This window comes from Phaeovulum sp. (assembly GCF_047638075.1).
Taxonomy (GTDB): domain Bacteria; phylum Pseudomonadota; class Alphaproteobacteria; order Rhodobacterales; family Rhodobacteraceae; genus UBA6197.
The window spans coordinates 1-56770 of sequence record NZ_JBLJBV010000041.1; the positions used below are offsets into that span (position 1 = coordinate 1).

54 protein-coding genes and 5 pseudogenes (1 of these 59 cut by a window edge) are annotated in these 56770 nt (G+C 60.5%); 27 read left to right on the top strand and 32 right to left on the bottom strand.

All coding sequences use genetic code 11. The annotated features are described in order from the left end of the window. The 3 genes from ACM62R_RS05935 to ACM62R_RS05945 all read left to right on the top strand — a co-directional run. Positions 1 to 620: hypothetical protein (locus ACM62R_RS05935; RefSeq protein WP_415183137.1), on the top strand; the 620-nt coding region annotated here is incomplete at its 5' end. 132 nt (positions 621 to 752) lie between these two features. After that, entirely contained in the window at positions 753 to 2300 is a 1548-nt protein-coding gene (locus ACM62R_RS05940; protein WP_415183138.1) for a lipopolysaccharide biosynthesis protein, read from the top strand. A 32-nt stretch (positions 2301 to 2332) separates the two neighbouring features. Then, positions 2333 to 3313, top strand: coding sequence for a phosphoribosyltransferase (locus ACM62R_RS05945; protein WP_415183139.1), 981 nt, complete (start codon positions 2333 to 2335; stop codon positions 3311 to 3313). Here ACM62R_RS05945 and ACM62R_RS05950 read toward each other — a convergent pair. Both ACM62R_RS05950 and ACM62R_RS05955 read right to left on the bottom strand, forming a co-directional pair. Continuing rightward, positions 3291 to 4388, bottom strand: coding sequence for a glycosyltransferase (locus ACM62R_RS05950; RefSeq protein WP_415183140.1), 1098 nt, complete (start codon positions 4386 to 4388; stop codon positions 3291 to 3293). The two genes, ACM62R_RS05945 and ACM62R_RS05950, sit on opposite strands and share 23 nt — an antisense overlap. 1 nt (position 4389) lies before the next feature. Further along, on the bottom strand, positions 4390 to 5517 hold the full coding sequence (locus ACM62R_RS05955) for a glycosyltransferase (protein ID WP_415183141.1): 1128 nt from the start codon (positions 5515 to 5517) through the stop codon (positions 4390 to 4392). A 449-nt stretch (positions 5518 to 5966) separates the two neighbouring features. Between ACM62R_RS05955 and ACM62R_RS05960 the strand changes: the two genes are divergently transcribed. Then, positions 5967 to 6680: a sugar transferase gene (locus ACM62R_RS05960; RefSeq protein ID WP_415183142.1), complete on the top strand. Its 714-nt coding sequence runs from the start codon at positions 5967 to 5969 to the stop codon at positions 6678 to 6680. Positions 6681 to 6727: 47 nt separating this feature from the next. Beyond that, on the top strand, positions 6728 to 7981 hold the full coding sequence (locus ACM62R_RS05965; protein WP_415183143.1) for a polysaccharide biosynthesis/export family protein: 1254 nt from the start codon (positions 6728 to 6730) through the stop codon (positions 7979 to 7981). Between the two features lie 2 nt (positions 7982 to 7983). Here the strand turns inward: ACM62R_RS05965 and ACM62R_RS05970 are convergent, their stop codons facing one another. Both ACM62R_RS05970 and ACM62R_RS05975 read right to left on the bottom strand, forming a co-directional pair. Further along, positions 7984 to 9195: an O-antigen ligase family protein gene (locus tag ACM62R_RS05970; RefSeq protein WP_415183144.1), complete on the bottom strand. Its 1212-nt coding sequence runs from the start codon at positions 9193 to 9195 to the stop codon at positions 7984 to 7986. Then, positions 9192 to 9968 carry a family 16 glycosylhydrolase gene (locus tag ACM62R_RS05975; RefSeq protein WP_415183145.1) on the bottom strand — a complete coding sequence of 259 codons (777 nt, stop codon included), beginning with the start codon at positions 9966 to 9968 and terminating at the stop codon, positions 9192 to 9194. Before ACM62R_RS05975 ends, ACM62R_RS05970 begins: the two co-directional genes overlap by 4 nt. Positions 9969 to 10153: 185 nt before the next feature. On the opposite strand from ACM62R_RS05975, the gene ACM62R_RS05980 reads away from it, so the two are divergent. Further along, complete coding sequence (locus ACM62R_RS05980) at positions 10154 to 11440, top strand: glycosyltransferase family 2 protein (protein WP_415183146.1); 1287 nt, start codon at positions 10154 to 10156, stop codon at positions 11438 to 11440. Here the strand turns inward: ACM62R_RS05980 and ACM62R_RS05985 are convergent. From ACM62R_RS05985 to ACM62R_RS06040, 12 genes are all read right to left on the bottom strand, one after another. Continuing rightward, the gene (locus ACM62R_RS05985; RefSeq protein WP_415183147.1) at positions 11410 to 12396 is read right to left on the bottom strand and encodes a glycosyltransferase family 2 protein; all 987 of its coding nucleotides are present in this window, start codon (positions 12394 to 12396) and stop codon (positions 11410 to 11412) included. The genes ACM62R_RS05980 and ACM62R_RS05985 overlap by 31 nt on opposite strands. Before the next feature lie 16 nt (positions 12397 to 12412). After that, positions 12413 to 12712 carry a hypothetical protein gene (locus ACM62R_RS05990; protein ID WP_415183148.1) on the bottom strand — a complete coding sequence of 100 codons (300 nt, stop codon included), beginning with the start codon at positions 12710 to 12712 and terminating at the stop codon, positions 12413 to 12415. 218 nt (positions 12713 to 12930) lie between these two features. Beyond that, positions 12931 to 15261, bottom strand: a complete 2331-nt coding sequence (locus tag ACM62R_RS05995; RefSeq protein WP_415183149.1) for a Wzz/FepE/Etk N-terminal domain-containing protein — start codon at positions 15259 to 15261, stop codon at positions 12931 to 12933. After that, on the bottom strand, positions 15254 to 16240 hold the full coding sequence (locus tag ACM62R_RS06000) for a glycosyltransferase (protein WP_415183150.1): 987 nt from the start codon (positions 16238 to 16240) through the stop codon (positions 15254 to 15256). Before ACM62R_RS06000 ends, ACM62R_RS05995 begins: the two co-directional genes overlap by 8 nt. Next, on the bottom strand, positions 16237 to 17244 hold the full coding sequence (locus ACM62R_RS06005) for a glycosyltransferase family 2 protein (RefSeq protein ID WP_415183151.1): 1008 nt from the start codon (positions 17242 to 17244) through the stop codon (positions 16237 to 16239). The genes ACM62R_RS06000 and ACM62R_RS06005 overlap by 4 nt, the downstream gene beginning before the upstream one ends. Next, positions 17241 to 18413, bottom strand: coding sequence for a glycosyl transferase (locus tag ACM62R_RS06010; protein ID WP_415183152.1), 1173 nt, complete (start codon positions 18411 to 18413; stop codon positions 17241 to 17243). The genes ACM62R_RS06005 and ACM62R_RS06010 overlap by 4 nt, the downstream gene beginning before the upstream one ends. A 120-nt stretch (positions 18414 to 18533) precedes the next feature. After that, positions 18534 to 19520, bottom strand: a complete 987-nt coding sequence (locus ACM62R_RS06015) for an ABC transporter ATP-binding protein (RefSeq protein ID WP_415183153.1) — start codon at positions 19518 to 19520, stop codon at positions 18534 to 18536. Further along, positions 19517 to 20464: an ABC transporter ATP-binding protein gene (locus tag ACM62R_RS06020; RefSeq protein WP_415183154.1), complete on the bottom strand. Its 948-nt coding sequence runs from the start codon at positions 20462 to 20464 to the stop codon at positions 19517 to 19519. The genes ACM62R_RS06015 and ACM62R_RS06020 overlap by 4 nt, the downstream gene beginning before the upstream one ends. Then, complete coding sequence (locus ACM62R_RS06025; protein WP_415183155.1) at positions 20461 to 21285, bottom strand: ABC transporter permease; 825 nt, start codon at positions 21283 to 21285, stop codon at positions 20461 to 20463. The genes ACM62R_RS06020 and ACM62R_RS06025 overlap by 4 nt, the downstream gene beginning before the upstream one ends. Further along, on the bottom strand, positions 21282 to 22217 hold the full coding sequence (locus ACM62R_RS06030) for an ABC transporter permease (RefSeq protein WP_415183156.1): 936 nt from the start codon (positions 22215 to 22217) through the stop codon (positions 21282 to 21284). Before ACM62R_RS06030 ends, ACM62R_RS06025 begins: the two co-directional genes overlap by 4 nt. Before the next feature lie 65 nt (positions 22218 to 22282). Next, complete coding sequence (locus ACM62R_RS06035) at positions 22283 to 23875, bottom strand: ABC transporter substrate-binding protein (RefSeq protein ID WP_415183157.1); 1593 nt, start codon at positions 23873 to 23875, stop codon at positions 22283 to 22285. A gap of 50 nt (positions 23876 to 23925) precedes the next feature. Next, a complete protein-coding gene (locus ACM62R_RS06040; RefSeq protein ID WP_415183158.1) occupies positions 23926 to 25557 on the bottom strand; it encodes an amidohydrolase in 1632 nt (543 codons plus the stop codon). Positions 25558 to 25687: 130 nt separating this feature from the next. Here ACM62R_RS06040 and ACM62R_RS06045 point away from each other — a divergent pair, with 130 nt between their 5' ends. Then, positions 25688 to 26680: a P1 family peptidase gene (locus ACM62R_RS06045; protein WP_415183159.1), complete on the top strand. Its 993-nt coding sequence runs from the start codon at positions 25688 to 25690 to the stop codon at positions 26678 to 26680. A 27-nt stretch (positions 26681 to 26707) separates the two neighbouring features. Here ACM62R_RS06045 and ACM62R_RS06050 read toward each other — a convergent pair whose 3' ends face one another. From ACM62R_RS06050 to ACM62R_RS06075, 6 genes are all read right to left on the bottom strand, one after another. Beyond that, positions 26708 to 27409 (bottom strand): ABC transporter ATP-binding protein, encoded by a 702-nt coding sequence (locus ACM62R_RS06050; RefSeq protein WP_415183160.1) that lies wholly within the window; start codon positions 27407 to 27409, stop codon positions 26708 to 26710. After that, a complete protein-coding gene (locus ACM62R_RS06055) occupies positions 27406 to 28239 on the bottom strand; it encodes an ABC transporter ATP-binding protein (RefSeq protein WP_415183161.1) in 834 nt (277 codons plus the stop codon). The genes ACM62R_RS06050 and ACM62R_RS06055 overlap by 4 nt, the downstream gene beginning before the upstream one ends. Beyond that, positions 28232 to 29098: an ABC transporter permease gene (locus ACM62R_RS06060; RefSeq protein ID WP_415183162.1), complete on the bottom strand. Its 867-nt coding sequence runs from the start codon at positions 29096 to 29098 to the stop codon at positions 28232 to 28234. The genes ACM62R_RS06055 and ACM62R_RS06060 overlap by 8 nt, the downstream gene beginning before the upstream one ends. Further along, positions 29095 to 30060: an ABC transporter permease gene (locus ACM62R_RS06065; protein WP_415183163.1), complete on the bottom strand. Its 966-nt coding sequence runs from the start codon at positions 30058 to 30060 to the stop codon at positions 29095 to 29097. The genes ACM62R_RS06060 and ACM62R_RS06065 overlap by 4 nt, the downstream gene beginning before the upstream one ends. A gap of 99 nt (positions 30061 to 30159) precedes the next feature. Continuing rightward, positions 30160 to 31752 (bottom strand): ABC transporter substrate-binding protein, encoded by a 1593-nt coding sequence (locus tag ACM62R_RS06070; RefSeq protein WP_415183164.1) that lies wholly within the window; start codon positions 31750 to 31752, stop codon positions 30160 to 30162. 160 nt (positions 31753 to 31912) lie between these two features. Continuing rightward, positions 31913 to 32362 carry an RrF2 family transcriptional regulator gene (locus tag ACM62R_RS06075; RefSeq protein ID WP_415183165.1) on the bottom strand — a complete coding sequence of 150 codons (450 nt, stop codon included), beginning with the start codon at positions 32360 to 32362 and terminating at the stop codon, positions 31913 to 31915. A gap of 126 nt (positions 32363 to 32488) precedes the next feature. Between ACM62R_RS06075 and ACM62R_RS06080 the strand changes: the two genes are divergently transcribed. From ACM62R_RS06080 to ACM62R_RS06130, 11 genes and pseudogenes are all read left to right on the top strand, one after another. Next, the gene (locus ACM62R_RS06080) at positions 32489 to 32749 is read left to right on the top strand and encodes a DUF2249 domain-containing protein (RefSeq protein ID WP_415183166.1); all 261 of its coding nucleotides are present in this window, start codon (positions 32489 to 32491) and stop codon (positions 32747 to 32749) included. Positions 32750 to 32802: 53 nt separating this feature from the next. After that, a complete protein-coding gene (locus tag ACM62R_RS06085; RefSeq protein ID WP_415183167.1) occupies positions 32803 to 33228 on the top strand; it encodes a DUF6522 family protein in 426 nt (141 codons plus the stop codon). 88 nt (positions 33229 to 33316) lie between these two features. Then, positions 33317 to 34162, top strand: a complete 846-nt coding sequence (locus ACM62R_RS06090) for a succinate dehydrogenase iron-sulfur subunit (protein ID WP_415183168.1) — start codon at positions 33317 to 33319, stop codon at positions 34160 to 34162. Between the two features lie 14 nt (positions 34163 to 34176). Beyond that, entirely contained in the window at positions 34177 to 34554 is a 378-nt protein-coding gene (gene sdhC, locus ACM62R_RS06095) for a succinate dehydrogenase, cytochrome b556 subunit (protein ID WP_415183169.1), read from the top strand. Next, positions 34551 to 34934 (top strand): succinate dehydrogenase, hydrophobic membrane anchor protein, encoded by a 384-nt coding sequence (sdhD, locus tag ACM62R_RS06100; RefSeq protein ID WP_415183170.1) that lies wholly within the window; start codon positions 34551 to 34553, stop codon positions 34932 to 34934. Before sdhC ends, sdhD begins: the two co-directional genes overlap by 4 nt. A gap of 36 nt (positions 34935 to 34970) precedes the next feature. Continuing rightward, positions 34971 to 35138 (top strand): annotated as a pseudogene (locus ACM62R_RS06105) (IS6 family transposase); the annotation flags it as partial. A 273-nt stretch (positions 35139 to 35411) separates the two neighbouring features. Further along, complete coding sequence (locus ACM62R_RS06110) at positions 35412 to 35783, top strand: PqqD family protein (RefSeq protein WP_415183171.1); 372 nt, start codon at positions 35412 to 35414, stop codon at positions 35781 to 35783. A gap of 6 nt (positions 35784 to 35789) precedes the next feature. Next, positions 35790 to 36845 carry a hypothetical protein gene (locus ACM62R_RS06115; RefSeq protein WP_415183172.1) on the top strand — a complete coding sequence of 352 codons (1056 nt, stop codon included), beginning with the start codon at positions 35790 to 35792 and terminating at the stop codon, positions 36843 to 36845. Then, complete coding sequence (locus tag ACM62R_RS06120; RefSeq protein ID WP_415183173.1) at positions 36845 to 37597, top strand: glycosyltransferase family 2 protein; 753 nt, start codon at positions 36845 to 36847, stop codon at positions 37595 to 37597. The genes ACM62R_RS06115 and ACM62R_RS06120 overlap by 1 nt, the downstream gene beginning before the upstream one ends. Then, positions 37594 to 38262, top strand: a complete 669-nt coding sequence (locus ACM62R_RS06125; RefSeq protein WP_415183174.1) for a glycosyltransferase family A protein — start codon at positions 37594 to 37596, stop codon at positions 38260 to 38262. The genes ACM62R_RS06120 and ACM62R_RS06125 overlap by 4 nt, the downstream gene beginning before the upstream one ends. A 278-nt stretch (positions 38263 to 38540) precedes the next feature. Continuing rightward, positions 38541 to 39725, top strand: coding sequence for a nucleotidyltransferase family protein (locus tag ACM62R_RS06130; RefSeq protein ID WP_415183175.1), 1185 nt, complete (start codon positions 38541 to 38543; stop codon positions 39723 to 39725). Between the two features lie 658 nt (positions 39726 to 40383). Here the strand turns inward: ACM62R_RS06130 and ACM62R_RS06135 are convergent. Next, positions 40384 to 40512: pseudogene (locus tag ACM62R_RS06135) on the bottom strand (IS3 family transposase); the annotation flags it as partial. Between the two features lie 81 nt (positions 40513 to 40593). On the opposite strand from ACM62R_RS06135, the pseudogene ACM62R_RS06140 reads away from it, so the two are divergent. Both ACM62R_RS06140 and ACM62R_RS06145 read left to right on the top strand, forming a co-directional pair. After that, positions 40594 to 40806, top strand: a pseudogene (locus tag ACM62R_RS06140) (IS21 family transposase); the annotation flags it as partial. A gap of 17 nt (positions 40807 to 40823) precedes the next feature. Next, a pseudogene (locus ACM62R_RS06145) lies at positions 40824 to 41078 on the top strand (acyl-CoA dehydrogenase family protein); the annotation flags it as partial. 134 nt (positions 41079 to 41212) lie between these two features. Here ACM62R_RS06145 and ACM62R_RS06150 read toward each other — a convergent pair. Together ACM62R_RS06150 and ACM62R_RS06155 are read right to left on the bottom strand one after the other, a co-directional pair. Further along, the gene (locus ACM62R_RS06150) at positions 41213 to 41413 is read right to left on the bottom strand and encodes a hypothetical protein (protein WP_415183176.1); all 201 of its coding nucleotides are present in this window, start codon (positions 41411 to 41413) and stop codon (positions 41213 to 41215) included. A 407-nt stretch (positions 41414 to 41820) separates the two neighbouring features. Beyond that, on the bottom strand, positions 41821 to 42804 hold the full coding sequence (locus tag ACM62R_RS06155; RefSeq protein WP_415183177.1) for a DMT family transporter: 984 nt from the start codon (positions 42802 to 42804) through the stop codon (positions 41821 to 41823). Positions 42805 to 42896: 92 nt separating this feature from the next. Here ACM62R_RS06155 and ACM62R_RS06160 point away from each other — a divergent pair, with 92 nt between their 5' ends. Continuing rightward, positions 42897 to 43853, top strand: a complete 957-nt coding sequence (locus ACM62R_RS06160; RefSeq protein ID WP_415183178.1) for a LysR substrate-binding domain-containing protein — start codon at positions 42897 to 42899, stop codon at positions 43851 to 43853. Positions 43854 to 44216: 363 nt separating this feature from the next. Here the strand turns inward: ACM62R_RS06160 and ACM62R_RS06165 are convergent, their stop codons facing one another. Continuing rightward, a complete protein-coding gene (locus ACM62R_RS06165) occupies positions 44217 to 44516 on the bottom strand; it encodes a hypothetical protein (RefSeq protein WP_415183179.1) in 300 nt (99 codons plus the stop codon). 258 nt (positions 44517 to 44774) lie between these two features. Between ACM62R_RS06165 and ACM62R_RS06170 the strand changes: the two genes are divergently transcribed. Continuing rightward, a complete protein-coding gene (locus tag ACM62R_RS06170) occupies positions 44775 to 46664 on the top strand; it encodes a type II toxin-antitoxin system HipA family toxin (protein WP_415183180.1) in 1890 nt (629 codons plus the stop codon). 88 nt (positions 46665 to 46752) lie between these two features. On the opposite strand, the gene ACM62R_RS06175 is transcribed toward ACM62R_RS06170, so the two are convergent. Next, on the bottom strand, positions 46753 to 47073 hold the full coding sequence (locus ACM62R_RS06175; protein ID WP_415183181.1) for a Mu transposase C-terminal domain-containing protein: 321 nt from the start codon (positions 47071 to 47073) through the stop codon (positions 46753 to 46755). A gap of 200 nt (positions 47074 to 47273) precedes the next feature. Here ACM62R_RS06175 and ACM62R_RS06180 point away from each other — a divergent pair. Further along, a pseudogene (locus tag ACM62R_RS06180) lies at positions 47274 to 47873 on the top strand (IS5 family transposase); the annotation flags it as partial. Positions 47874 to 47969: 96 nt separating this feature from the next. On the opposite strand, the gene ACM62R_RS06185 reads toward ACM62R_RS06180, so the two are convergent. The 5 genes from ACM62R_RS06185 to ACM62R_RS06205 all read right to left on the bottom strand — a co-directional run bounded on the left by ACM62R_RS06185 (position 47970) and on the right by ACM62R_RS06205 (position 53503). Continuing rightward, positions 47970 to 49277, bottom strand: a complete 1308-nt coding sequence (locus ACM62R_RS06185; RefSeq protein ID WP_415183182.1) for an NAD(P)/FAD-dependent oxidoreductase — start codon at positions 49275 to 49277, stop codon at positions 47970 to 47972. A 6-nt stretch (positions 49278 to 49283) separates the two neighbouring features. Next, entirely contained in the window at positions 49284 to 50048 is a 765-nt protein-coding gene (locus tag ACM62R_RS06190) for an amino acid ABC transporter ATP-binding protein (protein ID WP_415183218.1), read from the bottom strand. Beyond that, complete coding sequence (locus ACM62R_RS06195) at positions 50048 to 50968, bottom strand: amino acid ABC transporter permease (RefSeq protein WP_415183219.1); 921 nt, start codon at positions 50966 to 50968, stop codon at positions 50048 to 50050. The genes ACM62R_RS06190 and ACM62R_RS06195 overlap by 1 nt, the downstream gene beginning before the upstream one ends. A gap of 64 nt (positions 50969 to 51032) precedes the next feature. Continuing rightward, positions 51033 to 51923, bottom strand: coding sequence for an ABC transporter substrate-binding protein (locus ACM62R_RS06200; protein ID WP_415183183.1), 891 nt, complete (start codon positions 51921 to 51923; stop codon positions 51033 to 51035). Positions 51924 to 52006: 83 nt separating this feature from the next. Next, on the bottom strand, positions 52007 to 53503 hold the full coding sequence (locus ACM62R_RS06205; protein ID WP_415183184.1) for an aldehyde dehydrogenase: 1497 nt from the start codon (positions 53501 to 53503) through the stop codon (positions 52007 to 52009). Between the two features lie 250 nt (positions 53504 to 53753). Between ACM62R_RS06205 and ACM62R_RS06210 the strand changes: the two genes are divergently transcribed. The 4 genes in view from ACM62R_RS06210 to ACM62R_RS06225 are tightly spaced (at most 14 nt apart) and all read left to right on the top strand, a layout consistent with a single transcriptional unit that may run on beyond the window. Continuing rightward, positions 53754 to 54524 carry a UTRA domain-containing protein gene (locus ACM62R_RS06210; RefSeq protein WP_415183185.1) on the top strand — a complete coding sequence of 257 codons (771 nt, stop codon included), beginning with the start codon at positions 53754 to 53756 and terminating at the stop codon, positions 54522 to 54524. Next, the gene (locus ACM62R_RS06215) at positions 54521 to 55840 is read left to right on the top strand and encodes a UbiD family decarboxylase (RefSeq protein ID WP_415183186.1); all 1320 of its coding nucleotides are present in this window, start codon (positions 54521 to 54523) and stop codon (positions 55838 to 55840) included. Before ACM62R_RS06210 ends, ACM62R_RS06215 begins: the two co-directional genes overlap by 4 nt. After that, on the top strand, positions 55837 to 56448 hold the full coding sequence (locus tag ACM62R_RS06220; protein WP_415183187.1) for a UbiX family flavin prenyltransferase: 612 nt from the start codon (positions 55837 to 55839) through the stop codon (positions 56446 to 56448). The genes ACM62R_RS06215 and ACM62R_RS06220 overlap by 4 nt, the downstream gene beginning before the upstream one ends. Positions 56449 to 56462: 14 nt before the next feature. Continuing rightward, positions 56463 to 56770 carry the 5' portion of a TIGR02444 family protein gene (locus ACM62R_RS06225; RefSeq protein WP_415183188.1) on the top strand. It continues 208 nt past the right edge of the window, so the window shows 308 of its 516 coding nt (coding positions 1-308); the start codon lies at positions 56463 to 56465; the stop codon falls past the right edge of the window.

The following is a 56770-nucleotide window of genomic DNA, read 5'->3' on the forward strand; positions in this document are numbered from 1 at the left end:
CCATATCCGCAGACCTTGCGCCGTTTTATGGCAGCCGGTTCATTCATACCCACACGATGCGCAATGCGGCCGCGGCGATGACGCTTGAACATCTGTTTTACGGCTTTCATTACTCCAAGGGTGAAACTGCCGGCCTATCGGCACGCCTTGGGCGCGGCTCTGGGATCGGGCCGATGGACCCCGCGTTATTGCCGCTACTGAACACGTCGGCCAACAGCTATTTCAGCCACTGCCTGCATCTGAGCCGCCTGCAAAAAACCGCCGACGTGATGCACGGTGATCTGGCACGACGCTATCTGACGGTGTGCACCCACGGCTTTTCAACCGGGCGCGAAAAGATGAACTGCGGGCGCTGCTATAAATGTGCCCGCGCCCTCTTTTATGCCGATAGCGCCGGACTGCTGGACGACTATTCCGCCCTGTTCGATCTGGAGGCCTTTCGACGCCATCGCAGCCACCTGCTGCTGCGGTTGCTGCGCAGCTCGGTCGGTGACCGGCGCAACCGAGAGGACCGCGATGCCCTGGCCTATCTTTTTGCGGCTGGGTATCCGCTGCCCGGCTGGTTGCGCCCCTTCAGAAAAATGGTCGGCCAAACCTCGCTGCGCCCTGATAACGCGTAAAAAGCCACCGCGCCGCCGCCAAAGGGCGGCAAGATCCTGCCCGAAAATCCGGTGCGGCGCGGCCCCGGGTTTGCGCTTGGCGCGCATTGGTGTATGCGCCATGCTGCGGCGACATTCTGCGCGCGACCAAGCATGCGCTACGCCAAGGCCGGGCGAGGCGAAAACCGGGCAACAGTTGGGGTAGCCGCGATGCCAAGCAACCGTCTTTTCGACCCCCCAGAAGGGTCTTTGCGCAAGACTGTGGGGCGTGGGGCGCTGGTTATTGCGGTATCGCAGGGGGTGCAGATTGCCACGCAAATGGCCTCGGTTCTGGTGCTGTCGCGGCTGTTGGCGCCTGTCGATTTTGGCCTCATGGCGATGTGTGCGCCGGTGATCGCCCTTCTTGCGATGTTGCAAAATTTCGGGCTGGTTCAGGCGACCGTTCAGAAAAAGAGGCTGACGGCCGCGGATGTGAACTTTCTCTTTTGGGTCAACATGACGTTCAGTGTGGCCTTGGCGGTTTTCCTGTTGGCACTGTCACCGTTGATCGCGGCTTTTTACGACGAGCCCCGCGTTGGACCGCTGATTGCGGCGATGTCGTCAACCATCGTGATTTCCGGCTTGGGCGCCCAGCACGGCGCCTTGCTGAACCGGCGGATGGCGTTCGGGCTGCTCGCGTGGCTTAGCGTGGCCGGTGCGGTCACGACGCTGGGGGTGGCGATTGCCTGGGCCTTGATCAGCCCGTCCTACTGGGCGATTTTTGCGGGGACACTGGCCGGCGCGACAATCGCCACCGCGCTAAGCTGGGTGTTTTCAGGGTGGTTGCCGGGCCTTCCGGGGCGCGCGCCCGATATGCGCGGCCTGCTGGGGTTCGGGGCGGGGATCACCGGGTTCAACCTGACCAATTTCTTTGCGCGCAATCTGGACAACATCATCATCGGTAAGGTCTGGGGCAGTGTCGAGTTGGGCTTTTACGACCGCGCCTACAAGCTGCTGTTGTTTCCGTTGCGCCAGGTTTCAAACCCGTTGTCGCGGGTGATGATCCCGGCGCTGTCGCGGATGCTGGACGAACCTGACCGCTACCGCCACGCCTATCTGAGGGTGCTCAACCTATCGCTTTTGCTGATCTTGCCGGGGGTCGCCTGGGCCACCGCCATGGCCGATAGCCTGATCCCTTTCATGCTGGGCGCACAGTGGCAAGACAGCGCCCCCATCTTTATGGCGCTTGGCTTTGCCGGGCTGGTGCAGCCGTTGAACAACCCGGCGGGCTGGCTTTTCATCAGTCAGGGGCGGTCAACCGAATACATGATCTGGGGGTTTGTCACCGCAGGCTTTGCGATTACGGCCTTTGCGGGCGGCATCTACTGGGGTGCGCTTGGCGTCGCTATTGCCTATGCGATCAGTGAATATGCCAAAACCGTGCCGCTATGGCGCTACATCTCTCGGCAAGGTCCGATCAGATCGCGCGATATTGCAACGGCCTGCGGCCCGCTGATGGTGGCGGGGCATTTGTGCCTTGGGGCGGTCTGGCTGCTGCAAGGCCAGATCAGCGGCTCTCCACTAGCAAGGCTGGGCATCAATCTGGCTTTTTCCTACGGCTTGTTTATGCTGATCCTGCTGGCGTTTAGCGCCGGGCGGGCAACGCTACGCGAAGCCGCCTCCCTTGCCGCCGGGCAACTGCGCAGGGCCCGGCCGGTCTGAACGCCGCCCGCGCGATATGAGGAAAACGACTGATGCAGTTTCGCTCCATCGCTGACATGAACGACACAATCGTGAAGGCGATGCGCCGCCTGCCGCACGATCTGGATCTGGTGGTAGGCGTCCCCAGAAGCGGGATGATCGCGGCGCAGTTTGTCGCCTTGTTGGGGAATATCCGCCTGACGGATCTGGATAGCTACCTTGCCGGGCGCATCTATTCCTCGGGCAAGACAAAGGCGACCGGCATGCGCCCTGAAACCGAAGGCAGGCGGCGGGTGCTGGTGATTGATGACAGCATCAACGGCGGCACCGCAATGAAAGAGGCCAAGGCCCGCGTTGCGGCCGCCGGTCTGAAGGACGACGTGATCTTTGCCGCCGTATACGGGTCAAAACCCCACCACCCCGAGGCGGATCTGGTGTTTGAAACCGTGCCCTGGCCGCGCCTGTTTCAGTGGAATTTCATGCACCATAAATTCCTGAAAGACAGCTGCATCGACATTGACGGGGTCCTGTGCCACGACCCTACCGCCGCAGAAAACGACGATGGCGCCGCCTATCTGCACTTTTTGGCGACAGCGCGCCCGCTCTACCGGATGACCCGCCCTTTGGGCACGCTTGTGACCAGCCGATTGGAAAGATACCGCCCCCAGACCGAAAGCTGGCTGGCCGCGCAGGGGGTGCGCTATGACCGCCTGGTCATGCTGGACCTGCCCAGCAAGGCCGCGCGCCAACGCCTTGCCGCGCATGGCAGTTTCAAGGGCGAATACTACCGCGACAGCGACGCCATCCTGTTTATCGAAAGCGAAAACCGTCAGGCCCTGCGCATTGCCGAAATCGCGGGCAAGCCGGTCCTGTGCCTGCAAACCAACCGGATGATCACGCCCTCCAACGCCGCCGCGACAAACAGGTTGCTGCGCAACGAGGCGCGGCCCGCGCGCCGGCTGCTCAAAAAGGCCGCCTATGCCCTTTTGGGCGCGGAACGTGTCGCCCTGCTTAAACAGCGTCTGCGCGGGTAATCGGCGGGTTGGGCTGTGCCGCATCCGCCGCATCCCTTAGCACGCCAATCAAGGTTTCAATCTGGTGGTCAGGGTCGATCTCGGCCCGCCGGGAATAGGCGCGCGCGGCATCCGAAAGCGCGGCGTAATGGTCCGGGTCATCCCAAAGCTTGCGCAGGGCGCCAACCCAATCGTCAACGGGTGCGCCAATATCCAGAACCGTGCCGCCGGGGCCGATGGCCTCTGGCAGGCCGCCCTGACGTGACCCCAGAACGGGAATCGCGCTGAAATGCGCCTCGGTTGCGACACGGCCCCAGGCCTCTTCCCAGATGCTGGGCGCCAGCAGCACCTTTGCCTTGCCATAGATCGACTTCATGTCATTGGTGCGCGGGCGCAGTGTGACGTTCGGCGTCTGCGTAATGCGGTTGGTGATCCAGGCGCGCAGCTCATCGTCGATACGCCAGCTTTCGCAAAAGGTGAAGGGGATGTCGGGGCAGCGCTGCGCGATGTCAAACGCCAGATCGCGCCCCTTGACCGGATAGGGGTTGATGAAGGTCACGTTTTCGCGCGTGGTCTGCGTTTGATACTGCGACGCCTCTACCAGCGGCGGAATGATGGTCGATGTCACCCCGAATTCGCGGTTGTATTTCGCCGCCGTGAAGGCCGAATTGGCAATATACCGGGCGTCGGTCAGGTCCACCGGGTTACCGCCAAGGTCGGCAAATTCCACATGCCGGAAATAAAGCACCACCGGCACGCCCGCAGATTCAAGGCTTTTGGCGATTTTCATCGTTTCGCCGCTTTGCACCACGGCCACATCGGGGCGGAACCGCTTGGCAACCTCTGTCGCATCGGTCGGATCCCACGCGCGATAAACCGGCAGGCCAAGACCTCGGTCACACGAAAACCGGGTGCGCCCGACCCGGCGTTTTATGCGCGACCCGAATTCCGTCCAGCCGCCCCCGATCAGGCGGCTCATCACCGCCACCTCATGCCCCCGCGCCATAAGCGCCCCGGCAAGCTGCATGGTGCTGGACTGCACCCCCCCCGAGTTTTGCGGCAGGAATGCCTTGCCGGACGTAAAAAGGATACGCATGTCAGGGCCTTTCAGGTTGGGCGCGCGCCCCGATGATCTTGATCAACGCGGCAATCTGCGCGTCGCTGTCCATTTCGGGGCGCATCGCATAATTGCGCGCGGCGGCTGAAACCGCGTCGTAATGGGCGCGGTCGGTCCAAAGCCGCGTGATCGCGGCGACCCACGGCTCAATCGGGCCGTCGGGGTCCAGGATAACACCGCCGGGGCCGATTGCTTCGGGCAGACCGCCGCGATTGCTGCCCACGACCGGGATCCCGCTGACATGCGCCTCGGCGGCGATACGGCCAAACGCCTCATTCCAGCGGCTGGGGGCAAGGATGATCGCGGCCTCGGCATAGACCGGGCGCATATCGCGCACCGGACCTTGCAGGGTGACATTGGGCAGGGCACCAACAGCCGCCCGCAACGCCGCATCATCATCAGGCGACAGCTTCCACGCCTTGATAAAGACAAAGGGTATGTCGGGGCAGCGTTTGGCAATGGCCAGCGCCACATCAACCCCCTTGTGCGCGTGCGGGTTTATGAACGTCACATTCCCACGCGAAGATGCGACCCTGTAGCGCCCCGGTTCGATCATTGGCAGGATGACGTCGGCCTCTATCCCGTCGCTATGCGCGAAATGCCGGGCGGTGAACTGCGAATTCGCAATGAACCGCGTTCCCGCCAGATCCTTGAGGGTGCCGCCCAGATCGTCGTATTCGACATTGCGCAGATAAATGAAGGTCCGCACCCTGTCACGGTCAATGGCGCGGGCCAGACGCGCCGGAAACCCCGACTGAAAAATAGCGACATCCGCCCCGAAATCGCGCACCGCGGCGGCGGCGGCGGTTTGTGCAAACCAGGCGCGGTAGACCGGATACCCCATCGTATCATCCCGCACGAAAGGCCGCCCCAGCTTTAGGCCGATACGCGCGCGCAGACCGGTCCAGCCCTCGCCCGTCAGGCCCGCCAGCACCGCAACCGGATACCCAAGGCCGCGCAGTCGCGTGACAAGTTCGTGGGTGCTGGACTGCGCGCCGCCATGAAGCTGCGGCAGATAGGGGTGCGCACTGCCAAACAGGATGCGGGTTGGCCCGGCCGCCATCAGATCAACCCCCTTGTGCCGCAACGCCACCAACCAAACAGCCATACCGGCCGGTTTCAAGGCCGGGTCCGGGCAGGCCGCTGCAAAACGATCTGAAATCAGCCGGGTTTGGCATGTATCTGCCGATCGGATTTTCAAAAAGGCAATTTACCGCCGCACCGCAGAACCACCGCCCGCTAGATCTGCACAAAAGCCCGTTCCAGATGTTAGTCTTTGACAGTGGGAACGAAATTGGCGCGATTCTTTGGGCGGTTCAACCTAACACTAAGGTTGATTGCCAAAATGCCCAAGGAAGTCATACTTGGCCGATTATTATTTCGATCTGCGCATACCGCGCTGAAATCTTGCCGGTTTGGCGGGTTGTTGATGTGTGGTGTTCGCGACTAACGGCAAAAATTCGCTCTAGATCGTAGGGTGGACTGGAATTGCTACCGCAAGGACGCATCCTTGGCGGTCCGGGTGTGATGTGGGTTTATAAAGAGGAATGGATTTTCATGGGTCATAGAACTGTGCGTCTTTTGACAGCCTCTGCGGTCACGCGCGATCAATTCAGGCCCAGTGGCGTAAAAGCCAGCCGCCGCCGCGTGGAAAAGGCGGCCGGCTCACAACTGAAAAGAATTCTTGATATTACGGGGGCCAGCCTTGCAATCATCGCGCTATCGCCGCTGCTGATCTGTGTTGCGCTGATGGTCTGGGTTACCTCGCCTGGGCCGGTATTTTACGGCCATCAACGCATTGGTCAGGGGGGCCGCCCCTTCAAATGCTGGAAGTTCAGGTCGATGATCCTTGATTCTGAGCGCGCGCTTGCCCGCCATCTGGCCAATTCGCCCACCGCGCGCCAAGAATGGCACGAGACCCGCAAACTGCGCGATGATCCGCGGATCACCTCGATCGGGCAAACCCTGCGCGCGACAAGCCTTGATGAGCTGCCGCAGCTTTTCAACGTTCTGCTGGGCGACATGAGCCTTGTCGGGCCGCGCCCCGTGGTCAAGGATGAACTGGCGCTATATGGCCGGTCTGCGCGCTATTACCTTAGGGCGCGCCCCGGCATAACCGGCCTGTGGCAGGTCAGTGGCCGCAGTGAAACGGCCTATTCGCGGCGTGTCGCGCTGGATCGGGCCTATGTGAAAAACGCGGGGTTCTTGATGGATCTTTCCATCCTGCTGCGCACCGTCCCTGTTGTTCTCAAGGCGCGCGGCTCTTGGTGACAGGGCGGCTGGACATCGAAGGTTGGCTTGGTTTTTGCCGCACCCTCATGGTGGGCGCGCTGCTGACGGTTGCCGCGGTGGGCCACGCCCACGCGCAGGAATTTCGGCTGGCCCCGCTGGATCAGGTCAGCCTGCGGGTGCTTGACTGGAACCCGATCGAGGAAACGGTGCGCGGCTGGACCGATATTTCCGGTCAATACCACGTCGATGAGGCCGGGCGGTTGAACATCCCCTTCGTCGGGATGATTGACGCCAACGGCAAGACGCTGGATGAGGTCGGCAACCAGATTTCGCAGGCGCTGCGCGACCATTTTGCCCTTGCCGAGGCGCCCGATGCAACGCTTGATTTCATTGGCGTGCGCACGGTTGTGGTGGGTGGATATGTGCGCAACCCCGGCGCTGTCGAGTTTCGCGCAGGGATGACGGTGCGGCACGCGCTGGCGCTGGCAGGCGGGCTGCAAGAGGTGTTGAACCCGGGCACCACCGCCTTTCGCGACTATATCACCAATCAGGGCCAGTTGCGGGTCTTGCTGGACCGCAACCGACGCCAGCATGCCATGCTTGCCCGCCTTGCCGCTGAACGCGATGAGTCCAAAGACATCACCGTGCCGCCTGATCTTTCAAACCCGGATGGCCTTGCGCTGATTGCGGAACAGACAGAAATCATGCAGCGCCGTCGCGCGCGCCTTGCCTCGGAACGCGAGGCACTGGGCGAACAGACCGACCTGCTTGAGGCAGAGATTGCCGCGCTTAGCCAAAAGACCGCCGCACTGGAACGGCAGCGCGTTCTGGCCGAGGAATCGCGCGAAAGCGCCCGCAGCCTTGCCGACCGCGGGCTGATCAACAGTGACCGGTTGTTCAACGCCGAAACCCGGCTCATATCGCTTGAAAACCAGCTTTTGGATACCTCGACCGCAATTTTGCGCGCGCGGCAGGGCGTTTCCGCGAACAAGCGCGAACTGGAAGAATTCGTGTCGGGCCGGATGTCGGACGTGATCGACCAGATCCAGACGGTCACCGCCGAGGCCGCCGAAACCCGCGAACGGATCTCGACGACGCTGCATCTTGTTGATGACGGCGCCGATCAGTTGGCCCTGCAAGAGGGCGCGCGCCTGACGGATGAACAGATCATTCCAGACCCGGTGGTGACGCTTTACCGCCCCGGGCCGGAGGGTGTTGAGACGCTTGCCGCCGGTCTTGATGCGGTTGTGCAACCCGGCGATCTGGTCGATGTGCAGATCAGCGACGGACCGCGCCGCGCCCAAGGCCGCGCGCGTGTGGCACCCAACCCGGCGAACTAGGTTCACCCCTCTTGGCGGCCGCGGCCCTGTGATGCGATGATCACGATCAGCATGGTCACGATCTGAAACTGTTGGAATCCGACCACCTCGACCATGCTCATCACGCTTAGAAGCACCATCAGCATTGCCGCAAAAAGCGTGTCGGACCGCGTCACTTTAAGCACGCGCCACAGCGCGGTGAAAAGCGCCGTCAAAAAGATCACCACCTGCAACGCGACCCCGATAGCCCCGATCTCGACCGCGTTCGACAGCCAGGTGTTGTGAAAATGAAACCCGGTCTTTGACGCGATCCCGAATTCGCGCCACATGCTTTCAGCGACCGGGTTGCCGACCACCCAGACCGCCTGATACCCCTGCCCACCCAGCGGGTGGCGCGCAAATTCTGATAGCGCGGTCAGCCACAGATAGGTGCGCCCCGTCAGCGTCACATCCTTGCCGGTCACGTCCAGAACCCAGGCCAAAAGCGCATCCTGGTTCAGCCAGGCAACCAACAGCGCCGCAACGATCGCCAGCACCAAAAGGCCAAGGGAAAACAGCCGGTACCGCCGATGAAACCGGCGCATCAGGGCAAAGACAAACCCCGCAACAACCGCCATCAGCACCGCCAACAGCCAGCCGACCGATTGCGCCCGGGCCAGCAGGATCAGGCCCACCGGCACCGATAGCAGCCCCAAAACCCGCCAAGGGTTGGTTCCATCACGGCCCAAGCCAAGCGCCAGCCCCGCAATCACGAATAACGCCATCACCTGCGCAAAGGCGTTCTTGCTGCCGTAAATACCCAAAAACCCCCCGCCATCCAGCCGCGCCCGCCCAATGGCGACACTGGCCAAGGCCGCCACCGCCAACGCCACAAAGACCGTGCGTAGCAGGGTCTGGGGCGACAGGCGGTTTGCGATGACAAGCGCAACCGCCACCGTCACGCCAAGCTGAACCCCATAGCGCAGCGTCAGCGCCGGATAGGCAGACCACAGCACCGTCAGCCCACACCACAGCGGCAACGCCAAAACCCACCCGTCGCGCCATAGCGCCGCCAGATTGGCATTGGGCCGCCGCACGATCAGCGCCCCGCCAACGCCCAGAAAAAGAAGCGCCCCCACCGCCCCCAGCCGAAACATAAAGAGCACAGACACAAAGCCCAAAAAGGCCAGCACCGTATTGGGGCAGATCGTGATCGTTCTGATCTGGCGCAGGGGTGCGGCCCGGCCTTGGGTCATTTCTTGCCTGCCAGTGCGCATAGGATTGAGCCGTCAAATTGGCACGCATCTTGGGGTGCCGTCCAGGCGATCCAGTCAATTTCCATCTGCAAGGGGCGCCCCGGGTCTTTGAACGGTCCCATCCAATCGGTCAGGGTGCCGCTGCTCCAATGGCTCAGGTATAGCTTTTGCGCGTTCTGCGGCAAGACCTTGCCCGTGGTTTCATGCATCAGCGCGCCGTCAATGAACCATCGAATCTGCTCCGGCTCCCAGATCACGGAATAGGTGTGAAACACCTTGTCGGCGGCGGGGGTGACGGGCACGGTTTGGCCGTTGTGCATCTTGCCGGAAACGAAGGTGTTGAAGCTGACCTTGCCGGGGTCGCGGGTCAGGATTTCAACGTCAATCTCATCATGCGGCTTTTTGTGAACCTCACCGATGTAGGTGAAAAGTGCCGCGTTGACGCCTGAGGCGCGGTCAGTGCGAATCCGGGCCTCGAACGTGCCGTATTGGTGGGTTTTCTTCGTCTGCACCTCGCCGCAGATATAGGGGCGATCCTTGTTGCCGGTGGATCGCACCATCAGCACCAGCTTGCCCTCGCGTAGCTTGACGGCATCGCGCGACCACCAGCAATTTTGGTGCGCGCCGTTCGTCCACCCGTCTGACACATACCAGCGCGATCCGTCAAACCGCTCAAATGGGTCAAAAAAACTACCCTCGGCCGCCGCCCCGCTGGCCAAATTCAGCCCGACCAACGCTGCCAGAACGGCCCCCATCATTTTTCGCAATGCCAAAACATTCCCTTTCGTGCTGCCGCGTGGCCACTGGTCGCATATTGGCCGATGTCGTGTTAGCCTAACAGACGCAAACCCGTTTCATGGGCGAAACTCGGCCTAAACCCCCGGCGGATTCGGGTTTGGTCAAGACGCGGGGCGTGCAAGGTCTGTATATTGCTAAGACAAAGGGGGCCGCCCGATTCATGACTGACCACCCCCAGCAAAAGACACCGCCCCCCCTTGTCACGGTGATCATGGCCAATTTCCGCGGCGCGCAGCACATTGAGGCCGCCATGCATGCGGTGCTGCGCCAGTCGCACGAACAGATTGAGCTGATTGTATCGGATGATGCCTCTGATGATGATAGCTACGCCATCGTCACACACATAGCCGCCACCGATCCGCGTGTCCGGCTGATCACCGCGCAAACCCGGGGTGGCCCGGCGCGCGCGCGCAATGGCGCGCTTGCGGTGGCGCGGGGCGAATGGATCGCCATCGTTGATGCCGATGATCTGGTGCATCCTGAACGCATCATGCGGATGCTGGACGCGGCAGCGGCGCTTGGCGCGGATATGGTGGCCGATGATATGATGCCCTTTGGCAATCTGGCGGCAACGGCGCAGGGCACCCTTTACGGTGCCACCCTTGCCCAAGGCCCGCGCACCATAACCGCCGCCGATATGATCGCCTCGCCCCCGCTGGGCTATCTGAAACCGCTGATCCGCCGCACCACCTTGGGCGCGCTGCGCTATGATGAAAGCCTGCACAACGGCGAGGATTTCGACCTTTATCTGCGGCTTTTGCTGAAGGGCGCGCGTTTGGTCCTGTTGCCGCAGCCGACCTATCTTTACCGTCGCCACGCGTCATCAACCTCGCATCGGCTGTCTGCCGGGGTGCTGCAACCGCTGCTGGCGGCGCATGATCGGCTGACCCCCACGTCGCCCGAAATTGCCGCCCTTCTGGGAAGGCGGCGCAAGGGGCTGGTCCGGTCGCTGCGCTACGCCCGGCTTGTCGATGCGGTCAAAGCCCGTAATCGGGTGGGCGCGCTGTGGCTTTTGCTAAAGCACCCGGTTCTTGTGGCGGATCTGGCCGAAAGCCTGCGCGACAGGCGCCGCCGCCACGCCGCGACCCCTGCTGATACCGCGCCCCCTACCGGCCCGATCGTGCTGGCCGCGCCGGATGATGCGCGCCTTGCCCAAGGGTCATTGGCAAAGGCCACTTTGATTGCTGTGGGCCGCGCCCCCTCAGATGGCCAATACCCTGATGACACCGCCCTAGCCGCGCAGCTTTGCCGCCTTCATGCCTATGCCGCCCCGGATGTCACCGCGATTGGCCTGACCGGGCTGCGCGGCCTTGGCTATCTGCCCGGCTGGCACAGTCTTTCGGTTTTGCTGACGCCCGAAGAGGCAGCGATTGCCGGCGCCCTTTTGCCCAAAGACATAACCCCGGTGATCGCGCCCTATCCCGCCACGTCCAAAAGCAGCCGGTAGCCGTCATCGCGCAGCCCGTCGCGGTCACGCCGCAACGGTTGCAGCTTATCGCGCGCGACCCCCCGCACGATGGCGGCCAGACGCCCGCCCCCGCCCATGGCATATTTCATCGCGGCGGCCAGACCCTCCTGCGCCTTGCGGTCCAGAAACACCCGGTGATCCAGCTTGGCGCGCACCTCGGCCCGGTAGGCGCGCATCGCGGCCTTTGTCACCGCATCCGCCTTCGCCTCATGGCGCGCGATGGCGGTATCAAGCGCGCCCAGATCAACGGTAGAGTGGCGCGCGCTTAACGAATTGCTACGCACGATCGCACCGTACCCAGCCTGCCGCGTGATCCGAAACCGCGCACCCGCCAGCAGCATGCGCACATAGAAATCATAATCCTCGCCCAACCGAAGCGTCCCGTCATAGCCAAGGCCGTGCCGCAAAAGAAATGCCCGCGACAAAAGCGGTTTCAAAAACCCCATTTCACCGCGTGTATGATGGGCCGAGGCCAGATTGCCCCGAATGAAGCTGGCCGCATCAATCGCCTCAAACCCGCGCCCTACCCCCGGAAGCGACGCAAAATCAAGCGTCTCTGCCCCCCTTTCGGTGACAAAGGCGACATTGTCCGCGATCATGTCCCACCCCGGTTCAGCCAACAGCCGCGCCAGACGGCCGGGCGCAAAGAAATCGTCAGAATCCAGAAGGGCCAACACCTCGCCCGTCGCAACCTTTAGCGCGCGATTGCGCGCCCCGGCCGGCCCCACGTTCGTCTCAAGTGCGACCAGCCGCACCCGGTCATCGCGCGCCGCCCAGCCCGCGACACAGGCCCGGGTATCGTCGCCCGAGGCATCGTCAACCACAACTATTTCGGATGTTTCAGGTTGCGCCAGCGCCGAGGCGATCGCCCGCCCTATTGTCGGCGCGCAATCATGCGCGGCAATAAGAACACTGACCGTGGGCCTGCGCATCATCCTGCCCCGCCTTGAATTATTTGGGCGCCACATTGTTGCCGTTCAGGGCGTTGGCGCCCCCGTGCCCGTGATCCGTTTTTGTGCGGTTACGGCGCAGTTTTCTGGCGCGCGCCGCGCTGACAACCATCAACACACCCACATAAAGCAGTTGCGACACGATCATGACACTAACGGCAAGACCGACACAGGACCAAAAGCCAAGACCAGCCACAGCGCCGACAATACCCGCCGTGAACGACGCGATGAACATGCCAATCGCAAAAGCGCCTATACCCACAGTTCCGGTACTTTCCCCGCTAAAATCATCATCTTCCATGGTAGTGCGTCAAGAACGGCTGTCAATCACGCAAAACGCCCTATCCAATTGTTTTCGTGCGCAATTTAACGAATACCTGCGCACAGTCAAGCGCGCGTGCCCCCTGTTGCAACTGCTGTCATGATCACATCCGAATGAGGCATTGCCGAGGCGATTGCGAAAATTTCTGCCATTGTGACAAATTTCCGCCTTTGCCACGGTCACCCCCCACGGGCGCATCACTCAAAATACGGGGCCAATTCCTCGTCAAAGGATTCGACCTGCGCGGGGCCGACATAATTTTTCAGCTCTCGCATATCGACATCGCCCAACACCATGCCCAACACCCGCGATGACAGTTCCGGCTCTTGCTCCAGGGTTTCGCTGATCAGGCCATAGGGGGTCTTGCCCCATAGCGCCAACAAGACGACCTGATCAACCAGCGCAATCAGCTCTCTTGCGTCCACCACCGGGCCCAGCGGGCCAAGATCCACGACCACATGACTATATTCGCGCGCCGCGGCGATCAGGAATTCGCGCATCATACGCGATGACAGCACATCGGCAGGGTGCGATAGGGTCGCTTTTCCCGACCAGCCGATTGCCTCGACATTCGTCCCCGCAATGCTGACGCGGCAATCGCGCCAATCGGCACTGCCCTCGATGACTTCCGCAAGATCACCTTTGGCACCCAGCCCCAGCAGACGGCTTAGCTGCTGGCTACGGGGGTCGCCATCAATCAACAGCACATTATGCGACGAAACCGACAGTATCCCGGCCAGATCAGCCGCCAGCGCCGTCTTGCCCACGCCCGGCAAAATGGAGGTGACGCCAATCACCGTTCCACCCTGCCCGGGCAATACGGTCGACGAAATATGGCGAATGGTGCGCAGGGTTTCGCTGTAACGGGTTCGGGGCGCGGTGATATGCGCCAGCGGATACTGAATCAGTTGCGCCCCCATAGCCGCCGTGTCCTTTGCAGACTCGGGTGCCGCCTCATAGTTGCGTCCGGCAACGGGCAAAGGCGGCAGATACCCCAGAAACCTGAGCTTCAGGCCATCGGTCACATCTGCGGCGGTGCGCACATACCTTTCGCGCCATTCGCGCAATCCGGCATGCGCCAGCCCGGCCATCAGGCCCAGCACGATCATCAGCGCCAGCACCCTTTTGGCCGAGGGCGACGCCGCCCCGCGCGGAATTTCCGCAGGGGTCAGCACCCGGATCTGACTGCCCGAATAAAGGCGTAGCTGCTCGGCCCCCTGAAACTGGCTCAGGAACGTCTCATATAGCCGCATCAGCGTGTCTGTTCGCTGCTTCAACAGGCGATATTCAATCTGTGCGCGCAACGCCTCTGAGTTTTCCTCGTTCAGCGGCACGATCGCGTCGCGCAAGGATGCCACGCGGGCCTCGGCCACCGCCAGCTCGCCTCGGGCGACCTCGGCCTGGCGTTCCATCTCGGCGTAAAGGCGTTGCGCGGATTGTTCGATCTGTGCATCCAGAACCGCTATCTGCGGATGGTCCGCACCAAAGTTGCGCATGACGCCATCCCGGCGTTGGGTCAGGGTCGACAGGGCCTGCCCCATCTCGGTCAGACGGGTATCGCCGGGTAGGCTTAGCCGGCCCCCCGCGCCACCCGTTAGGGCCGCCACCCCGCGCGCCAGGGCCCCGTCATAGCTGGCCACCAGGGCGCGGCTGCGGGCAGCCTCGGCCCGCGCCATCGAAAGTTCGGCGTTCAGGCGGTTCAGGTTTTCTTCGGTGATCAGCCGGTCGCCGGTGGCGACAAGACCGGCCTTGGCGCGGAAGGTCTCGGCATCCATCGCGGCCTTTCGGGCGTCGGTTTCAAGATCGGCCAGCCGGGTTTGCAAAAACTTCGTCGTGCGTGTCGTCGCCTCGAACGTCGTGCTTAGCTGATCCGAGGTATAGGCTTCGGTATAGGCGTTGACAATCTGCGCTGCCAACGCGGGGTCATGCGACTCGAACTCGATCTGCAGGGCGGTGCTGCGGCCGATCCGCTCGATGATCAGGTCACCTTGCAGGCTGCGCGCCGCCTTATCCCGTAGCGCCTGATCGGCGGCATCCGCTGACCCGCCAGTGCCGGGGCCAAAATCGGGCTTTGGCGACAACATATCCAGCGCGGCCCGAACCGTCCCGGTCAGCGTATGCAAGGTGCGCGATGCCAGCGACGCAGGCGGCGTCATGAACGCCGCTTTTTCGCGCAGCGCAAGGATATCATCAACCCGCAACGCCAGATCGCGTGACCGGAAAACCTGCTGGGCCGTTTCCACCGACGCATCCGAGACGGTTTCCGTCACCGCCACGTTATCAACCTGTCCCGTGGACTGCCCCGCCAGAAGAACCGTCGCGGCCGCACGATAGCTGGGCGGGGTCGTTGCCAGATAGACCAGGCCCAGCACACAGAACCCGGCGATCCACAATAGCAAGACCCGCCGCTGACGGCGCGCCGCCTGCGCAAGTTTGCCAAAGTCAATCAAGACATCACCGCCGCCGGGCTGCGGGTTGGCGGTATTTCTTGTGTCGCTATCCGACATTCTGAATCGAAAATCACTCATACCTATCGGAACCTTTGGGCGTGTTTGGGGCCATTGGCGGGCGGTCAGTCTGACCTGTATCCGGCGCACCGTAAATGCTTGGCTGCGCCAACCCCACCAAATTCGCCATGACACCAACGTGAAGTGCTGCGCGCACGATATTGCCGTTTCTGGCCTTTGCTGACGGGAATTGCACCGTAGCGGCCGCCATGCACCATGCGGCCTTGGCCAGCGCCACGGCAAACCGCGCCGCCTTGGCGGTTGGCGTAGCGTCCGCATAGTGCAGGCTGGCATAGGTCTGGCCCATGCGGTAGCGACGGCGCAGCAGCCAGCCCAGACGCGCGCGGGCGTCGGGCACCTCTTCGCTAACCAGCGCGTCCCTGGCGAAAGACAGCCGGGCGCCTCGGCTGCGGGCCGCCTCAAACCAGGCGCTGTCTTCGCCGCCCGACCGCCCGCGCGCCGGATCAAAGCGCAGGCCCGCAAACGCAGGCGCCGCGCAATCAATCATCGCATTGCAGCTATGGCCCGCAATGGGGCGCCCATCAGGCCCGGTTTCGGGCCAGGTATCATGCGCCCGCGCCGCCTGCATCCATTCTGGCGCGCCGGGGCGATAGGTTGCCCGCACCGGCCCCATCACCGCATCGGCCCGGTCTTCGGTCATCCGCGCATCCAGCCGCGCAAGCCAGTCCGGCGCTGCAATCTCATCATCATCAATAAACGCAAGCCGCGCCGCGCCGGCCCGCTCAGCGGCCTCCAGAATGGCGTTGCGCGCAACCGCGATATTGCGCGCCGGGGCATGCAGATATTCCACCCCGTGGGCCGTGCGGGCGGCGAATTTCGCCACCAACCCCGCCGCAGTCGGGCTGTCGTCATTATCGGCCACAATGATCCGCAGCGCCGCACCCTTTGGCACATGCTGCCGGGCGAGGCTGCCGAGCGTATCAGCCAGCGTTTCGCGCCGAAAGGTGCAGACCCCGATGGCGATCAAACGGGCGCTCATGGTGCGGCCCTTTGCGCGGGGGCACGCCGGAAAAGCCCTGTCCAGAACCCGAACGACCACGCCAGATGCATCAGCGCCGCAACCCCCCCGGCGGCAAGGCCGGTCCAGCCGTGCCCCCGCAAAGCCAGCGCCAGACCACCCCCCAGACAGCCCGCCAACCACACCGCCGCAGGCAGCGCAAACATCGGATGCACAAAGCCCAGCACGGCCAGTAGAACCGCAGGCACCACAGCAATCACCACCGCTTGCCGCATCCGGGGGCGTATCTGGTGCTTGATCAGCGTCTGCGCCCGGCCGCGCCCGAAATTGCGATACTGACGTATCAGCGAAAAGGCGGTATCGCGCGGCAGATAATCCAGCCCGGTGCGCCCCGTCAGCCATATCTTCCCGCCCGCCGCCCCAAGGCGCAAATCCAGCTCGGCATCCTCATTATGCGAAAACGCCGGGTCATAGCCGCCAACCGCGCGAAACGCACTGACCCGCATCAGCGCGTGATGCCCATGGTCCACCACCTTGCCCGCCGCCCCGATGCGGTGCGCCGCGCCGCCGTTACCGATCCGCGTGTTCTGCGCCAACGCCACCGCGCGCTGAAACGGCGTTCGCCCAACCGCGCGCATCGCCACCACGACACTATCCGCGCCGGTAACTGCGGCCTCGTTCAGCAGGACATCGCAATAATCGCCGGGATAAACCGCATGGGCATCAACCCGGATCAACCATTCCGCGGCATCGCCAAACCGCTGCACCGCAAGGTTGACCGCGGCACCTTGGATGCGCGCCGGGTTATCCAGCAGGTGCAGCGCGCCATTGGGCAGCGTTGCTGCGCCAACAATAGGGCGCGTCGCGTCTGACGATCCGCCATCCACCACGATCACGCTGACATCGCGCGCCGCCACCGCTGCGTGCTGGCAAAACGGGCGCAACCCCTCGATCACCGCGCCGATATGCGCCGCCTCGTTCAGCGTCGGGATGACGATCAGCACTTTGCCCGGCCCCACGTTCATGTCGTCAACCCGCCCGCGCGCAGCAGCCGCAGCCCGCGGCCCGGCATATCCGCGCCCAGTGCTGCCACCAGATCGCGGCATTCTTCGGGGTCCGTGCGCCAGACGGCGGGCGCGACATCGGCCTGCGCCTGACGCAAGGCCGCCAGCCGCGCACCGTCAACCTGCGCCAGCATCAACGAGGCCGCCGCAACCGTGGCCTCCTTTAGCCGCAGGCCGATTTCCAGCCGCTCGGCCATCCGCGCCACCTCGGTCCCGGCAAGGCAGATCGGCGGGACAACGTTCAACCCGCTTTCATAAAGCCTGTTTGGCAGCAGCCAGTCTGAATTCGCACCCTTTTCATAGCGGTCCACCAGCCAGGCAAGATCCACCTCGCCGTAAATCCGCGCAAGGTCGTCGGGGTAGGCGTAAGGCCCGGCAAAGTGAAGATCCGGGTTTGCCGCAACAACCGCGTCAAAATCGGGCAGCACGTCATAGGCGGGCTGGCCGCGCAGCATCACCTTGTAGCGCCCAGGCGCCGCGCGTGTCACCGCATCCAGACAGGCCAGCGAGAACGCGCAGCGCAGAATACCAAACCAGCCGATAACCAGCGGCCCCCCCCTGGCCAGCAGCAGACGGCGGCCCTGCGCCCCGGCCTCATCCGGCCCGGCCATAACCTTGTTTTCAACCAGCAGAACCGGCGCACGGGTCTGGCGGTATGTATCGAAATACTGCGTCACGAACGCGGGCGATGACACAAGCACAAGGTCGACCGCCCGGCACCATCTGCGTTCCAGCGCGCGCAGGGTGCGCCCGATCATATCGCCGCGCAACATCAGCCGGTGAATATCGAGCACCTCATAAACCAGCCGCGGCGCCTGCCCGCCCCTGCGGCCCGCTCGGTCCGCAATCACCACGGCCAGCGCCAGCGTTTCCAGATTGCGCGCGATGATCGCGTCAAAGCCCCGGCCATCCGGCAGGGTGGCGCCCTGCCTTGCGCGCAACACAGCGATCACCCGCTGGCTCATCCGGGCATTGCGCGTGCGGCCCAGAACGCGCGCCGCACCGGGTAGCGGCCCCTCCCCCCGGCGAAACCCGGCAACCGTTACCACGGCCCCGCCACGGCGCAGCATCGCAACACGCCGCCAGATGGCCGGATCGTCAAGATTATGGGCAATATATAGAACCTGCACGATCGGTTTCTGCTCCGTTTCAGTCCGACCGGCATGATGGGTTGCGGTCCTGTTTTGCTGGGCGGCACATTAGCATGAACTGACCGGGGCGCAGCCGCGAACAGCCTTGGGGCGGCGCTGTTAGCTGAATTCCGCCGGCCCCGCGCGGCCGCAACGCACAAAATGACCGGGCCCCACCTCGATCAGATCAGAGGGGGCGGGGGCGGAATAGACATCCGGCCGGCTGATATCATCGGGGTGAAACCGATACCCCGCCGGCGGATTGGGCGCGGTGTTCAGGTTAGCGCGTTTATCCGGGTGCAGCACCGTATCAGGATCAGGGATGGTTGAAATCAGCTTGCGCGTATAGGGATGCGTCGGATTGGAAAAGATCGCGTCCCAGCGGCCAAGTTCAACTATCTGGCCAAAATACATCACCGCCACACGGTCGCTCATGTGTTCGACCACGCCCAGATCATGGCTGATCATCACGAATGACAGGGAAAGTTCTTCTTGCAGGTCCAAAAGCAGGTTGATGATCTGCGCCCTTACCGACACATCCAACGCCGAGACCGGCTCATCCAACATCAGGATGCGCGGGTTCAGGATCAGCGCCCGCGCGATGCCAATCCGCTGACGCTGGCCGCCGGAAAACTCATGCGGGTAGCGTTCGGCAAATTCGGGGCGCAGATCGACCTTTTTCAGGATATCCTCGATCCGGTCGTCGACCTCGCTTTTTGCGGTGGTGCCGTGCAGGCGCAACGGGGCCGCCAGTGATCCGCGCACCGTCTGGCGCGGATTAAGCGAGGCGTAGGGGTCTTGAAACACCATCTGCGCGATGCGCGCCCGGTCCATCCGGCTGGGGGCATTGGCGCCGATGATCGACTTTCCCTCAAACAGGATATCCCCCGAGGTGGGTTCCTGAAGGCCCATGACCGCCAGCGCCGTGGTGGATTTCCCGCACCCCGATTCCCCAACGATAGACAGGCATTCGCCCTTTTGAAGGTGCAGGTTCACCCCGCTGACCGCCCGCAAAAGCCGCTTGTTACGGGCTAGAAACTGGCTTCCAACAGGGAAATGCACATGCAGATCCTGAATCTGCAACAGCGGCGCTGGCGGTCTGGTCATGGCCTGCCCCCGCTGCCGGGCGCCTTGGCGCGCAGATGGGCGTTGCGTTCCGCGTTGCGGGGCTGAAAACAGAATTCCTGCGTCAGGCTTTCCTTATCCGTGATCAGGCTGTCGATATCGACCAGCCGCTGGCGCCCATGGTCGTGGCGCGACCCAAGCCGCGGCAGGGCCCCCAACAGACCCTTGGTATAGGGGTGGCGCGGCGTGGCGAACAGATCATAGGTATCGCGTTCCTCGACCAGCCGCCCGGCATACATCACCCCGACCCGCTGGCACATATTGGCGATCACGCCCAGATCGTGGCTGATCAGCAGTACGGCGGTGCCCCGCGCGGCGCAAAGTTCCGCGATCAGCTTCAGCACCTCGGCCTGCACCGTCACATCCAGCGCGGTGGTCGGTTCGTCCGCGATCAGCAGATCGGGGTTGCAGGCCAGCGCAATGGCGATCATCACCCGCTGACGCATACCGCCCGACATCTGGAACGGATAGGCCTTGACCCTTTGTTCGGGTGCGGGAACCTTGACGCTGGCCAGCGCGTCGATAGCCAGCTTATGCGCCTCGTCCCAGCTTTTGCCCTGATGCAGCACGAACATTTCGGCAATTTGGCGCCCCACAGTGGCCAGCGGGTTCAGCGCCGTCATCGGTTCTTGAAAGATCATCGCAATCCGGTCGCCGCGCAGATCGCGCATGGCCCGTTCCGACAGGCCGCGCAGATCCTTGCCCTTGAACAGGATCTGCCCCTCGGTAATTGCCAGCGGCCGTTTCAGCAGCCGGATCATCGACAGCGCCGTCAGGCTTTTGCCTGACCCCGATTCACCGACCAGCCCGAACGCCTCGCCCGGCAGGATCTTAAGGCTGACATCGCGCACGATCCCCACAGTTCCGCGGCGCGCGGGGATGCCGACATGCAGGTGGCGCAGTTCCAATAGCGGTTCCATGCTCATGTCCGGCGCGTCCGCATATGCGGGTCAAGCATGTCGCGCAGCCCGTCACCCAGCAGGTTGAACCCCAGCACCGTCATGAAAATCGCCATCCCCGGCGCGACCGCCGCCCAAGGCGCAATCACGATCAATTCGCGTGAATCGGTCAGCATCGAACCCCAGCTTGGGAACGGCGGGCGAATACCAAGCCCCAGAAACGACAGTGCCGCCTCGGCCAGGACGGCCGCACCAATGCCCAGCGTGCTGATCACCAGAATCGGCCCGACCATGTTGGGCAAAAGCTGCGTCGCCATGATGCGGATATCGGAATATCCCAGCGTCTGCGCCGCCAGCACATAGCCATTCCCCTTTAGCGACAGCGTGGACGAGCGCGCAATGCGGCAGGTCCAGGACCAGTTGGTCAGCCCCAGCGCAATCAAGAGGCTGGGCAGGCCCGGCCCCAGGATCGCCATGATCGCCAGCGCGAAAATCAGCGACGGAATTGCCAGCATCACGTTGGTCAGCCCGTTGACCAGATCATCCCACCAGCCGCCCCAATAGGCCGCCGAAATGCCCAGCGACAGCCCAATGACCGAGTTGATAAGCTGCGACACCACCCCGACCGTCAGCGAAATGCGCGCGCCATAAAGAACGCGGGTAAACACATCGCGGCCCTGCGCATCGGTGCCAAACCAGAAGGTGCCGTCAGGCGGCATCTCTGCGCTCATCAGATCGGCGTCAAACACCGGATCGAACGAGGTCAGCAGCGGCGCGAAAATGCCGCCCGTAATCACCAGAACGCACAAGAAGCTGCCGATCCAAAGGTTAAGATTAATGCCCCTCATGTCTGTTTGATCCTTGGGTCGATCGCCGCATAGATGATGTCGACGAAGGTGTTGATCAGCAAGAACCACAGCACGATCACCAAAATCGTGCCCTGCACCACCGGAATGTCGCGGATCGACACTGAATCAACCAAAAGCGTGCCGATACCGGGCCAGGAGAACAGCTTTTCAATGACCACCGCCTGCCCCATCATTGACCCGAATTGCAAGCCGATGGTGGTCACGACCAGCACCATGACGTTGCGGGTCAGATGCCAGCGGATCACGCGGGCGTTGCTCATGCCCTTGGAATGGGCGGTGCGGATGAAATCCTCGTTCATGATTTCCAGCACCCCGGCGCGGGTGGTGCGCGCCAACAGCGCCAGCGGCGTCACGCCAAGCGCGATAGAGGGCAGGATCAGGTATTTCAGCGCGCCACCGCCGTAGCCGAAACTGGGCAGCCAACCCAGCACCAGCGCAAAGAAATACATCAGCAAAAGCCCAAGCCAGAATTGTGGCAGCGACAGGCCCGACACCGCCCCCACCATCGTCACGGAATCCAGCATACTGCCCGGCCGCAACGCTGCGATGAAACCCAGCGGAACCCCCACCACGATCGCCAGCCCCATCGCCGCGATCGACAGCTTCAGCGACGGCCAGATACGCGCCTTGATCACCGTCGTCACCGGCTGACGGGTGCGAAACGAGGTGCCAAGGTCGAACTTGGCCAACCCGACCAGATAAATCCCGAACCGTTCGTAAACCGGTTTGTCGAGCCCGAATTCCTCATTCAGGCGGGCCATCAGTTCAGGGTCGCCGGCGGTTTTGCCATCGGCCGACATGCTGGACGCAAAGCTGCCCGGAATCACGCTGAACAGCACAAAGATCAGCAACGCCACCGCGATAAGCGTCGGGATCACCTGCAACAGGCGCCGGATGGTAAAACGCAGCATGGCCTAGGCCCTTCTGTGCCCTGCGGCCCCGTCAAGGGGCCGCAGATGCGTTTGAATGACCGGGGTCACTTGCGTGAATCGGGGGCTGTATCGTCAATCCAGAGGTCTTCGTAATTCTGGATCGCAAGCTCGGTCGCGTTGGCCTGCAAACCGTGCAACCAGGGCTGATAGGCCATCACCGCCTTGTTATAGTTGAAAAACCAGCTTGGTGCCTCGTCTTGGACAATGTCATTGGCCTGACGCAACAGATCAAGTTTTTTGGCCTCGTCCGTCTCTGCCCCGGCTTCTTCAAACAACTTGTCGAAATCCGCATTGTTGAAGGCGTCATAGTTGCACGCGCTGCGCGAGGTTTTCGAATAAAAGCACTTCAGCGCCGTGTAGGGATCGGGCCCCGACACGTTCGACCACATGAACGACTGAAAGTCACCCGCAGGCACCACTTCGGCCAGAACCGAGGCCTCGACCGGCTTTGCCGTGGCGCGGATACCGGCCTTGTTCAGCATCGGGATGATCGCCTCAACGATGGTTATCCCCCAGCTTTCGTTCTGCGTTGCGGTGATTTCGATATCAACACCGTCCGGGTAGCCCGCATCGGCCAAAAGCTGCTTGGCCTTGTCGGGATCATAGGCGTAGGGCACCGCGTCCTTGTTATAGGCGGGCGATGAAATCGGCAGCCAGCCGGTGGCGCGGTAGGCCTTGTTCTTGACCAGCTTTTCAATGATCAGATCGGCGTTGATGGCATGGTTGAACGCCTGCCGGACCTCTTTTTTCGAGAACGGCTCGTAATCGGGGTTAAAGCCGATATGGCGGGTATAAACCTCGGCTACCTCAAGGATGTGATCTTTCAGGTCAGCGTCGGCCTGATAGGCGACGTACTGCGTTGGCCCCAGCACCGAGGTGTCGATTTCCTTGTTGCGAAACGCAACATCGCGCGCCGAGGCATCCTCCAGCAGGATGATGTTGACCTTGTCCAGATAGGGTTTACCCTCTTCGTAGAACTTGTCGAATTTCTTCACCGTGATCTTGGAACCGGGGATGTTTTCTTCAAACTCGAATGGCCCCAGACCAACCGGATGGATCAAGAAATCAGGGATATCGGCCATATCCTTGGGGTAGATCGCGGCGTTGGTGCGCATCAGGTCAAAGCCGGGGTCGGTGGGTTCGTCATAGCTGATCTGAAGGGTGTGATCGTCGATCTTCTTCAGGCCCTCGATATGATCGGCCTCGCCCTTGTTGAAGGCGTCAATGCCGACCACATGCGAAAGATAGCGCGCGCCGGGAAAGGCGTTCGACGGTTTGGCGATGCGTTCGTAGGAAAAGATGATGTCGTCGGCATCCATCGCGCGGCCATTGTGAAACAGGGCATTGTCGCGCAGCTTGTAAGTGAACACCTTGCGGTCATCCGATACTTCCACGTCGGTCGCAAGTTCCAGTTCCGGCTTGTTGGTGTCGGAATTCCAGTCGTAAAGGCTGCGGTGAATCGCCTTGGCGGGAAATTCGTCCTGCGTTGCGGGCGAGGTGTGAACATCAAGCGTGCCGAAACTGGAGCCATAGGGCGCCACGAAATTCAGCGTGCCGCCGCTTTGCGGGTCATCCGCCCAAGCCACCGCCGATGTGCCAATCAGCATCAGGGCCGATAGTGTCAGGGATTTCATCATTCGTCGTGTCCTCCGTGTTGAGTTTCATGCATTTGCTGCATGTTTGCCGTTCAAACCCCGGCTTGATAGACCACGCGCCCGCCCAGAATGGTCATGGCGCAATGGGTGTCATCTCGTATTTCTTCGGGCGTTGCCGTCAGCATGTTGCGCGAAAAAACCGCGATATCGGCCAGTTGCCCCGGCACCAGACGGCCCTTCACCCCCTCGGCCTTTTGTGAAAACGCCGCGTATTCGGTATAGGCCTGCAACGCCTTGCCGATCGTCACGCATTGATCCGCATCCATCACCGTGCCTTTCCAGGTCTTGCGCGTCAACATGCTGTAGATGTTCGGCCAGGGGTCGGGCTTGCAAACCGGGGCGTCGCTGCCGGTGGCGGGGTGAAAGCCCAGATCATCCCAGGTTTTCAGCGGATAGCTGGATCTTGAGCGTTCATCGCCAAGCACCGCGATGTAGCTGTCACCGAAATCATGGATGAAAACCTGCTGCGGGCAGGGGTAGATGCCTGCGGCCTTCATGCGCCTGTGGTGGGCATCGCTGGAAAAGCCGCAATGCTCGATCCGGTGGCGGCGGTCGGGGTCGGGCTCGGCGGTCAGTGCGGCCTCATAAGCGCCGATCAACTGCCCGATGGCCGCATCACCGATGGCATGGCAGGCCAGTTGATAGCCCATCGAATGGTATTTCTGCACAAGGTGGTTCAGCTCATTATCCTGAAGGATCTGCACGCCGGTCGTGGCATCGTCCCCCAAATAGGGCGCGCTCATCCACGCCGTGCGCCCCCCGGCGGACCCGTCAAGAAAGATCTTTACCGCGCCAACCCGCAGCATATCATCGCCCACGCCCGACACCAGCCCCGCCTCGTGGCACTGTTCCACGATGGATTTGTCCGGATCGCCCAAAAGCACCTGCCAGACCCGGACGGGAAGCCGCCCGTCACGCTTGGCCAGATGATAGGCGCGGATTTCGTCAAACCCGGCCCCCATGCCCACCGCCGCATCCATGCAAGAGGTGATCCCCTGCGACAAAAGGTAATTGCCCGCGCGTTCCGCTGCATCCATCAGATCGTCAATCGTCGGCGTGGGGGGCGCGGCGCGCAACAGCCCTTGGGCGTTTTCCGCCAAAAGCCCGGTCAAGCGACCATCGACCTTTTCGATCACCCCGCCCGCAGGCACCGGCGTATTCTCATCAATCCCGGCCAGCTTTAGCGCCATCGAATTGCCCAGCGAAACATGGCCGCAGGCCCGCACCAGCAACACCGGATGATCCGGCACCGCCGCATCCAGTTCGCTGCGGTCGGGGTGGCGCCCGGTGTCCAGCTTGACCTGATCATAACCGCGCGCCATCACCCAACCGCCCTTGGGCGTCGTGGCGGCCCTGTCGCGCAGCTTTTGCAAAAGCGCCGCCAGCGTGGGTGCGGAACCGGGGCTGGCATCAACCCATTGCATTGTTTGGCCCAGTGGCATCAGATGCAGATGCGCGTCATTCAACCCCGGGGTCGCAAACTGCCCCTGCAAATCAATGACCTCAGTTTGCGGCCCGCGCAATTCCATCATCCGGGCGTCAGTGCCGGTCGCCAGTATCCGCCCCTGCCAGATTGCCACCGCCTCGCATAGCCCATCATCAAACCCGCACCAGAACACACCATTATACATGATCATATCGGCTTGGCACGGGGATGCAGACATCGGATTCGGACCTCTGGATTCAGGTTCAGGCGCCCCGATCCTTGACCAGAAAATTCTCAATATCAAATACAAACTTGACCAATATCAAAAACATATGAAACCAAGGCGTACGATGGAGGGGGCCGATAAGATGACAAAGACCAACCGCAAGCGGCTGCGCGCGCATGGCATTTCGCCGGGGCATTACCCCCCTGGGCCACTGAACGCGATCACCGATGTGGCGGGCGTTCTGGTTGGCCATTGCACCCTGTCAGAGGGGGCGCGCACCCGCACCGGGGCCACCGCCATCCTGCCCCACGGCGGCAATATCTTTCAAGACAAGGTGCCAGCGGCGTTGGCGGTGCTGAACGGGTTTGGCAAATTTGCCGGGGCAACGCAGATCACCGAGCTGGGCGAGATTGAGACCCCCATCTTGCTGACCAACACCCTGGCCACCGGCCGCGCGATCGAGGCGATAATCGCCCACACGCTGGCACAAAAGGGAAACGAGCATGCCGTTTCCATCAATGCCGTGGTCGGTGAAACCAACGATTCCGGGCTGAACGACATTCGCGCCCCCCGCCCGTCGGTTGCCGAAATGCGCCTAGCGCTGGAGGTTGCCACCTCTGGCGCGGTGGCCGAAGGGGGCGTTGGCGCCGGGACCGGCACCATCGCCTTTGGGCTGAAGGGCGGCATCGGCACCGCCTCGCGCCGCGTCGGCGGCTGGACGCTGGGCGTGCTGGTGCAAAGCAATTACGGCGGGCATCTTCTGGTTGAGGGTCGCCCCGTGCCCAAGGGCGTGCCCGACCATGACGCCGATGGCTCTATCGTCATCGTCATCGCAACTGACGCGCCGCTTTGCCCGCGCAACCTTGAACGGCTGGCGCGGCGCGGCTTTGGCGGGCTGGCGCGCACGGGGGCGGCACTAAGCAACGGCTCGGGGGATTATGCGCTGGCGTTTTCAACCAACCGCAACGATGCGCGGCTGGCCAACGATGCCATGTCACCCCTGTTCGAGGCGGCGATAGAAACCACCCAAGAGGCAATCCTCAATTCCCTGACCATGGCCGTGGATACCGCTGGCTACAACGCGGCAACCAACACGCCCGCACGGGTGTGCGCGCTGCGGTTGGGGGGTGCTTGATCAACACCTGACTTCTGCCCGATCCGGTTACCTTGCGGCCAGGTCGGCACGGTCAAGCGTTGCCTGAATGCGGCCACCCTGCATTCTGATTGCGCGGTCGCACATATGCCCGATCACCCCCGGATCGTGGCTGACCAACACGAAAGTCATGTTGTGCGAAGCCTTAAGATCGTTCAACAGGTTCAGGATTTCAGCCTGAATCGAGACGTCAAGCGCCGAGGTCGGTTCATCCAGCAGTACCAGCCGCGGCTTGAGAAGCAATCCGCGCGCAATCGCAATGCGTTGCCGCTGACCCCCCGATAACTGGTGTGGATAGCGCTGCGCGATCTGCGCCGGCAGCCCCACTTCGTCCAACGCTTTTGCAACCTTCGCCGCGATCCCCTCCACCCGGCGAACAACCAGCGGCTCGCCCAGAATCCGGGCAACCCGGTGACGTGGATGAAGCGCGGAATACGGGTCTTGAAACACCATCTGTATATCATCGCGCAAAGGGCCGGTGATCTTGTGCCCCGGGCGCAGGGGCTCTGCCCCCAGCCGGATCGTGCCGGTCCAATCGGTGTTCAGCCCCCCCACAGCCCGCAAAACGGTTGTCTTGCCGCAACCCGAAGGGCCGATCAGGCCAAAGGTTTCACCTTCCTGAACGCAAAAGCTGACATCCTGCACCACACGGCGAAACTCATTTTCGATCCCGAAGGAAATATTCAGGTTCTCAACGTGCAACAGGCTCATCTGCGCCCCTCTTCACGGTCAATGACCGGCAGCTTCGTGCCATAGGTCCGCGCCGAGGGTCGGGCCCGCCACAGCGCCGACGTATAAGAGTTTTCAGAGCGCCCCAAATTCTTTGCGGCGATCTGATCGACGATCCGCCCCCCACGCATTACCAACACACGGTCCGCATAATCTGCGACCTGTTGCAGATCGTGACTGATCAGCAGCAACCCCATGCCCATTTCGCGCGTCAAGGATCGCATCAGATCCAGCACCTGCACTTGCAGATCACGATCCAGCGCCGATGTCGCCTCATCCGCGATCAGCAATCTGGGTTCGTTGATCAACATCGCGGCAATCATCACCCGTTGCCCCATCCCCCCCGACAAGGCGCCGGGGCGGCTGCGGTAAACCCATTCAGGATCCGGCAGACCCACCTTTTCAAGCATCGAAATCGCGCGGGCGCGCCGCTGCGCTGCGGGCAGGCGCGTGTGCAAAAACAGGCTTTCCTCAACCTGCCGTCCGATCCGCAGCGCCGGGTTGAGCGAATATTTTGGGTCCTGCAAGATCAGGCCAAGCCCGTTCCCGCGCAGGCCGCGCCATTCACGGGGGCCGATCCGCGTCAGATCGCGCCCTTCGAAACACAGCCGATCAGCGGTTATGCGCGCGCGGTCCGGCAGCAGCCCCATCACCGCGCGCCCGGTCATCGACTTGCCTGAACCGGACTCGCCTACCAGGGCGACAATCTCGCGCCCGACGGTAAACGAAACCCCGTCAACCACCGCCACAAATCCCTTTTCAGAGGGAAACGCCACCCGCAGCCCTGCAACATCCAAAAGGGGCTCAGTCATGGCGTGGGTCAAGGATATCGCGCAGACCATCGGCCAGCAGGTTAAAGGAAAGGCTGGTCAGGAAAATCGCCCCCCCCGGCGCGGCGGCGATCCACCATTGATCAAAAATCACCTGCGTTCCCTCGGCCACCATCGAACCCCATTCTGCGGTTGGCGGCCGCACCCCCAACCCCAGAAAGCCAAGCCCCGCCGCGGCAAGGATGATCCCGCTCATATCCAGCGCAAGCCGCACGATCGCAGAAGGAAGAACCATCGGCAGGACATGCCCCCACAGCAGGCGATTACCGCGGATACCAACCATTTCCGCGGCCGCAAGGTAATCTTTCTGCCGAAGCGCCATGGTCTCTATCCGGGCCTGGCGCGCATAGGCAGGCCAGCTTGTCAGCGCCAACGCCAACGCGCCATTCAACAGCCCCGGCCCGATGATCGCCACAAAGGCAAACGCCAGCACAAGGCGCGGAAAAGACATCGTAATATCCGTAAGGCGCATCAGGATGCGCTGGATCAGACCCCCGAAATACCCGGCAAGAACCCCCACCAGCAGCCCGATAGGCGCCATCAGCAACACCACTGACAGCAGCAGCAGCATCGTGGGCCGCGCCCCCCACACGATCCGCGAAAGAATATCGCGGCCAAAACCATCCGTTCCCAGCCAATGAACCGGCCCCGGCGGTGCAAGCCGGTTGGCCGTGTCCTGAAGGTTCGGGTCAAAAGGCGAAAGTACCGGCGCAAGGATCGCGATCAAAATGACAAGGGTCACACCGGCCACGCCAAGACAGGCCGACGGCGACCGGCCCAGTTTGCGCAGCCCAAGACGCAGGCCCGATTGTTCCGGGGTGGTGACTATGGCGGTGGTCATACACCCCCCGAACGTTCAGCCAGCAGGTCCGTGAAGGTATTGAGAAGAATGAACGACAAACCAATCACCAGCGTCCCCCCAAGAATGGCCGGCGTGTCCCCCGAAAACATCGCCACCGTCAGATACCGCCCGATTCCGGGCCAGGCAAAGACGGTTTCCGTCAGGACCGCGCCTTCAAGAAGGCTCGCATAGCTTAACGCAACGATGGTGATAAGCTGCCCAGAGATATTTGGCAAAATATGCACAAAGACCACCCGCGTGATCGACGCGCCGCGCGCCTGCGCGGTCAGGGTGTATTCCTGCCCGCGTTCAGCCAGGATCAACGCACGCGTCAGGCGCGCAATCCCCGACAAGGCATAAATCGCCAGAACCGTCGCCGGCAGGACAAGATGCGCCACCGCGCTGCGAAAGGCGCCCGGCTTGCCTGACATCCAGGTATCTATCAGCATGAAACCGGTTTGCGGTTTCACCGTATACTGGAACAGAACATCCAGCCGCCCCGGCCCCGAGGCCCATTGCAGCCGCGCATAAAAGAACAGCAAAAACAGCAGCCCCAGCCAAAAGATCGGCATCGAAAACCCGATCAGCGAGGCCACGCGCGCCACCGCGTCAACCACGCCCCCCGGCCGAATTCCCGACACGATCCCCAGCAGCAGCCCAAGGCTGGCGCCGATCACGATGGCAACCGTCGCAAGCTCGATCGTGGCGGGAAAGGTGCGCGCGATATCGGACGACACCGGTTGCCCGGTCGAAATCGAACGGCCAAGGTTTCCGGTCAGCGCCTTGGCCGCATAAATCCCGAATTGCACCGGCCATGCCCGGTCCAGCCCCAGCTCTTCGCGCGCGGCAAGATAGGTCGACTCGCTCGCGTGATCGCCCACCATCTGGAGCGCGGGGTCCACCGGCGAAAGCCGCGTCATGGCAAAGGTCGCCACCGTCAGCCCCAGCACGGTCAACGCCACGCCCAGGGCCCAGTGCAGCCCGCCCCGAAAAATGCGCGCCCTGCGTTGGGCCGCAACGCGACGCGGGGCGGGGCTGTTTTCCGGGGCGGCGGTTGGCACTTACTTTTCGACCATATCGTAATAAACCTGATCGGCGTTCAGACCCTGTTTGTAGCCTTTGATGTTATCGCCCAGCACCACCTGATCGTTCCCTTGAAACATGAACACATAGGGTGAACTGTCCTGCACCTTCTTTTGCAGGTCCGCATATAGCGCGGCGCGCTTGGCGGGGTCTTGCTCTTTCACGGCGGCAAGTGTTTCATCAGAAAGCTCGGGGATCAGCCAACCCGCCTGTTTGGCCACGGTGCTTGCAGTGTTGTCCTTGTTGAGGGCAAAGGCGCTCGCGTTCGAGTGCGGGTCGAAATAATCAGGGATCCAGTAGCGCAGCGTGATTTGATAATCACCGCTGCGCCCCTTGGCATAGATGTCCGAGGCCACACCGGGCTGAATATCAAGATCAATCCCCGCCTCGGCAAAGGTTGATTGCAACGATTGCGCGATTGCCATGAAGGGTTGATCCTTGAACACCGGAAACTCTATCTTGAACGGCGTCTCGATGCCCGCATCGGCCAGAATCTTGCGCGCCTTTTCAACATCCAGCGTGTAGGGGTTTTCGGTCACTGCCCCCGGAAAGCCTACCGGTAGAAATGCCTGATGAACCACCGACTGGCCGCGCAACAGGTTGTTGGCGATCCCGTCATAATCAATCAGATAGCGCGCCGCCAACCAAAAGGCGGGGTTGCCAAGCGTCGCATTGGCCTGCGAATTGATCAGCAGATAATCGGTTCGCGCCGACGGGATCGACAAAACCGTGACCCCCTCTACCTTTTTAAGCGCCTCGATCTGGTCCGCTGATAGCCCCCGCGCGATGTCGGCGTCATGCTGTTCAACCAACAGCCGCCGCGCCCCGGCATCGGGGACGTTTTGCAAGATCACCGTTTCCAGCTTTGGCGCCCCGGCCGGTGACGCCGGATTGGCATTCAGCACCAGGGCCTCATGCGGGATGTAAGAGGCGATGGTATAGGGGCCGCTGCCTGCGGAATGCGTGCGCAGCCAATCGTTGCCAAAATCATCATCCTTGGCATGTTCCAAGACCGTTTGCGCATCTATGATGGACGAAATCGGCGCGGTCAGGATTGACAGCGCAAAAGACGGCCCGACATCGGCGCTCCAGCTTAGTTTCACATGGCTGTCATCAAGTTTCTCAATCGCCTGATCGACGCTTTGCGCCGTCCAGCCCAGTTCGTTCAGAATGAACGCAGGTGATTTGTTAAGCTTGACGGCGCGCGCAAGCGAAAAGATCACATCCTCGGGGCGCACCGGGTTCCCCGAGGCAAAGGTGGCCCCCGGCCTGAGCGCCAACGTCAGGCTGTGCCCGTCCTCACCGATTTCCCAGCTTTCCGCCAGCGCCGGATTGATTTTCGTTCCATCGTCGCGGTCGGGTTCCACCAAACGCTGATAAAGGCTGTTGAACGATTGGACGGTTGTCAGCTCAAACCCTTCGGCCGGGTCAAAACTGACGGCATCATCAATGGATTGCGCCACGATCAGCGCATCGGGCGGCGTTTCGGCCATCGCAACCGGCGCAACAATCGCCATTGACAGGCCCAGAACACTGCCAAGCAACCGGGTTTTGGTGAGAGTCATCAGCATTCTGATCTCCTGCAAGAATAAGGGCATCTTCGTCCAACGCCTGATACGCAGAACAAGGCCTCAGTTCCACACCGTAAATTCAAGAGTCGCAAGGGTCAATTCGCGCCACGGCACAGCCGCGGGCTTTTACGGCCAGAGGCCGGGGGCGTTGCGGTGGTACTCATGGCGCTGGTCTATGGTCACGCGCCGCGACGATCGCCCCGAATTGCTGCGGCTGGATGATCAGATCGGCAAGCGTGTGGCGATCCATGACCGCCATAAAGGCGCCCAATGCCTCGGTGACGATCGCGGGCAAACGGCAAAACGGCAGGATCACACACCCGCTTGCGGGCGCGAGGCACTCGACCATCTCAAAATCCGGCTCGGTCAGGCGCAACACATCACCCAGACGTATTTCCTCGGGGGGCAGGCCCAGCGTGAACCCACCGCTGCGGCCCCGCTGCGACCGCAAGATCCCGGCACGGGCCAACACACCGATGATCTTCATCAGGTGCCCGCGCGAAATATCATAGATTTCGCGGGTCTCGTCGATCGTTACCAGCCGGTCACGATGCGCCGCCGCAAAAACAAGCACCCGCAACGCGTAATCCGACATCACCGTCAGTCTCATATCTTTCCCCACTCAGATCTGCTGCGCACGCCAATTTGATGGTTTCTTACATACGATCTTAAAAAGAATATTGATAATGTTTTATTTAGAGCGTAGCGATAGATCATCAAGAAAGAGGTGATACCCATGTCCGACAGCCCCTCCACCACCGCCAAGGCCCCGACAGTCGTCGATTTGCGCCCCATGTTCCCCGCCGAACGGCACACGACGGTCTTTGCAGCGCTTGAATCGCTTGAACCCGGTGCTACGTTTGTGTTGATGAACGATCACGCGCCGGTGCCGCTGTTGCAGCGGATCGCCCAAAACTGGCCTGATCAATTCGAGTCAGAGTTTCTGGCCGACGGCCCCGAGGTCTGGCAGGTGGCAATCACCCGCAAGAACGCCTGAGCGAAAGCCAGAGTCAGGATCTAACACCCCACAAAACCCTTAAGGAGGAAATCATGTTGAAACTGATGCTTCCCGACGCCAGAGCCAAGGTTGACATGACAGCCGTTGCCCAGGCATTTGGCATCAACGCCAAGGGTCTCGACGACGCGATTCATGCCGGCACCGTCAGCCGCTGGTACGAAGTGGGCCAAGACGACCAAGACAACAAGCCCCATCAGATTTTCGCCTCTGCGAAATTCCGGCGTCGGGTGGACGTCGATGAACATGGGCTCGTGCATTCCGTCGACGCCTACAAAAGCGCATCCGCCAACCCGCCGGAACCTACATCAAGCCACGGCAAAGCCCCGCTGACAAAGCCGGTGAACGCCAACATTCAGGACGCAGCCGCCGTTGCCCGCCGCGCCCATCTGGAGGAACTGCTTGACGAGGCCCTTGACGAAAGCTTCCCGGCCAGCGATCCTGTCTCCATCAGCTTTTGACAGCACCCAAAGGACAGCCCACCGATGACGCCACCCGCCCTGCGGGTGATTGCCGTCAAAAGGGCGAACAGCGCAGCAGGGCATCGCAATGGTCGAGCACTCTGACGACGTAGACGAAATTCCGCGCCTGAAATGGCCACGCCGCTTTCCGGTGCCGCGTGATTTTGGTGTGGGCAAAGGCTCTCATATAACGGTAGGCAAATCGTGGCCCGCCCCGAAAGGCGCGAGCCGCATTGCCACCTTGCGGATTTATCGGTTCAACCCCGATGATGACAACGGCCCCCGGATCGACACGTTCCGCGTTGATCTGGATGATTGCGGCCCGATGCTGCTGGATGCGCTGATCTGGATCAAGAACAAGGTGGACCCGACCCTGACCTTCCGGCGATCTTGCCGCGAGGGGGTCTGCGGGTCCTGTGCGATGACGATTGACGGCACCAACTGGACGGCCTGCACCCGCGCCATGGATGAGCTTTGCGAACCGGCCACCATCTATCCGCTGGCCAACCTGCCGGTGATCAAGGATCTGGTCCCCGATCAGGCCCACCTTTTCGCCCAGCACGCCCTGACAGAGCCGTGGTTGAAAACCGAAACCCCCGCGCCCGAACATGAGCGCCCGCAATCGGTGGCGCAGCGTCAGGCCCTGGATGGATATTACGAATGCATCCTGTGTTTTTGCTGCACATCCGGCTGCCCCAGCCATTGGTGGAACGGCGATCGCTTTCTTGGCCCTGCCGCCCTTTTGACCGCGTGGCGCTGGCTGGCCGACAGCCGCGATGAGGGCCGGGGCGAACGTCTGGATGCGCTCGATGACCCCTTTCGCCTTTACCGTTGCCACACGATCCTGAATTGCACCCGCACCTGCCCGCGCGGCCTGAACCCCGGCAAGGCCATTGCCGAGATCAAGCGGATGATGCTGGAACGCGGCGGTTGAAAAAGGAACAGACCATGCGCCATCCCCGCCCCAAATCGCCCAATATGCAGAACTACCGGCCTCAGCTGACCTCGGTCATGTCGTTTGGCCACCGGCTGTCCGGCGTCACCCTGGCCATTTTTGCCTTTGGCCTTGCCGGCTGGCTTTTGGCGGGGGCGGCCGGCCCGGCGGCGTTTGGGCGCGCGCAGGCGATCATGCTGTCGGGGGTGGGGCGCGTTGTGCTGTTTTTGGTCACGTTGGCGGTCTTTTATCATCTTTGCAACGGTATCCGGCATCTGGTCTGGGATAGCGTGCACGCGTTTGAGCTGCGTCAGATCTATGCGGGGGGCTGGACCGTGATGATTGCCAGCCTGTTCCTGACATTGGCCCTATGGCTGTGGGTGCTGCTATGAGCGGCCCCCACCTTACCGCCTATTCTGTCGCGCATGGACGGGGGGCCGCGGGGCATGCGGCGCACCATTGGTGGGCGCAGCGCGTTTCAGCCATCGCACTGGTGCCGTTGGTGCTGTGGCTTCTGGTGGCATTGGCGGGCGGTGCGGCGGCCGATTACGCAGCGCTGACTGTCTGGCTTGGCGCGCCGCTGAATGCGGCCCTGATGATCCTGCTGGTGATCGCGGCCTTCCACCACGCCGCCCTTGGGCTAAAAACCATTGCCGAGGATTATGTCCATTCACGCGCGCGCTTTGCCGTCATCGCGTTTGTGCAACTTGCTTGCGCGGCGGGCGGTGGGGCGGGTATCGTGGCAACCATGGTGATCGCCATCGCCGGTTGACCGGGACGGGCAAACCCTTGATTTCGCTGCGCGGATCTTCGGTTCATGCTATCCGGGCGTCGTGACCTTGCAGCGGCTCGCAGATTCTTCAAACAGGCCATCGGCACGAACCGCGTGCCAGACCGGGTTTTGATTGACAAAGGCGGCACCAATCTGGCCGGCATAAAAAGTATGAACGTGATCTTGAAATTCACCAGCACGGGGCGATTCAGCATGGCTCAACGCGTTAACGGTCGCATCGACCAGGTGCTGCAAAGCTACCACTTCGGATCAGGCGATAAACCGGGGGCTATGCTGCGGCGCTATGTCTGGCTTTACAACCAGCAGTTTTCGCAATCAGCCTTGGGCTGCAAGTCGCCCTTGCAGCCAATGAAGGACTGGTACAAACTCTGATCAGAGCTGTTCAAGAAACAGCCATACCACCTTCCGGGATTTGACAGCTGGTTGTTGAATTGAGTAGATAATCTGGAGACTTTAATGACGAGCTTCCTGATCGCGGGACCTGATATCGTTGACGAGCAGTTTGACGGTGAGATGGTGATCTTGAACCTGCAAACCGGACAATACTTTGGCTTGAACGAAAGCGGCGCCGCCCTGTGGGTAGCCCTTACATCCGGTCAGAACCCCGAAACCATAGCAGGCCAGCCCGGGGCGGACTTTGCTACCCGTCTTGTTGATCTTGGTTTAATCAAGACGAGTGACTCCGACCCTGTCCAAGGCGTGGAACTTACGCTTGCAGCCCCCCCCACCATTGAGGTTTACGATGATTTGTCAGACCTGATCATGGCGGATCCCATCCATGATGTTGACGAGGACAGAGGGTGGCCAAACCGCCCTGAAACGGCTTGACGCCACATGTTGGAACGTAGCCCTGCCTACCGCGAAAGTGCATATGACCGTCGCCTGATCCAGCTGTTGAAATCTGTTCTTGACGGGTTTGACACCCTTTCCAAAACCGCGCGGTTTTCCCGCCGTTTGGACGTGGCCGGCACGACGTTTGAAGTCTGCTGTAACGATCACGACTATCTGGAGCAGGCAGAACGCGCCCTTGCCACGCGGCCCGGCACTGATGGGCGCATATGCAAAATTGCGGTTATCAGCGCCGACGACCTCGTGGGCGCCATGCCGGTCTGGACGTTGGACGGATTTCATGAACGTCAGTGGGAAGCCGTTCTTGCACAGACATCCTACCGCCTGCACTACTTTGAGAATCTGGAGTTCTGGCAGGTCTTTGATGTGGATCGCGGGATCGGTGTCCAGTGGATGAAGGCAAAAGATGCCCTTCCCGCGTGGGACAGCGGGTCTCCGTTGCGGAATTTTGTGCAGTGGCGGCTGGGAACACAGACCGCGTCACTTCTGCATGGCGGCACCCTGGCCCTATCTGAAAGCGGGGTTCTTCTGGCGGGCGAGGGAGGGGCGGGGAAATCCTCGACCGTGCTGGCGGGCATATTTGGCGGGCTGCAAAGCGTTGGCGATGACTACGTCCTTGTCGACGTTGAAAACCTTGTTGCGCGCCCCGTGTTCGACACACTCAAACAGGATGAAAAAGGCTTGCGGCGCTTGGGGCAATGGCAACATCCTTTGATCCCAAAGGCCCCCAACTGGCAGGGAAAGCACCAATTCTACATGCCGGACGTGGTTGACGGCGGCCTGCCTTCTCAAATTGAATTGAAGGCGATTGTGCTGCCGGAACTGACCTACGCGCAACACACATCACTCATCCCGACAACCGCAAAAGAGGCTTTCCTCGCACTTGCGCCCTCTGGCGTGACACAAATTCACTGCGACAGAGCACGGCTTTTCCATGTGGCGGGGCGCATAACCCGCGCCTTGCCGGCCTACCGGTTGCGGCTAGGGACACAGCCGGATGAAATCGTGCAGGTGCTGCGCACTTTTTTGGAGGCTTTGTGATGGTTGTCACCGTAATCATTCCGGTTTTCAACCGGCCCATGGAAATACGCAGCGCTGTGGAATCCGTCATGCGTCAGGCCTGCGCATTGCCGCTTGATATATTGATCGTCGATGATGGATCTACGGATGAAACGCCCGAAGTGCTTGCAGCTCTTGCAACCCAAGACCCGCGCATAAGGAATATCAGGCGCGACAACGGCGGCGTCACATTGGCCCGCAACACTGGGTTGGACGCATTGTTGCCGCAAACGCAATACGTCACTTTTCTAGATTCTGATGACCTGATGGCACCGGACCGTTTTGTGCGCGATCTGCCCATTCTGATAGAAAATCCGGATCTGGGATTAACCTATGGCGATATGGTCATCACCTTTGCATTGGATCGCAAAAACCTGACGGTTCCACACGATGCCAAACAGCAACGGCTGACCAGTATTCATTTGGCAAGTTGCCTGTACCGGCGCAACCTGATCGACCGGATCGGTCGTTTCGACGAGTCCCTGAAAATGGCAGAAGATACCGATTATATCTTTCGAACCTTCGAAATCGGTATTTCGTTTCGCCAGACAGATACCATTTGCCATTACTACCTGCGTCACCCGGGAAACATGTCGTCAAAACTGCGCGACAACCAGATCTGGTTTGCACGCGCCATTTTGCGTAGTGTCCAGCGCCGCAGGGACGACCCGACCCGTACATTGGTCAAACCCACATTCAGCATCGAATTGCAAAAGGACTTTTTTGTATCATGAGATATGCTGTCGCCATACCAGCGTTTAACGCCGCACAAACCATTCATGAAACGTTGGCATCGATAGTGAATCAAACCATCGCTCCGGTTGAAATCGTCGTGGTGGATGATGGATCATCAGACAATACGACAGACATCGTCGAACAGTTTGGCCACGGGGTCCGGTTAATCAGGCAAGCGAATGCAGGGTGCGGCGCGGCCACAACTGCGGCCATCAACGCCACAAGCGCGCCGATCATGGCAACCGTTGATGCCGATGATCTGTGGGTGCGAGACAAGCTTGAGCGCCAGCTTGCCAGTTTGAACGGCTTTGGCGCAGACACACTTTCGTTCACAAGAATGCGCCAGTTCCGGCACGAGGATCCGGAACGCGGCAGCGGTCGTGTGCAGGATGGTTGGGGCCGCTCGACCCTTGTGATGCACCGCTCCTCCTTCGAAAAAGTCGGGCCCATCATAGATCCGCCGGGCAATTGTGGTGACATGGTTGACTGGATCGGCAGGGCACGCCAAATCGGGTTGCGCACGCACATGTTGCCACAGGTGCTGGCCCTGCGGCGGATTATTTCCAGCAGCATGACCTTCAACCTCAACAACGATCAACGCCGCGCATACCTTGCTGTCGCCCGGGCCTCCATGTTGCGACAGCGGGAAGCAACGAAAAAATGAACAGCACGCCTTCTCGCGGTTTTCCGAATTTTTCATGGGCGTGGCCGGGTGGCCCGCGCCTGCTGCTGCTGCACGCCGCCATCAACCCCGATGCGCAAACCGCCCGCGATGCACTGACCGACTGGCTTGCCAACAACGATCTGGACGACGCCGCGTTTCCCGAGCACCGGTTGTTTTCGGCAATAACAACCCGGTTTGGTCGCTCGCTTGAGGGGTTGGCCGAGTACCCCCGTCTGGTTGGCCTTCAACGGCTGCACTGGACCCAATCGCGGTTGGCAGTGTCACAAAATCTGCCGCCGCTACGAGACTTTGTCGACGCCGGCCTGAAGGTTGTGCTTTTGAAGGGCGCGGCACGCATTGCCCTCAATCCGGTAGAACAGAAATCCCGCACAGCATTCGATCTCGACTTGCTCTTGCCGGACGGGGATTTCGAAACCGCCGCAGAGATGCTGACCGCGCAGGATTGGCAGTCCAGCCGCGGCGAGAGTGCCCTTGGTCTGAAGGCGCGCATATCGAGCGTTCGCGCGCGCAATTTCAAGAAGGGCCGTTTCGGAGACATTGATCTGCACCGTGCTGCTTACCAAAACATTTACGCCAACGCGCATTTCGACGCCCTGATGCTGCAAGATGCGCGGACTGCCGAATACTACGGGGTGCCTGTGTTCGTGCCATCTGTTGAGGAACGCTTGGTCATGGCGATGGGCCACGGCGCATGGGATGGACACCATCATAGCGACTGGCTGGTCGATATTGCTGCAATGCTGGAAACCGAGGCCATCAATTGGGATAAATTGCATAAGATTGCGACGGGTCGCCGTCTGCGTGGGCCAAGCGCCATCGCGCTGTCATTTCTGGCGCAAGAAATGAACCTGAAGATACCGCATGAGGTGTTGCGGAAATTTGGCGCAGACCGGCCGCGCGCGCGAATTCGGGACATACCGGATCTGATCATGGCACGCGAAACTGACGCGTTGAACGGTTCACAAAAGCGCTTGCGTAAGGTCGTCCACGGTTTTTACCGGCTGCGGCGCTCGGGTAGAAACAGGACGCAGGACGTTAAACTTGTCCGCACCTTTACACGATCAACCGCGCTGGAAATCTACAGCCCGGAAGACGTCACCGTGGCCGCAGTGCAGCCTGACAAGGCGCGCGGCGGGCAATGGACCCTGACAGCAAAGCTGCTGGTCAAGGCACCGGCCATCCGCAGGCGGATCGAACTCGACGTGAATGGTCCGAACCGGAACCTTTGCCATGTTCAGGTGCTGCATCTGCGACAGAAGGCTGGTCTTCAACTTGTCACTTTTTCAGTGCGGTTGAATTTGACTGATAAAGATTTCCCGATCTCAGTGCTTTCATTGCCAAGTAAATTCATCGAAGCCGAACCCGATAGCCACGAATACCGAAAATATAGCAGAGTGTCATTCAAGGCCCTGAGTTTAAAACTTGACCCCGGCAAAACCTAAAACCGGCCGTAATATCCTCTATACCGTTTCTGCTCCAAAATCCGAAAACTATCTTTCGTTATGCCGCTGAAGTTGTCTGACACCTTGTCGCGCAAGGTTTTCTAATCGCGCGGGATGGTTTCACGCATGAACGCAAGAATAGCGTCGGCAAACGGTTTTCGACTTGGGTTGAGGCGCCCCCCATTCCTTGGACAGGATCTGGGGTTTTCCAAGCTCTGATCTGCTCTTGCTGATCGGGGTGCGTTGCTTCGACTTTCAGCGAGTAGACCATCGCCGGTGGTTGCCCGCCAGAGGCTTTGTGCGGGCGGCGGTGATTGTAGAACTCCATCCGTTTCCGGACACCCGCGCGGGCCAGAGACCCGGTCTCCCAGAAACCCACGGCGCATCCATTGCCCGGCAGGCGATTTGGCAGGGCCAAATCTGCCGAGTGGGGGCAGATAGGTGATGTCCACGCACCAGACCTGGTTTGGCCGTTCCACCTGCAGCCCATGCAGGAGGTAAGGGCAGGCCTTGTGTCTCTTTGCGGGCTTACTGGTGTTACTTCCGATCCCAAGGCTTGAGTTCTTTCCAAAAAAGAGTTGACCACCGTCAGCTCCCCAATCTTGGCATGCAGATCCCTGACCTGGTCTTCATCGATGACCGGTGCCTTGCGGCGGCTGCGTTCAAACACACCGGACGCGCCACCACGCAGCGCGCGTTTCCATTGGTTGATCATCGTCGGATGCACGCAGAACCGGCTCGCCAGTTCCGACACGGTCGCCTCCCCTTTCAACGCTCCCAGCGCCACCTTCGCCTTGAACTCAGGGGCGAGCTGCTACCGCCTCGGAAGTTCTGGTCGCGGCCAATCATTGAAATGTATGCGGCCGGGATGTTGGTTGTGGAAACGATTGCCAAGATCGGGCGAGCGTATTTCATCCAAGGTAAGCCGATCAAGCAGATCTGCCGTGAGTTGCGGGTGTCGCGGAACGCGGTGCGCAAGGTGGTGCGGTCGGAAGCAACGGAGTTCAGCTATGACCGCTCGACGCAGCCCCGTCCGAAGATTGATCCCTGGCGCGATCATCGACTGCCAAAGCGTCAAAAGCGCAGAAAAAGGGGGGTCTGGCACAAACCCAACTGCAACAGCTCAAGCTCGCCAAAATGCTGACAGAAATCAGCCTTGGCGTGCAGGCAAGCCTGCGCGTTGGTCGCCTGATGGAGGATGCCCAGGCTGCGCCTGAAATGATTTCAGTCATCAAGCGCAACAACTGCGGCAAGGCACTGGCGCGGACATCGCGTGACATGCACGGCGGCAACGGGATCTCGGAGGAATTCCAGATCATGCGCCACATGGTGAACCTTGAAACAGTCAACACGAATGCTGATCAGAAATCAGCGATACCCCAGTTGGCCGCAGCCTTGTCGAGCGACACCACGCACCATCCGAACAAACTCCGGTGGGCTGATTGTGATCGATCGGCCGGGGCCCGGTGCCGAGCCCCGGCTGAGCCTCAGACGGGCATGTTGTCCCAAAGGCTCTCGGCATCGCCGCACACGGTGATGAGATGCCGCCGCGCGCGCCGCTGGGCCGGTGCCTCGGGGTCCCCGAGGCTGTAGCGCAGCTTGCTCTTCAATTCTTCCGCGCGGGCGGGGTTTGCCAGGAGATCGTCCACGAACAGGTCAATCTCGTCGCGACGGTTCGTTTGGCTCATGCCATCCTCCCGAGTGAAATGTCGCGCCAGTGCGGGCGCGACTGTTGCCGTAAGACCACGCAAATACGACCAAAGCGATTCTTGTCTCGCCTTTGTGCTGGGCATCTTTTCGCAAGTCCGACTCATAGGCTGCAAACTGCCCTAACGTAAACCTGCATCGCGCAATGCTTGCCGCTCCATTCCGGCGAGCCGCGCCGCCTCCGCCCGGCTCGCTCCCTCGGGCGCGGTGGCGATCACATATATCCGCGCCGTAGTCCGCCCGTCGTGCTCTCGGCGTGCGGTCCGGCGCAACCCTGCTGCCGTCCGATCCTCCCCGATCTTGAGTGCTGCACCATCACATCCTCCATATCTGGTAGATGAAAGGGAATCACATTGCGTAGCCTCAATAAAGAGCCTTCCGAGTCAGATCAGCCGCTCGTCGGTACCACTTTACGTTCGGGTGGGGCGTCGCAGTCCGGGCCTTTCCTGGCCCGGAGGGTTGTCGAGGTCAGACCGACGCCGAGAAGAACGAGAACGACGCCCAGGGCGAAGTAAAGCCCCATCTTGTCGCCGAACAGTGCCGCCGAGGCTGCAATGCCGAACAGCGGTTGCAGGAACTGTACGCTGGCCGCGATGCGGGCGGGCACGGTGCGCAAGAGCCACAGCCAAAGGAACAGGCCCGCAGCCGTAACCAGCAGCCCCAGATAGGCCGCGGCGGCCACGGCGACGGGCTCTACCCTGAACGGGGTCTGTGCAATCTCCCATCCGGTGAAGGGCAGGAGGGCGAGGAAGCCCGCCAGCGTGCTCCATGCCGCGACGGTGACCGTGCCGTGGCTTGCGGTCAACTCCACACTCCAGACATAGTAGAAGGCGATGGCAAGCGCTGAGATCAGCATCAGGAGGACGCCAAGGGCCGTCGTCTGACCGGCGGTGCTGCCATCGCCTTGCCCCGATGCGACAAGTGCGATGCCCGCGAACGCCGCCGCGAGGCCGATCCGCTGCCACCCGGTAACCGGCTGGTGCAGGCGCAGCGCTGCAAAGACCACGACCAAGACCGGGATCACCGCCGAGATCACCGTACCGACCGAGGCCGAGGTGCCGACGATGCCGAAGGTCTGCGCCACCTGCCCGATGCCGATGCCCAAAAGCCCCAGGGCCACCACCTGCGGGAGCGCGCGAAGGGGCAGGCGACGGTGGCCAAGCGCAAAGAGAAACAGGATCGGCACCGCGATCCCGAAGCGCAGCGCCGTCAGCGTCATTGGCGGCATCGACTCGAGCGCCAGCTTGGTGATCGGGATCGACAGGCCCCAGATCAGCGCCAGACACAGCAGCGCCGCGATGCTGAGCGGCGAGAGCCGAGTTGCAAGGGATGCAAACGGCGGCGCAGAGGGGATCGAAGTGGTACTGGTCATGGAGCGTCGCGCGGGTCCAAGAGTGTTCTTTGGTCACCTCTTGCCGCCGAACGCGCCATCTTACAAACGATTTGTTTGCAGGTTATGATTGAATGAAACGCAATCATGAGCCCGCAATGCCCAGCCGCCCGCCGCCGATGCAGACCTTGCGCGCCTTCGAGGCGACTGGCCGCCTGCTCAGCATGGCGCTGGCGGCGGCGGAACTGAACCTGACGCCCGGCGCCCTCAGTCGCCAGATCCAGACGCTGGAGGCGGATCTGGGCGTCGCTCTGTTCCGGCGACTGACCCGGCGCATCGAACTGACGGCCGAGGGCACGGCGCTGCATCAGGTGGCCAGCCGGGCGCTCGCGGAACTTACGCGCGAAGCGGAGCGGCTGCGGTCGCAGAAGGGTGCGACGCGGCTGACCATCAGCACCAGCGTTTCCTTCGCCAGCAAGTGGTTCGCCCCGCGCCTGCACCGCCTCGTCGCACGCCTGCCAGAGGTGGATATCCACCTTGAGGTCAGCGACGTGAACATCGACCTGTCCGACCGCCGCGTGGATGCCGCGATCCGCTATGGCACGGGCACCTATCCCGGCACGGTCGCGGAGCGCGTCCTCGACGAGACGATGAGCCCCGTCTGCAGCCCCGGCTACCGGGCGCGCATGGGCGGGCTGGCAGAGCCCTCTGACCTGAGCCGCTGCACACTGTTCAACGAGGAACGTATCCTGCACGACGACAGTGCGCTGCCCAAGTGGGAGCGCTGGTTCACCGCCGCGGGCGCAACCGGCGCGTGCAGCCGAGGACCGACGTTGAGCCATGGCAGCCTGACGATCGAAGCCGCCATCCGCGGCGAGGGCGTCGTACTGGGCCGCAGTGCACTTGTGGCGGAAGATATCGCGTCCGGCCGGCTGGTGGAACTTTTCCCCCGGATCCGCCTGCCTGTGGGCCGAGGTTACGACCTTGTCCATCGGCCCGGTGAGGCGAATGATCCGCTGATCGCCGTCTTGCGGGACTGGCTGAAGGATGAGGTGCGGGCGTTCCTGGCAGCCACCGAGCGCGGCAGTTAGCTTGCGTGCCTCGCTGGATGTGGTGCTACCCAAATTCCGCTGAACCGTCACAAGAGCCGAAGCCCGGTTCCACTCCGAAACAAGAGCTACAGGAGGTGCGGGCGGTAAATGTCGCACGGGAAGTCGACCCGAACGCGCCGAAGTCGTCGAATAACATATCGAAGACTGACCCTGGCACTTCAGCGAAGGCACGCAGCCGCGCGGCTCGCGCCGCTGCGGGTGGCGGTGGCCAGGGTCAACTATTGCTCGATATCGAGGGATTGAGGATCACGAGCGCAGACCGGACGGCGCCGGCTTCGGCATTTCCGATGGGCTAACTGGCCCGATGTTGCATATGCGGGCGTTTAGGGGAACAAAGAGAGATCATTCCGTTCCATCCATCGCCTTGAGGCACATGACGACGTTTTCGGCTGTGAACTTGAACCCTTGCCTGTCTGGCTGACGCTCGACGTTGATCGGGTATTTTGGCCGGCGGGTTTCGATGCCGACCATACGGAACGTTTCCCGCCCGGTTGAGAACTCGCGGCCAAAGTCGTCCGGGCTGAGACCATAGTTGTTTGCGAGCAGTTCGAACTTGGCCTTTTCGGGGTCGAAGACGGTCCCGTCCGCCAAGGGGATACCCACCTTGACGCCGACATTCGAACCAGAAACCCCGCTGATCATGGTGTCAAAGCCGCGCCGGGGACCCCAAAAACCGTCTTCGATGAATAAGCCGGGCTTAAACAACTCTGGCAGACAGGCTCAGCCCGCTGCCTCAGCGTGACAAAGCCGTAAAATGCGGCACAGCGATCTCAACCTTCAACAGAGCCGCTCGGTTGTGATTTTGGTGAGTGCTGTTAAGTGTCGTTGGTCTCCCGAAAAGAATTGTCAGCCTTAACTTTCACGCATGTCATGTGCGAGATAGTTTGGGTCTCTTGACACATGTCATGGGGCAGTCTAACTATCTCGCATCTCAAGTGCGTGAAGGTTGTAATTTTGCTTTATCTCATCGGTGAAAATCTCGACAAGACCCGCGCTCACTACCGAGCTGAGACTGGGAAACTTATTCAGCTTATGCGCGGCATTTATGTCGACACTGACGCCGATATCGATGCAATTGTTCTGCGCAGTGCAGTGCGGATTGCACATTACCTCTATCCAAAGGCGTATCTTTCGGCAGCCAGCGCCAATTTGCTGGCACCCACGCGAGATGGCCGCTTGTTCATCAGCGGGAAACGCAATCAGCGTACTAGGATCAGGTCTCTGGAGATCATCCAGAACGTAGCGCCAGATCAGCCTGCGGTCGCGACAGCCATTGTCGATGACGGAGCAGGGGAATTCCAGATCGCCGTCTCGTCGATGCGGCAGCGATTTCTTGAAGCTTTTCGGCAGCGTAGTGAGCACGCCAGTGCGATCGATGAAGGGATGCGCACCGAGATCGCCGCGCGTCTTATCGAAGAATATGGCAGCCCATCTGCCGCCGCAGATGCGGTTTGGGCGCTTGCGCGCGCAAACAAATGGTACCGCGAGGGGGAGCAGACAGAGCGGTATTTGTTACGTTCTGCTGTTGCGGTGGATGTTCGCAACGAAGCAGCACTTTCGTTCTTGGTTGCTTGGCATGGTCAAATTGTCGGTCAACTTAGTCATGATGGTTTTGAATGGCGATGGCAGCCACAAGACAAATTCAATTTGCCGCTCGTGCAGCAGCGGGTTCCGGGCCAGCTACCCCCCTTCATACTGTCACTGTTGCCTGAGGGTTGGCTAGAGAAGGTTCTCAAAGACAACGACGAGCGGGCAATGCTGCGCTCGGGCAAACGATATATGTCCAACATTACGATCAGCGAAGACGCAGCCGAGCTCGCATCGCTCCCCGCAGACACGCTGGCCGTGTCGTTATCCCGATATACCCACAACGGTGTGTTTGCCGGAAGCTATGCAGGCCCGGGGCGCGGCAAGCTTGAAGCAGATTTCGAGGCGGGGCTGGCCCGACTTTATGAGCGGGCGGACACACCGCGCCTGTCTGGCGTCCAGATCAAGGCGCCGATGTATTTGGCGCAGGGTGGCCAATTGTCGCCGAGCACGGGCTTGCCGTTCACTCACATTTTGAAGCCGGCGGGAACCAGCGGATTTCAGGCGCTTCCCGTGATCGAATATCTTGCCATGTCTCTTGGCCGTGCGTCAGGGTTGGAGACACCTGACATCGCTTTGGTCGCAATGCCGGATGACATGCCCCCGGCCTTGCTGGTCGAGCGATTCGATATTCGCACATCGTCCGAGGATGAACGCCGCTTTGCTTTGGAGGATCTTTGTTCGGTTCTCGATCTGCCCCCAGATGCGAAGTATGATGGAACTATCGAGAGGATAACTCGTGCTGTTCGGCCGCTGTCGACATCTGCCGGGGCAGATCTGCTGTTAGTCATCAAGCGCGCACTATTCGCTTGGTTGATCGGCGACGGCGATATGCACCTGAAGAATTTGGCACTCCTAAAGATTGCCGGTCCTGCTGCGGATCGCTTCAGCACAATCCGGCTCGCGCCGCTCTATGATGCGGTCACGACGAGGGTCTTCCCGAGTCTTGAACAAGATCGCATGGCCCTGAAACTGAACGGCAAAGACGATCGCTTGCGACGTCGTGATTTCATGCAGGTGGCGGCGATCGCCGGCTTGGCTACAACCGGTGTGGGCGAAGAGATCGACTATTTCTTGCAGCGCTTCTCCGAAGCCATAGACGGGGTTTCTGTGCCTGATCTTCCCGGCACGGACCGTGATATCCAGGAGCGAGCAGAGGCGATGGTTGCCATTTGCAGGGAGCGGGTTGCGGCATTCACCTAAATATAGCGACTTTGTATTAGGGGCTGTTGACGTTCATCTTGACGCAATCAAAGCAGCGGCCAGGTTCCAACTGGCTGTGTAGCTGCAATCAGTTTGGCGCAATTCTACATTCAGCGAGTATCAGTTCATTTGTGCCCACCTTTCCCATGGCCCATGCCTTTTGCATGGCCTCGCGGTATTCCCAAAGCGACACCTGCGAGATTTCCAGATTGCGATACCGCGCCTCAACGCAGCGACCGCCGTCCAGTTCAACCCAAATCACTGAAAGGTCGCCGGGATCGTAGCGGACGACCCCCCTTCGGTCTTTGCGGGCAACGTACCCTGCAAGCGCATCAGACCAATATCGGCGGTCGAACAGATGGATGCCATCGCGCCGAACCTGCCGCTGCTCACTCGGCAAAAAACTCACCCGAAACGCCTCCAAGTCGAAGGGGATGTCGCCCACTATTCCATCGGCGAGCGCTTCCCACTTGGCGACAGGTGTGCAGCCCAGGCTCGAATGAATGCTGTTGTTGTAGCGGCAAATCTCTAAGAGGCTGATCGGAAATGAGTTGAGTGAATTCAGAAGGTTGTGATTCTGTTCGGTTGCAAAGCTAAACGGAGATCGCGATGGCCTGGACTGAACTCACCCGCGCGCAACATAAGCGTAAGACCAAGCGCTATCCAAGCGATTTGACGCCGGAGGAATGGGCAGTTGTTCGCCCGCAGCTACCCTGTCACAATCGCCGTGGGCGTCCGCGACAGGTGGGGTTGCGCCGGGTCTGGGATGCGATCCAGTATATCGCGGTGGCGGGATGCGCGTGGTCCCTCTTGCCCAAGGATTTCCCGCCGGTCTCGACCCTACGCTATTATTTCTATCGGTGGCGCGCCAATGGCCTCCTTGCCGAGATCAATCGGGCGCTGGTCGCGGCAGCGCGCCTCGCGGCAGGACGGGATATTCAACCGAGCGGTGGCGTGATTGACAGCCAAAGCGTAAAAACCTTTGAAAACACGTCACTTTCCGGGTTCGACGCAGGCAAGTGGATCAAGGGTCGAAAGCGCCACATCATCACCGATACCTGCGGCAACCTGATCGCGTGCGAAGTCCACACAGCCAACATTCAGGATCGGGATGGCGCGCCCGGAGTCTTTGCCAAGCTCCGCCGTGAGGCCCCGAGATTACGTCACATATTTGCGGATGGCGGCTATGCTGGACCGAAGCTGCGCGGTGTTGAAGCTCTGTTGATGGCATAGATACCCATGACAGAGAGCTATGCGTGCAGCCGGGGCGCGTCAATAACCTGACAAAGCCCCCGTTTATGGTCGTCAACGTGAGAATGTCATTCGCCCCGCTCTCTCAAATCTGTCCGGGGAGAGTTGACTGATATCTACGCATGGCGGTTGAGCCCGCATCATTTGTGACAGGACTTTACCCACCATTGGCCCCAGCCCAAAGCCGTGACCGCTGAAGCCCGTGGCAATCAGCAGGCCACTGACCTTTGTTGACGCCCCAATTGCCGGGACCAGGTCAGGCAGCGTGTCGATATACCCCGCCCAACTCGCCCTGACCCCCAGCCCAGCAAAGGGAGGAAGAAAATGCCCGACTTCATTCAACGCCTGCTGGATACGCTTGCTATTCGGCGGCACATTTTCGCTTGTTGGGGCGATGTCGGCCAGCGGCGGCGGCGCATTGCGGGACAGCAATTTTCGAAAAGGTGAAAGATAGTTTATCCGAGAGGATTCAGGCTGCTCGCGTCTGAGTTTCAGATACCACCGGGCATAGCGAATGGAGTCCCACCTTATATCATATTCGCCGCCTGCCACCGAAAGCACCAGCGCCCCATCCGCACTTTGCCGGACGCCCGTCATCGGGCAAGACAGGCAGTACGGGAATGGCTCGGCGAGAGGCTCTGTCTTGACCACGGTAGCGCGAATGATCTCTTGTGGTAGCAAGATGCCCAGTGGCCGCACCAGCGCGGCAGTGTTTGCCCCTGCGGCACAAACCACCGTCTCGGCGCGAAACAATCTGCCGCCGGACCAGACGCCGATAACCTGACCCGCCGCTGTCTCCAGTTTTGAGACCCGGCTGCCCAATATCACCTCAGCACCATGCTCAAGCGCGGCGTCAAAAAATGCCCGTGTCGCACGGCCCGGCTCTGCACGCCCATCAGATGCGGTGAACATCGCCCCTTTGACACCAACCCCCGGCGCCAGATGCGGCAGCTTTGCCATGATTTGCGAAGCATCAAGCGTCACCGTGTCCAAGCCGTAAGGCCGGGCTTCGCTTTGCCATGCTGCGTGCTGCTCCCTTTCGGCATCGGTCATGGCCAGCGCAATATTGCCGCCCTGGAACCACCCCACGTTTCGGCCAAGATCCCGTTCAAGACCCTCCCAAAGCTTCAATGCACCCATGGCAAGCGGCAATTCGCGAAAATCGCGCGCCTGCTGGCGCACAAAGCCAAGATTGCGCCCCGATTGCCCCGACCCTGGCGTGTCCCGTTCAAATAAAAGCACGCGAAGCCCAGACTTGGCCGCGTAATAAGCAGCCGAGCAGCCAACTATACCGCCGCCAACAATTATGACATCCCAGGTGTCTGTCAGCACCGTCGATCTTATGCCGCTGCCCTGTGCCATCTGACGTCAATGAACCTTGGACAGGAAGGCGCGTGTCCGTTCAAGGCTGGGATTGTCCAGCACCTCGCTGGGCGGGCCACATTCGACAATTCTGCCATCAGCCATGAATGCGACGCGGTGGCAAACATTTCTGGCGAAAGCCATTTCATGTGTCACGATCATCATCGTCATGCCGTCGGCCGCCAGTTTACCCATGACATCCAGCACCTCTCCTACCAGTTCGGGGTCAAGCGCACTAGTAGGCTCATCGAACAGGATCAGCTTGGGCTTCATGGCCAGCGCCCGGGCAATAGCAACACGCTGCTGTTGACCGCCTGACAGCATTCGCGGGTAAGTTTTCAGTTTTTCGGCCAAACCTACCCGTTCAAGAATGCTGCTGGCATGATCTATCGCCTCTGCACGCGTCACCCCAAGCACATGAACCGGCGCCTCGATGACATTCTCAAGAACGGTCTTGTGCCCGAAAAGATTGAAATTCTGGAACACCATGCCAATCCTGGCGCGCTGCCTCGCGATCAGGCGTTCGGGTAGCTCATAGGCAAGGTTATGGCTGCGTCGATACCCAATCAGTTCTCCATCAACCGTAATGCTGCCGCTTTCGATCCTCTCGAGATGATTGACGCAACGCAGCAGCGTCGACTTGCCCGAGCCCGAAGGGCCAATCAGGCTAAGAACCTCGCCGGAGCTGACCTCCAGATCGATATCCTTGAGGACGGGAACCGCACCGTAACTTTTGCAGACGCGATCAAACACGACCATCGAATGTGACATCATTGGGCCCCCTTGGTCAGACCCAGCAGGCGGCGGAACGTCTGGGGGTTGGGTTGATGGTGTGAACGACCATAATGCTGCTCAATCCGACTTTGTATCACGCTCAGAACTGTGGTCGCCGCCAGATACCAAAGACAGGCAACAATCAGCAGCGGAATGGTCTGGAAATTGCGCGAATAGATGGTCTGCGCCGAATAAAGTAGGTCTGACAACGCAATCACACTAACCAAGGACGAGGTTTTCAGCATTCCGATGGTCTGGTTGCCGGTCGGGGGAATGATGACTGGCATGGCTTGGGGTAACACGATGCGCCAAAGAGCCTTGCCATTCGTCATGCCAAGCGATTTCGCCGCATTCCGCTGCCCCGGATCAACCGCCGTAAGGCCACTGCGGATGATTTCGGACATATAGGCACCCTCGTTTAGGCCCAAGCCAAGTATGGCCGCCATCACCGGCGAGATCGCATCGTTGGTCGGAATCGAAATCCAGAACGATGTGAATGGAATACCGATTGAAAGGTTCGGAAATAGCGCGCCCAGATTATACCAGAAAATCAACTGGACCAGCACCGGGGTGCCGCGAAAGAACCAGATATAGGACTTGGCGATAAGTGAGATGACGCCGTTCGATGACATCGTCATGACCGCGCAGAACGTGCCCAGGACAATCCCGATCAACATCGTAACCGCTGTCAGCCAGAGGGTCAGGAAAAGGCCCGAAAGGATACGCTGATCAAACAGGTATGTGCCGATGATCGGCCAGCCGAAGTTCGGATTATCAGCGATGGACCCCACAAAGGACGCAATAACCACCAGAAGAACGACCGCCGTCACCTTTCGCCCCCAGGCGCGGTTTGGAACGTAGGTCAGGGTCTGGCGGGTCGCTTCAGGGCTGCGGGTCTTGTTCGACTGGTTGTCCATATCCACTCCGAGTAACGCGGCAGGATGAGGGGCCGACAGATTTCCCGCCGGCCCTGTCCAGATCTTACTGCGGCAATCCACTGGTTGCCTGATTGATAACCGGCTCATGTTCCATACGCATTGGGGTGACATCCCATTTGCTGTAGATCGCGTCGTATGTGCCGTCGGCCATGACTTCTTTCAGCGCCGCCAGCAGCGCCTCTCCAAGATCATCTTCGCCTTTGCGGAAAACGATCCCGCTGGGCAGGCGCGGCAAGACATCCACGGCAACAACACGGATCGGATGCGGTGCGTTTTGCATGATTTCACGGGCAGAAGCAGCCGACGTCAGAACAAAATCCGCACGCGCGGAATAAAGTGACAACAAGACTGCATCCGATGTCCCATATTCTGAAACGGTCGGTGCTTCCTTGCCGTTTTCCTTACAGCTGTCTGCAAGAAGACCGGTAATCATATCGACCCACTCCGTCCCGCTCTGGGCACTTCCGCGTAGCCCGCAAAGATCAAGATAACTGTCACCTACAGTCTTGTTGTCCGCCAGGACGTAAGCAGACGACGTCGTATAGCCATAGGTGACAAAGTTGACGACCTCTTCGCGCACCGGGTTATCGGTGATCCCTTCCATCGCAATATCCCAACGGCCTGACTGCACCCCGGGAATAAGAGAGTCGAACGCGACGGATGTCACGTCCATTTTCACGCCCAGTTGCTTTGCAATGGCATCCCACAAGTCGACCTCAAAGCCGACCATTTCGCCGGAATCATCAATGTACTGGAACGGCGGATATTTGGCATCCGTCACCAGTTTAATTGCGCCCGCTTCCCGATACTTCGCCGGAAGCTTGTCTGCGGCCGCTTCTGCGAACGCAGCGCCTCCGCCGAGCGTAAGGCACAATGTTGCGGCTGCGGCACGCGCGAAACATGCTCTGCCAAGCTTGATTTTTACTATTTTCATTGTCTTCCTCCCTGTTGATCTGGCTTAGAAAAGATTTCCCCGACAATTTGCAGTGTCTTGAATGCACTGCTCCGGCGATCAGGTCATCCGATCACAAACGGATTTGCGATTTCTTCGGCGGTCGAGATCCACACCGCCTTGGTTTGAAGATACTCGCGGATCCCTTCGATGCCGTTTTCACGGCCGATCCCGCTTTGCTTGTAGCCGCCAAAGGGGGTCGTATAAGAAATGTCGCGGTAGGTATTGATCCAGACGCTGCCGGCCTGCAATCGGTCCGACATCCGCAACGCAAGTTTCATGTCTGATGTCCAAACCCCGGCGGCCAGGCCGAATTCGCTGTCATTGGCAATGGCTATCGCTTCTTCTGGCTCATCGAAGACAATCGTTGACAGAACCGGCCCGAAGACCTCTTCACGCGCAATGCGCATTTCATTGTGAACGCCAGTAAAGATCGTGGGCTCTACAAAGAAGCCTCTGGCGCACTCGTCATGTTCAGGCCGCTTGCCGCCTAGCACCAGATCGGCACCTTCGTTCTGCGCGATCCTTACATAGTCAAGCACGCGTTCATATTGCATCTGGTTGGCGATGGGCCCGATCTGCGTGCGTTCGTTGCGCGGGTCGCCGACACGCGCGGCTTTGGTAAACGCCGTAAGCCGATCCACAAACTCATCATGCACCTTTCGGTGCAGCAACAAACGCGAACCGGCAATACAAGTCTGCCCAGTGGCACCGAAAATTCCGCCCACCACGCCGCGCACGGCATTGTCCAGATTGGCATCGGAAAAGACGATGTTCGGAGATTTTCCGCCCAACTCAAGGCTTGCCCTTTTGACGTCCTTCGCCGCCAGCGAATACAGATACGCCCCAGTTGCGGTAGAACCAGTAAATCCAAGATGCCGCGTCAGCGGATGGGTAACCAGCGGCTCACCCACCTCCTTGCCATAGCCGGTCACGACGTTGACGACGCCCGGCGGAAAGCCCGCCTCCTCAACCAACTCCATCAGCTTGAGCGCAGTGGCAGAGGTATGTTCGGCAGGCTTCATGACAAGCGTATTGCCCGCCGCCAATGCCGGTGCCGCCTTCAGCGAGAACAACAGCAACGGAGCATTCCACGGCACGATACCAACACAGACCCCAAGCGGCTCTGACCGGGAAAAACTGAGGGCCGGCTTGTCACAGGGGTGAACAACCCCCTCGATCTTGTCGGCCAGACCGGCATAATAATAATACCACTTTGCCACATAGCGGATCTGATGGCGCATTTCGGCCAACAACCGGCCATTGTCCCGCACCTCGATCTCGGCCAGTTCGTCCGCGTGCTTTTCAATCAGCGTCCCCAGCCGATGGATAATCACACCGCGATCCGATGGATGCATACGCCCCCAAGGACCGTCACGGAAGGCCGCGTCAGCAGCGCGAATGGCGCGGTCTGCGTCTTGCGCATTGCCGCGCGGCACTAGGGCCCAAGGCTTGGCGGTGAACGGGTCGACCGACTCGATATACTCGCCCCCCGATGGCGCGACCCATTCGCCGCCGATGTACATTTGCAGCTTGGTCAGCTCGCCGGTTTCGACCATCATTCTTGCCTTCCTAACTCTACTCCAACGCCTCCTAACGCTGCCGCGTTTGAGGCCAGGACGCCCATTCCGATCATGGGTTGGTTGCATCAAGTGGATCTTTCCTTCATACAACTAATGATATTGTTATCTTATGTGTCAACATATTTCTTTTCCAGTATTTAGAACTTATCTATGCCAGCAAGGCTATAGACAGCTATAAAATACCGATGTAGTTATCAAATAATGATATCATTAGTTCAGGAGAAGCTTTGTGACCCGCACGCCCGAGCCGCTCTACAGCCAAGTAAAAACCGCCATTGAAGACCGAATCGACCGCCAGGATTGGCGTGCAGATTTCAAGGTTCCGAGCGAAGAGGCCCTGTCCGTCGAATTCAACGTCTCACACCTGACCGTGCGTCGGGCGCTGCGGGAACTTCAGGCAGAGGGCGTACTTGTACGGATCCGGGGACGTGGTACATTTGTCGTCGGACCAAAGATGCAATGCGCGGTTTTCGGGCTGGAAGACGTTTCGGAAGAGATCGAGGCGAACGGCGGCGTGCATACCAGCCAGATCATCACGCTCTGCGCACTTGAGCCCGAAACTCAGCTTGCAAAACTTTTGCCTGTCGCTGGCGGCACCGTCTTTTATTCGCGGATACTGCACCTCGAAGACGGAACCCCAATCCAGTTGGAGGATCGTTTTATCAATGCGGCGGTCGCGCCGGGATACCTTGACCAAGACTTCACCCAGACCACGACCCACGCCTACCTGCTGCGCGAAACCAAGGTATCCTTTGTCGACAATACCATTCGTGCCATCCGCCCGGACGCCGAAGCGCAGCGGCTTTTGCAGATCGACGCCACCCACCCCTGCCTGCTGATCAATCGGCAAACCTGGCACAACGATATTCCGGTTACCCGAAGTCGATTTCTTTACCCTGGGGACCGTTACCGCCTATCCAGCGCGCATGAGGCCACGGCCAATACGTCGATGATCATGCCGCCATCACGCAATTCAACCCCATCGAGGAGACAATCATGAGAGATTTTGTTGCCCGTCTGCACGAGCGTGGAGATCTGATGGTGGTCGACAAGGAGGTCGATCCCTTCCACGAACTGGCCGCCGTGACCCATGCGGCACAAAAGCGTTGGGGCAAGCCGATCCTTTTCACCAACGTGAAAGGCACCAAGTTTCCAGTCGTGACAAATGTCTACGGCTCGCGCGAACGTCTGGCCGAGGTTATCGGCATCGATGCCACCGATTTCTGCCGCCAGTGGAGCAATCTGGCAAACCTTGGTCAAGGCAGCGGCGAGCCCTTCGTGAAGGTCGAAGATGAGCAGTTGATAGAATGCAAACTGTCCGACCTGCCGCTGATCACCTATTCGGATCGCGATGCGGCCCCCTATTTCACCTCTGCGATGTTCATCGCCAAAGATCCCGAGACCGGTGTCGGCAACCTGTCCTACCACCGCTCAATGTTCGTGAATGACAATGAGTTGCGGTGCCGCCTTGCGCCGCGCCACCACCTGACCATGTACCATGAAAAGGCTGAGAAGATGGGCCAGCCGCTTGAAGCGGCAATGCTGATCGGGGCGCCTGCCACATCGTTTCTAACGGCTGCGGCCCCCCTGCCCTACGACGTGGACGAGCTTGAGGTCGCGGCACGTCTGAAGGGTTCGCCCCTGCCGATGCGCAAATGCCGCCATATCGATCTCGAAGTTCCGGCCGAAACCGAGATTGTCATCGAAGGTCGTTTTCTTCCTAATGAACGCCGCCTTGAAGGACCTTTCGGTGAATTCATGGGCTATTACGTCCCTGAAGGGCCCAATGCCGTGTTCGAGGTTCTAGGTGTTACCGTACGGCCCAACGCAATGTTCCACAGCATTCTTTGCGGATCATCCGAAGAGGTTCTGACACTCGAACTGTCAGTTTCCGCCAATATCTTCCAGCGTCTCAGCGCCGCCCTGCCCGGTATCCTGAACGTCACCTGTCAGCCATTCGTCAACCATGCGATCGTCCAGATCGACCCGCAGTTTGAAGGCCATGCCCGTCAGGTCATGCTGGCCACGATCGGCGCCGAACCGATCTGGGCCAAGATAATCACGGTGGTGGATGCCGATGTTGACATCTACGATATGGACGATGTCATGTGGGCAACCCTGACCCGCTGCCGGCCGGACAAGGATATGCTAATCATCCCCGAAACTCCCTCGTTCTACCGCGATGAACAAAAAGACCACTGGGGGCGGTTGCTGGTTGATGCGACCAAACCCTTCGGCCGCGAAAAAGAGTTTGAGCGCAAGAAAATCCGATTGGCAGACAAGATCAAGTTGTCAGATTGGTTCGGCACAGAATGAAGATGATACCAAAGCACCCCCCGCGCATCATCGTCGGAATCAGTGGCGCCTCCGGCGCGATTTACGGTGTGCGCGCGCTGGAGCATCTAAGCCGACTCGGCGTGGAAACTCATCTGGTGATCACCCGCTCGGCGCATCTGACAATTGCGCAAGAACTGGACATGCGCCCCACCGATCTGGAAGAAAAAGCCAGTGTCGTCCACAATGCCAAAGACATCGGCGCAACCATCGCCAGCGGATCGTTTCAGACGCTCGGAATGTTGATTGCGCCCTGTTCTGTCCGCACCATGTCTGAAATCGCCACCGGGGTAACTTCGACCCTGATCAGCCGTGCCGCCGACGTCGTTCTCAAGGAACGGCGGCGGCTGGTGCTGATGCTGCGGGAAACACCGCTGCATCTTGGCCATCTGCGCACGATGACATCAGTCACTGAAATGGGCGCAATCATCATGCCGCCCGTACCAGCCCTGTACACCAGACCGGCCACGATTGACGAAATGGTGGATTACACTGTCGGCCGCGCACTTGATCTGTTTGGGATAGACATGGGCGGGATGCCGCGCTGGCAGGGTATCAGCCAAGAGATGCAAAAGCAGGACGCCCCGTGAAAGAGGAGCCACGATTGACCCTTGATTTGGAAAACCCCGCCTGGGCCTTCACGCTGGATCTCTACGCACGTCCCGGCGTGTCAGACGCCTGTCTGACCCTACAAGATCAGGCCGAGGCTGACATCGTCGCACTCTTCATGGTGATTTACGCCTGGTCGAAACTCAAGATAGCGCTGACGGCTGCTGAAATCGACGGGTTGCACGGCAATATGAAGATCTGGCGTGAAGCAACGGTCTTGCCATTGCGGCACATCCGCCGCGCCCTCAAACCGCCGCAACCCGGCATCTCGCAAGAGATAAAGGAAATTCTGCGCGATCAGGT

Coding starts and splice junctions, on each gene's coding strand:
- ACM62R_RS05940 (WP_415183138.1), top strand. CDS start 753: ATGCGCTACGCCAAGGCCGGGCGAGGCGAAAACCGGGCAACAGTTGGG.
- ACM62R_RS05945 (WP_415183139.1), top strand. CDS start 2,333: ATGCAGTTTCGCTCCATCGCTGACATGAACGACACAATCGTGAAGGCG.
- ACM62R_RS05950 (WP_415183140.1), bottom strand. CDS start 4,388: ATGCGTATCCTTTTTACGTCCGGCAAGGCATTCCTGCCGCAAAACTCG.
- ACM62R_RS05955 (WP_415183141.1), bottom strand. CDS start 5,517: ATGGCTGTTTGGTTGGTGGCGTTGCGGCACAAGGGGGTTGATCTGATG.
- ACM62R_RS05960 (WP_415183142.1), top strand. CDS start 5,967: ATGGGTCATAGAACTGTGCGTCTTTTGACAGCCTCTGCGGTCACGCGC.
- ACM62R_RS05965 (WP_415183143.1), top strand. CDS start 6,728: ATGGTGGGCGCGCTGCTGACGGTTGCCGCGGTGGGCCACGCCCACGCG.
- ACM62R_RS05970 (WP_415183144.1), bottom strand. CDS start 9,195: ATGACCCAAGGCCGGGCCGCACCCCTGCGCCAGATCAGAACGATCACG.
- ACM62R_RS05980 (WP_415183146.1), top strand. CDS start 10,154: ATGACTGACCACCCCCAGCAAAAGACACCGCCCCCCCTTGTCACGGTG.
- ACM62R_RS05985 (WP_415183147.1), bottom strand. CDS start 12,396: ATGATGCGCAGGCCCACGGTCAGTGTTCTTATTGCCGCGCATGATTGC.
- ACM62R_RS05990 (WP_415183148.1), bottom strand. CDS start 12,712: ATGGAAGATGATGATTTTAGCGGGGAAAGTACCGGAACTGTGGGTATA.
- ACM62R_RS05995 (WP_415183149.1), bottom strand. CDS start 15,261: ATGAGTGATTTTCGATTCAGAATGTCGGATAGCGACACAAGAAATACC.
- ACM62R_RS06000 (WP_415183150.1), bottom strand. CDS start 16,240: ATGAGCGCCCGTTTGATCGCCATCGGGGTCTGCACCTTTCGGCGCGAA.
- ACM62R_RS06005 (WP_415183151.1), bottom strand. CDS start 17,244: ATGAACGTGGGGCCGGGCAAAGTGCTGATCGTCATCCCGACGCTGAAC.
- ACM62R_RS06015 (WP_415183153.1), bottom strand. CDS start 19,520: ATGACCAGACCGCCAGCGCCGCTGTTGCAGATTCAGGATCTGCATGTG.
- ACM62R_RS06020 (WP_415183154.1), bottom strand. CDS start 20,464: ATGAGCATGGAACCGCTATTGGAACTGCGCCACCTGCATGTCGGCATC.
- ACM62R_RS06025 (WP_415183155.1), bottom strand. CDS start 21,285: ATGAGGGGCATTAATCTTAACCTTTGGATCGGCAGCTTCTTGTGCGTT.
- ACM62R_RS06030 (WP_415183156.1), bottom strand. CDS start 22,217: ATGCTGCGTTTTACCATCCGGCGCCTGTTGCAGGTGATCCCGACGCTT.
- ACM62R_RS06035 (WP_415183157.1), bottom strand. CDS start 23,875: ATGATGAAATCCCTGACACTATCGGCCCTGATGCTGATTGGCACATCG.
- ACM62R_RS06040 (WP_415183158.1), bottom strand. CDS start 25,557: ATGTCTGCATCCCCGTGCCAAGCCGATATGATCATGTATAATGGTGTG.
- ACM62R_RS06045 (WP_415183159.1), top strand. CDS start 25,688: ATGACAAAGACCAACCGCAAGCGGCTGCGCGCGCATGGCATTTCGCCG.
- ACM62R_RS06050 (WP_415183160.1), bottom strand. CDS start 27,409: ATGAGCCTGTTGCACGTTGAGAACCTGAATATTTCCTTCGGGATCGAA.
- ACM62R_RS06055 (WP_415183161.1), bottom strand. CDS start 28,239: ATGACTGAGCCCCTTTTGGATGTTGCAGGGCTGCGGGTGGCGTTTCCC.
- ACM62R_RS06060 (WP_415183162.1), bottom strand. CDS start 29,098: ATGACCACCGCCATAGTCACCACCCCGGAACAATCGGGCCTGCGTCTT.
- ACM62R_RS06070 (WP_415183164.1), bottom strand. CDS start 31,752: ATGCTGATGACTCTCACCAAAACCCGGTTGCTTGGCAGTGTTCTGGGC.
- ACM62R_RS06075 (WP_415183165.1), bottom strand. CDS start 32,362: ATGAGACTGACGGTGATGTCGGATTACGCGTTGCGGGTGCTTGTTTTT.
- ACM62R_RS06080 (WP_415183166.1), top strand. CDS start 32,489: ATGTCCGACAGCCCCTCCACCACCGCCAAGGCCCCGACAGTCGTCGAT.
- ACM62R_RS06085 (WP_415183167.1), top strand. CDS start 32,803: ATGTTGAAACTGATGCTTCCCGACGCCAGAGCCAAGGTTGACATGACA.
- ACM62R_RS06090 (WP_415183168.1), top strand. CDS start 33,317: ATGGTCGAGCACTCTGACGACGTAGACGAAATTCCGCGCCTGAAATGG.
- sdhC (WP_415183169.1), top strand. CDS start 34,177: ATGCGCCATCCCCGCCCCAAATCGCCCAATATGCAGAACTACCGGCCT.
- sdhD (WP_415183170.1), top strand. CDS start 34,551: ATGAGCGGCCCCCACCTTACCGCCTATTCTGTCGCGCATGGACGGGGG.
- ACM62R_RS06110 (WP_415183171.1), top strand. CDS start 35,412: ATGACGAGCTTCCTGATCGCGGGACCTGATATCGTTGACGAGCAGTTT.
- ACM62R_RS06115 (WP_415183172.1), top strand. CDS start 35,790: ATGTTGGAACGTAGCCCTGCCTACCGCGAAAGTGCATATGACCGTCGC.
- ACM62R_RS06120 (WP_415183173.1), top strand. CDS start 36,845: ATGGTTGTCACCGTAATCATTCCGGTTTTCAACCGGCCCATGGAAATA.
- ACM62R_RS06125 (WP_415183174.1), top strand. CDS start 37,594: ATGAGATATGCTGTCGCCATACCAGCGTTTAACGCCGCACAAACCATT.
- ACM62R_RS06150 (WP_415183176.1), bottom strand. CDS start 41,413: ATGAGCCAAACGAACCGTCGCGACGAGATTGACCTGTTCGTGGACGAT.
- ACM62R_RS06155 (WP_415183177.1), bottom strand. CDS start 42,804: ATGACCAGTACCACTTCGATCCCCTCTGCGCCGCCGTTTGCATCCCTT.
- ACM62R_RS06160 (WP_415183178.1), top strand. CDS start 42,897: ATGAAACGCAATCATGAGCCCGCAATGCCCAGCCGCCCGCCGCCGATG.
- ACM62R_RS06165 (WP_415183179.1), bottom strand. CDS start 44,516: ATGATCAGCGGGGTTTCTGGTTCGAATGTCGGCGTCAAGGTGGGTATC.
- ACM62R_RS06170 (WP_415183180.1), top strand. CDS start 44,775: ATGTCATGGGGCAGTCTAACTATCTCGCATCTCAAGTGCGTGAAGGTT.
- ACM62R_RS06185 (WP_415183182.1), bottom strand. CDS start 49,277: ATGGCACAGGGCAGCGGCATAAGATCGACGGTGCTGACAGACACCTGG.
- ACM62R_RS06190 (WP_415183218.1), bottom strand. CDS start 50,048: ATGTCACATTCGATGGTCGTGTTTGATCGCGTCTGCAAAAGTTACGGT.
- ACM62R_RS06195 (WP_415183219.1), bottom strand. CDS start 50,968: ATGGACAACCAGTCGAACAAGACCCGCAGCCCTGAAGCGACCCGCCAG.
- ACM62R_RS06200 (WP_415183183.1), bottom strand. CDS start 51,923: ATGAAAATAGTAAAAATCAAGCTTGGCAGAGCATGTTTCGCGCGTGCC.
- ACM62R_RS06205 (WP_415183184.1), bottom strand. CDS start 53,503: ATGATGGTCGAAACCGGCGAGCTGACCAAGCTGCAAATGTACATCGGC.
- ACM62R_RS06215 (WP_415183186.1), top strand. CDS start 54,521: ATGAGAGATTTTGTTGCCCGTCTGCACGAGCGTGGAGATCTGATGGTG.
- ACM62R_RS06220 (WP_415183187.1), top strand. CDS start 55,837: ATGAAGATGATACCAAAGCACCCCCCGCGCATCATCGTCGGAATCAGT.